Consider the following 57,671-nt stretch of genomic DNA (forward strand, 5'->3'; position numbering starts at 1 on the left):
CAAAATAGCGGGGCTTTTTAATGGAGAAATATCATGGCAACGCAGGGTTTTGATAAGCCAGATCAATTCCGGGAAGAACTGGATAAAAGCATTCCGAAAGAATAAAAAAAGCCCACACAGCGTTGGGCTAAGCTCATTTGTTGAACTAATGAATATCACATTAAATGTAGCTAACGCATTCAAAATATGCAAGCGAATAATGAGCCTCTGAGAAATCAGGGGCTTTCTGCTATGACAGTATAGGCATGGTGGGAATCGCCATTTAGTCCACAACGACACGTAAAGGCGGTCAATTTGACCGTTAGTAATAAAAACAATGCGTTACCATCTATTTCCATTGGTCACTGATTCGATGACCAATGCCGATATTCTGCTTTTGTGACAGAGTCAAATATCATCAAACACTTATAATCCATGGAGACAATCATGTCAGATAGAAAGACGATTCACCTAAAAGTATCGGTAGACACAACCGACTTAGATAAGCTGGAAGCACAACTAAAGCGCATTAAAGAGTTGATGGGTAGTGCAGGATTGAAGCAGCCAGCAAGCGTTGGATTTAGTGCTGATAAGTTCTTTATTACAAACGGTCAGGTATTTATTGATGAAGCATTGATTTCAAAAGCAGCACCAATGCCCACAATTAAATATACCGTTTCAGGCTTGCACAGCGATGAATACAAAGAAGACTTAAAACAAGCAGTAAAACAAGCAATACGACCGGTCATTCGTCAACATATTAAAGTTGAGCGATCTGAGTCGACGTTGAAGTCATCCGCTACCGTCGCTCGGTTGGATGAAGCAGTATCTCATAAAGAGACAGAATTCGATCAGTATAAGCAACAAGTAGAGGCTCGATTTGATGAGCTTCAATCACAACTAACCCATGCACAATGCACATCAGCTGCTAGCGAACAATCAACAGCGCAATACCTATCTGGTCTACAGCGTCAGATTACCCAGCTAAACAAAGAGCTTGAAGAAATGCGACTGAAAGATAGCGCCAATACAGACTCTATCATCAGCTTAAGACAAGCTATGGAGCAGCAAGAAAAGTCAATGAGATCTATCAAGGAGGCTATTGCGGCAGAACTGTGTCGCAGTAGTACTTTGTCGCGTGCGCTATGAAGAAGCCAAATGTTTATGGCGGTCGATGGGCAGCGGTCAGGCGCGACTACCTTACTAGACATCCCTTATGTGTGATGTGTCAAGAGCAAGGGCGCGTTACTGCTGCAACCGTCGTCGACCATATTACTCCCCACCGTTTGAGGGACGCGCTTGATTCAGGTAACCCTGAGCAGATAGCCAAAGCTCAAAAGTTATTCTGGGATACCAACAACTACCAAAGTCTATGTGCACCACATCATAACTCCACTAAGCAACGGATGGAGAAGAGCGGTATTGTTGTCGGCTGTAGTGAGGATGGCATACCGCTAGATCCTAATTCGCATTGGAATAAGTAACATGAGTAATCAAAAGTTAGTCAAATTATCTAAGCTGTTTAAGAATGGTCGCTTTGTCGGTCATGCATTGAGTGTAGATGGACAGCTATTGAGTAACCAAACCTCGGTCATTCTACCACCTACTAATGGAACAACTGATTCGGTAGAGATTACGGTCACATTGACCTGCACGAATAACATGGTCACCGACGCTCCTGATATTCACTTGAAATAGTTTCATTATGAAATCATAACGGTAGGGGAGGGTAAAAAGTTCAAAAATTTTGCCTTTAATTACCGACCGCTAACCTTCGAAATAACGCTAACCCGATTTTTTTCCTTTTTTTACGAGGCACTAATGGCAGGAAAACGAAAGCGCTCCGACAGTGTGAGCGCTGAAATTCAAGCCATGCAAAATGCTGCCGCTGATACCATCGAACCGCCACGCCATGCAGGTTTGGAGAAAAAAGCGGAGCTATTTTGGCATGACAATATCCGCTCGAAAGCCCTAGACAGTTGGACACCCTCTGACCTGTTGGCGGCGGTAGAATTAGCCAATAATCAGCTCTATATCACCGTTTTACGGCGTGATTTACGCAAAGAAGAGCGAATGCGAGGTGAGGAGCGCAACGAAGCGCTGATCAAAGATTTGCGCAAGCAGATCGTGGAGTTACAGCGTACGGTGCTTGCACAACGCCGTGATTTACAAATCCATTCTCACGCCACCAATGGTGAAAGTCGTGACCAACGCAATCGAAACAAAAACGATGCCAATGCCAGAAACACCCTGAATAATATGCAGGATGATGATCTACTGGCGGCTCCCATGCATTAAGGAGGAACCATGACACGAGGTGAACGTGTTATCGCGTTTATTGAGCGTTACTGTATTGTTCCCGAAGGGGAGCTATTAGGCCAACCTATGCGGTTGGATGATTTCCAAAAGCGGTTTATTTTGGCGATCTACGATAATCCACATCGCACGGATAAAGCCTATTTAAGTATTGCCCGTAAGAACGGGAAAACAGGGTTGATTGCCGGTATTTTACTGGCGCATTTGATTGGCCCTGAAGCGGTGCAAAACTCACAAATTGTCAGTGGTGCCATGAGCCGAGAGCAAGCCGCAATCGTGTTCAATTTGGCAGTGAAGATGATTAATCTGAATCCGACGCTACAAGAGATTGTCCATATCATTCCCAGCGGTAAGCGATTAGTGGGTAAACCGTGCAATGTGGAGTATCGCGCCTTGTCCGCCGAAGGGAAAACCGCGCACGGCTTATCGCCTGTTTTGGCTATTCTTGATGAAGTCGGACAGATAGTGGGGCCGCGCAGTGAGTTTGTGGATGCCATTGTCACTTCGCAAGGGGCACATAAAAACCCCTTACTGATTGCGATCAGTACGCAAGCCGCGAGCGATGCTGACTTATTCAGTATTTGGCTCGACGATGCAAAAAACTCTAAAGATCCACACATTGTATCTCATGTGTATGAGGCTGATAAAGATGCGGATGTGTTAGATCCCGAAGCATGGAAAGCCGCGAACCCTGCACTGGGTAATTTCCGCTCCTTGGATGATATGAAACGATTAGCGGAGATGGCTTCACGCATGCCGTCGAGTGAAAACACCTTTCGTAACCTGAATTTAAATCAGCGTGTTTCCACGGTATCGCCGTTTATTTCCCGTTCGGTGTGGGAGTCTTGTCAATCACCGGTTCAACCGATTGTCGGCAAATGTTATGCCGGCCTTGATTTGTCAGAATCGAAAGACTTAACCGCCTTAGTGGTGATTGGTCAGTCTGCCGATGGCAAATGGAACCTGTATCCGTTCTTTTGGACTCCGAAACAGACACTATTAGACCGTGCAAAAACGGACCGTGTGCCGTATGACGTGTGGGCGAAACAAGGCCTACTTCGTACGACCCCCGGCTCTATGGTTGATTACGATTATGTCGTGAAAGATATCGCGGAAATTCTGGCTGATTTTGATATTGAAGTCATTGCGTTTGACCGCTGGCGCATCCAAATGTTTAAGAAGGCGGCTGAAAATATCGGTTTAAGTCTGCCTCTGGTTGAATTTGGGCAGGGGTACAAAGATATGGCCCCTGCGCTTGATAAGCTTGAGCAGATGTTACTCAATAAGCAGATCCGGCATGGCAATCACCCTGTGATGAATATGTGTGCGGCAAATGCCATTACCATTAAAGATGCTTCTTCAAACCGTAAACTGACCAAAGAGAAATCAACGGGGCGGATGGACGGCATGGTTGCTTTTGCGATGGCCGTTGGCGCTTCAAACGGCGTTGAGATTGAGCACGGGGATATCGACGGCTTTTTTGATGATCCAATCATGGTAGGGTTCTAATGGCCAGACGAAAATCACAACGCAAGACTCGGCAGCTACAGGCTAGCCAGCAAAAAACGCCGGTAGGGATTGATACTCAAGATTTATTAAAAGCGCTAGGCGGACTAAGCAGTAGTGGGAAGACCGTATCAACAGATAAGGCGCTACAGCTTTCTGCTGTCTGGTCTTGCGTTCGGCTCCTGAGTGAGTCGATTTCAACACTGCCCTTGAAAATTTACCAGTATCAAGCTGACGGCTCTCGGGTGATAGCGAAAGACCATCCTGCTTATCGTGTACTGTGCCGGCGACCTAACGCGGAAATGACTCCATCACGCTTTATGTTGATGGTTGTTGCTAGCCTTTGTTTACAAGGTAATGCGTATATTGAAAAACGCTATATCGGTGGAAAGCTGGTTTCCTTGCAGCCATTATTGCCACAATTAGTGACGGTAAAGCGACTTGATAATGGCCTGTTGGATTATCAATGCGTGGAGCAAGGGGGGAAGAATCGGCCTATCCCCGTTAAAAACATGATGCATATTCGTGGGTTTGGGTTAGACGGGGTTGTTGGTCTCACGCCGATCCAGGTGGGGCGCAATATCTTAGGTTCGGCGATAGCTACCGATGAAACGGCCGCTAAGATTTTTCGCAATGGGTTGCTCGCATCAGGCTTCTTATCCTCAAAAACGGCACTGACTAAAGAGCAGCGTGAAAAGTTGCGGGGTTACTTGAACGCATTTATCAGCTCTGAAAATGCAGGGAAGTTGATGATCTTGGAAAATGACCTGACTTATAACGGCATTTCCATGAACCCCGAAGATGCGCAGTTGTTACAGAGCCGATCATGGAGCATTGAGGAAATTTGTCGCTGGTTCCGGGTGCCGCCTTTCATGGTGGGGCATGCCGATAAACAGAGCAGTTGGGCATCCAGTGTGGAAGGGATGAACATGCAGTTTCTGACCAACACCTTACGGCCGTTACTGGTCAATATTGAGCAAGAAATCAACCGTTGCCTGCTTGATAGTGATGATGACTATTACGCTGAGTTTTCAGTTGAGGGATTGCTCCGTGCGGACAGTGCGGGTCGCGCTGCATACTACACGACGGCATTGCAAAACGGGTGGATGAGCCGAAATGACGTAAGAAGGCTCGAAAACTTACCCCCCATTGAAGGGGGAGACATCTATACTGTTCAGCTCAACCTGACGCCCATTGAACAATTGGGAAAAGACACATTGCGTCATGATCCTGAACAGCTCAAGGCGCAAATCACAAATTGGTTGTTCCCTGAGGGTACTCCCACGGTTCAACACAACTCACCTCATATCGAGGAGTAATTTAAATGAAAAAAAGTCATCTGCCAGTTGCACTGGAGGATCGCCCCTGCACATCGATTAGCTATGAGCTTAAACCCAAGGCGCTGGATAAATGGAATAGCGGTATTCGCGCCGCCAGTTCGGATAACACTATTTCGGTGTTGGATGTGATTGGTGAGGATTTTTGGGGTGAAGGCGTTACCGCTAAGCGGATTTCTGCCGCCCTCCGCGCTATCGGAAACCAAGATGTTGTTGTCAACATCAATAGCCCGGGTGGGGATATGTTTGAAGGATTGGCCATCTATAACTTGCTTCGTGCACACAATGGTAAAGTCACCGTTAACATTCTCGGTATTGCAGCATCAGCCGCTTCCGTTATTGCCATGGCGGGCGATGAAATCAGAATGGGGCGTGGTGCTTTTTTGATGATCCATAACTGCTGGGCTGTGGGGGTCGGCAATCGCCATGACTTTGCGAAGTTGGCGAATGATCTGGCTCCTTTCGATAAATCCATGTCGGATATCTACGTTGCGCGTAGCGGTCTACCAGAAGAGACCATCAGCCAGATGATGGACAACGAAACCTATATTGGTGCGAATGATGCGATTGAGAAAGGCTTTGCCGATAGCCTGCTCGCTGCCGATGCTATGGATGATGGCGATGAAAGCCCGCAAGCGGCTATCCGTAAATTAGATGCCTTACTGGCTAAAGCTAAAACACCACGCTCTGAACGACGAAGGCTCATCAGTGCGTTAACACGAAGTATGCCGAGCGCTACTTCAGATCCTCACGGTATGCCAAGCGCTACCACTGACATTCATCCCGAAACGCTTTCTGAATTGGAAAAGGCAGTCAATGCTTTTGCCACTGTTAACTAATTGGAGACACTATGTCTGATACAAATGAATTACTGAAAAATCTGTCGGCTAAAATTGAAGAAGCCAACGGTAAATTTAATGCTAAAGCCGAAGAAGCGCTAAAAGAAGCACAAAAAGTAGGCAGCCTTAGCGCGGAAACCAAGGCCGCGGTCGACAAGATGGCGACAGAGCTCAATGCGCTGCGTGAGTCTGAAAAAACACTGAAAGCTTCCTTAGGCGAGTTGGAGCAACATGTCGCTCAAATGCCGCTAGGTAACGCGGTTCAGGCTGCAAAAAGTATCGGTCAGCAAGTCATTTCAGCCGACGTGTTGAAAGATATTAATTCCAGCATTCAGGGCAACAAGCGAATTTCGGTTCCCGTTCAGGCTGCATTGACCTCGGTTGATGTTGCAGAAGGCGTGGTTGAGCCACAACGCTTACCGGGAATTGATGTTGCGCCGAAACAACGCTTATTCATTCGCGATTTAATTGCTTCTGGGAAGACAACCTCGCCGGCCATTTTCTGGGTGCAACAAACGGGATTTACTAACGCGGCTACCGTGGTGCCGGAAAATACCACCAAGCCGTACAGCGACATTCAGTTTGCAACCAAAATTACGCCGGTCACGACGATTGCACATATGTTCAAGGCATCTAAACAGATCTTGGATGACTTTGCACAGTTGCAGTCATTGGTGGATGCTGAAATGCGTTACGGCTTGAAGTTTGTCGAAGAGCAAGAAATTTTGTTCGGTGACGGCTCTGGCGCGCATTTGCACGGCATCATCCCGCAGGCGTCTAAGTTCAAGGCGGAGTTTGAAGTCGATAAACAAAACGGCATTGATGATTTGCGTTTGGCTATGCTGCAAGCACAGTTAGCGCGTTTCCCAGCAACGGGGCACGTTCTGCACTTCATCGACTGGGCGAAGATTGAACTGCTGAAAGATTCACTGGGCCGTTACATTCTGGCGAATCCGTCTGCATTAACAGGGCCAACGTTATGGGGCTTGCCCGTCGTGGTCACGGAAACTGCCGCATTTAAAGGTAAGTTCTTAACCGGTGCCTTCAACGCGGGCGCTCAGCTTTTTGACCGCGAAGAAACCAACGTGGTGATTTCAACTGAAAACGCGGATGACTTTGAGAAAAACATGATCTCTATCCGTTGTGAAGAGCGTTTGGCATTAGCCGTGAAGCGTCCAGAGGCGTTTGTTTACGGCGATTTTACAGCGCCTGCGTCGGGTGAGTAATCCACTTAGGCGGCCTTTGCGGTCGCCTTTCTTTTGGGAGCATCGAAATGAAACTAAAGCTATTGCGCCCCATTTGCTTTGGCGGTGGCGTGGCCGTTGAAGGTGATGAAATTGAGACGACTGAGCAGCATGGGCGTGAATTGATCCAAAAAGGCTATGCCTCTGACAGTGTTGCCAATCACACCACTGGACAGTCGAGCACAAAGCAAACGAAGGCGAAAAAGGAGAAATAATGCTTTCTCTTGAACTCGTTAAAGCGCATTGCAATATCGAGGCTGATTTTACTGATGATGATAAGTTACTGGCTGTTTATACAGCGGCTGCCGTGAAGTATGTCGAAAACTACACGCGGCGGAAATTGTATGAAAGCGAATCATCTACCGGTTATCAGGACGATCCCGAACCATTACTGCTAAGTGATGATGTCAAAAACGCCATGCTATTACTGATTGGTCAATGGTATGCCAATCGGGAAAATGCGGTGATTGGGTCGTCTTTTTCATCCCAGCCTCTCGCGGTTAGCGCGCTACTTCAACCTTACCGTATTTATGGTTTATAAGGAGGCGGGATGCAAGCAGGGCGATTACGACACAAAGTCACCTTTCAGAAAAACAATCCTGTTGAATTACCGTCAGGCACTTATGATGATCATTGGGTCGATATTGCGACTGTTCGAGCCGAAGTTAAACCGATTAGTGGTCGTGAACTACTCGCGGCGGATGCGGAAATGTCCGAAGTCACGGTGCGTGTTTGGTTGCGTTATCGCTCTGATATCACGCCTGTTTGCCGCATGGTTTACCGCGGCTTAAATTACGACATCCAATCGGTGATCCCTGATGTTAAATTCACACGTCTTGAGTTGTTGTGCAAGCAAGGAGTTTCCGATGGTTGATGTGCGTATTGATTTTGGCGGACTCCATGACGTTTCTAGGGAGTTGGAATTACTTAGTCAGGCAGAAAGTAACAGAGTATTGCGACAGGCGGCTTATGCGGCAGCGAGTGTGCTACGTGATGAAGCCAGAGCGAAAGCCCCAAAGCGTACAGGGAAACTGGCCAAAAACATTGTTGCAGGTAATCAACGCGGCCGTCAGCGTGGTGAGGTCTCGGCAGGGGTTTATGTTCGAGGCACCAATAAAGCAGGAACAAACAGTGATAGTAAGATGAAGGCGGATGATCCGCATAACGCTTACTATTGGCGCTTTCTTGAGGGGGGAACGTCAAAAATGCCCCCGCACCCCTTCATTCGCCCTGCATTTGACAGTAAAGCGGATGAAGCAGCAGAGTTTGCGATCAGCAAGTTAAATCAAGCCATTGATGAGGTGCTGCGACGATGACCGAAGGCGATATCATCCCTCTGTTAAAACCGGTTTTGCCGAACAAGGTCTTTTCTTATGTTGTACCACAAAACAAACCCGTCACAGCGCCTTGGTGCGTTTTGTCTATTTACGACATCCCGAGTGATGTCTTTAGTGGGCAGGCGGAAACCATGACCAATATTCAAATTGATGTCTATGCAAATACAGTTGACGAAGCGCGGATCATTCGTGATGGGATGCGGCAAGCGATTGACGTATTGAACCCTACATCAATAACGGAGCGGCAATCTTATGAGTCGGACACAAAGCTTTTTCGCGCCACCCTAGAATGTCAAGTTTGGCAATAACTTCAAATTACCCTCACAAGCTGCTTCGGCAGCTTTTTTTATGTCTATAGGAAATTAAAGAATGGCTAAATATGAAAAAACACAAGGCACCAAAATCAGTGTATCTAGACTGGCGGCAACGGATATTACTGCAGTCGAAACAGATTCGGTGTCGATTGATTGCTCAACGAAAGAAATTAGCTACACAGGCGGTCAAAAGGCCGACATTGATGTTACAACACTATGCTCTACCGAGCAGGAGACCACAAACGGGCTGCCAGCTTCGGCGGAAGTGACTATCAGTGGTAACTGGACACCTGACGAGGGGCAAGAGGTGTTACGTCAGGCGTATGACGACGACACGGTTCATGCCTTTAAAGTGGTTTTTCCCTCGGGTAATGGTTACGTCTTTTTAGCGGAGGTGCGTCAAAATAGCTGGTCAGTTTCCACTGGTGGCGTTGTTAGCGCTTCATTTACGCTGCGCTTGAAAGGTAAGCCAACGCCCGTCGTAAAAGGCAAGTCAGCACCAGCAACTCAGTCTCAGCCGACCGGAGGCACTAAGTAATGGCAAAGAAAACCTTAAACTTGCGTGATGTCGCCCTGAATGCTGCAAATTCATTTCGCACTAAAAAAGTACACGTCCCTGAGTGGGGTTCTGATGTTGTATTGCGCGAGCCGTCGGTCTCTATCTGGCTGAAATGGCTAAAAGAGCACCGCGATTTGGGGGAAACGACCGAAATGAGTACGGAAGAGGTGGTGAAGCGTAACCTTGAAACGGATGTTGAGTTCCTGATCAACGTCCTGCTTGACGAAGACTTAACCCCGGTTTTTACCCCCGAAGATAAGGGCGAGGTACTGAAAATTTACGGCCCCGTTCATGCACGGTTGGTTAATCAGGCTTTTCAACTCATTACCAGCACGAATGAGGCAGAAAAAAAGTCCGTGAGCCTGCACTAAAGTTCTTGCTCACCTTGGCCTTACGGCTAGGGAAAACCCTCTCTGAAATCAGTCAGATGCCTGCCAGTGAATTACAGCTCTGGTGGGCATTTGATTCGATAAACCCCATTGGTGATGCGCGTCAAGATGTGCATGCAGCCCAAATTACAGCCGCTATTTTTAATGCTCAAGGGGTCAAGACAACCTTGAACGATACGCTGCTCCGGTGGGATGTCGAGAGTGTGCAGGCGGAGGAGCAAGCAGGGTCGGGATTAGAAGATTTTTTTGCATCATTATCAGGGTAACGATTTTGCTGAGGGGTTTTTATGTCAAAACTTCGTGAACTTATTATTAAAATTTCGGCTAACTCAACCAGTTATCAGGCTGAAATCGCACGCGCCAGCCGAATGGGAACGGATTATTATCGTTCGATGGGGGCAAACAGTCGTCGCCTTGAGCGTGAATTACGTGCTCAGCGTCAGGCATTAAGCGACATCAATAGGCAACTAGCCACTGTCACTAACACCGCTAAGATGATGTCAGGGGCGTTAGCGGGCTTCTTTTCGGTATCAACGCTGATCACCGTTGTTGATGACTGGGGGCAGATGTCCGCACGGATAAAAATGGCATTAAATTCAGTTGAAGGCGATATCAGTCGTTATGAGGAGCTTCAGCAGCGCTTTTTAACGGTGAGCAACCGCAACGGGAAGGCGATTGAAACGACCCAAGAACTGTATGTCGGTTCAGCCTCAGCCATGAAAGAGCTGGGATATTCCACGGCAAACACGTTGGATTATATTGAATCGTTGTCGTCGGTTTTTACGGCCAATGCGACCAGTGCACAACAAACTGAATCCGCCTATAACGCATTAAACCGCGCGATGGTCACCGGCGTTTTAAAGGGTAATGACTGGCATTCTGTGTTAAATGCCATGCCTTCTGTCGTGGGGGATATAGCCAAAGAACTCTCACGCATGCGCGGTGGCGTTAAAGTCACTGAAAATGATGTAAAGCAAATGGCAGCTAAAAGCGGCATTGCAATGACATTATTTGCCAACGCGTTGATTAATGCCAAAGAGGCGAATAATGCCCTTGCGGACAGCATGGATAACACGGTTTCGGATAGTTTCACCAAGGCGACCAATGCAGCCAAATCTTATTTTGGTGAAATTAACGCCAGTTTGGGGATCACTCGTTCCATGGCGGCAGGGTTAGCTACAATCAGTGAAAACTTTAGCAGCTTTGCGACAGCGGCGATTGCGATAGGGGGAATTGGTTTATCGCGCTATATGGGCAATTTGTCGCTGAGTGCGTATGAAGCTGGTAAAAACATGCTTGTTACAGCGAAAAACAATTATGTTTTGAATGCGGCACAGGCGAAAGGGTTAGAGACCACGCTTGAGAAAATTCGAGCTGACAAGGCATTTGCTATTACCACTCAAGAGTCATTAGCAGCACAGCTACGTGCGGCTCAGACTGAAACTCAGCGTAATGCAATACGTCAACAAATGGCGAAAAACTCAGCCACAATCATTTCTCTTAATCGTGCTGAAAGAGCAACTGTTGACGAGCTTACGGCCGCACAAAATCGCTTGAATTTTGCAGCTAGAGCAGCCAGAGGAACCTTAGCGTTATTAGGCGGACCAGTCGGTGCGGCGATGTTAGCGGGCGGGGCTTTATTTTACTTCTCTCAAAAATCAGATGAAGCCAAGGAAAAACTTGATAGCATGCGCGGCTCTGTTGTGGAAACAATCGAGCAACTACAGCAGTTATCAAAAATCAAACTTGAAATAAAGCTTGATGAGCTAAACGACGATATTCAGATTCTAGAGAAAGAACGCAAGCGTCTTTATGGTGAAGCTCAAAAATATTCTGAAACTAGAGCTGCTGAAATGCAGGCAATAAAAGATGGGGGCGGCGTAGGTAAGTTTCTGGCCGATACATTTGGTACTAGTCCTGATGAGTTTTTGAAAGAAAGGAAAAAGGTTTTAGGGGCATTAGAAGATATAAATCAAGATCTTGATGCCAAAATAAAGAGCCGTGAGAACACTCAAAATATTTTAGCTAGTGGTAAATTTGATATAAAACCTGAAAATAGTAGTGAGTTGCCCGTGCCATCACTCACCAGCAACACAGACAAAGGTAAAAATAAAGCACTTAACGATTATCGGCAGTTGCGGAAATCGATTGAGTCTGAACATTTTTCAAGTCTGCAAAAGATACTTGCTGATGAAAAGGAGAACAACGACAAATTAATTGAGTTGAATAAAAAAGGCTACGTCAGTCAGTCTGAGATGAAGCGTCTAGCGCTACTGAATGAAGAAAATCATCAGCGCAAGCGCTTAGAGCTCGCAGAAAAATACAGTCCTTATGAAGCCATTGTTCGCAAAGAAAAAGAAGCCGCCAAGGAGTTGAACGAACTTCGTCAAGCCAATCTGTTAAGTGAGCAGCAGTATTATACCGCCAGCTTGCAACTGCGTAATGATTACATCAAGCAAAAGTTAACCGAAGAAGCCAACCAAAAGGCCTTACCAAGTTATGAGCTTTCGGGGGAAATTGACCCTGTTGTTAAACTGCAAAACCAGCTTAATGAACAACGAGCATTATATGAGGCCTACCGCAACAATGACTTGATTAGTCAGGAGCGGTACCAGGAACTCATGATTGCAGCAACTAATCGCTCGAAAGAGGCTCAATTAGAAGCTGCAAAAGAGCTTTATGGTGCACAGGGCAAATGGCAGAAAATGCAGATGAACTTGTTGGAAACTGTTGAGCAACGCACTAGCAATGCGCTGACGGGAATATTGACAGGCTCTAAGTCATTTTCAGAAGCGTTGCAAGAGCTATCAGCATCACTGGCTCAAGCTATTATTCAAGACCTTGTTCGTATTGCTATGCAAGCCATGATAACGAACTCACTGACGGGGTTGTTTGGCGGCTTTGCAAGTGGCGCATCTGCAGGCGCTAGCGCAGGAGCCTCTAGTGCAAATACAGGTGCCATGGGGATGTCTACGAGTTGGCAAAGCTATGTGCCGAACGCTAAGGGCGGCATGTACAACACACCGGGGCTTAGTGCTTATAGTGGTCAAGTTATTGACGCTCCGACATTCTTCCCGTTTGCAAAAGGGGGCGTTCCATCGCTAGGTTTAATGGGCGAGGCTGGTCCCGAAGCCATTATGCCACTGACTCGCGCTAAAGATGGCTCGCTGGGTGTTCGTGCTCAACTCCCTAAAATTGACATGCCTGTTAATGAAAAACCGGCTGGCGGCACAATTATTCAGCAGGAAATTCATGTTCATGGTAATGGTGATGCTGCGCTTGAAGCGGCATTAAGAGAGGCGGCGCGCCAAGGGGCGGAAGAGGGCGCGGCAAAGGCTAAAGCGGATATCATGCGAGATTTTCAAACAAATGGTAAGTTACGAAAAACACTAGGAAAATAATCCATGGATATTTTAACATGGCCTAAAGAGCTAGAACCCTCGGCGCTAGATTGGCAATTGCTGAGTAACTCCAAAACCTTCATTTCAACGTTTACTGGGAGCGCACAAACAGTGCGTTTCCCTGGTAGCCGCTGGCGCTGTGATTTAGCACTCAATAACTTAACGGATGATAAATCGCGGATACTGGAAGTTATTTTGGCTCAATTAGATGGGGAGTCGGGGCGTATCAGGTTATTTGATTGGGCGAGGAGTAGTGTTGGCAATGTGGGTGCGCCTGTTGTTAATCAACCCAATCAAACAGGGCGCTCTTTGTTAACTAAGGGTTGGATACCCAACTCGTTGGTGCTAAGAGCTGCCGATAACATCACAATCAATCATGAGCTTAAAAAAGTAACCTCTGACGTGATAAGCGATGCGGAGGGAAATGCAACTATTATGTTTTCCCCGATGCTTCGCAACTCCCCTTCAGTAGGTGAAAAAATTGAAGTGCAAAATCCTTATGGCATCTTCAAGCTAACCGACAATAATCAAGGTCGGCTGCGTCGGGTGCCGGGTATTTTTACATCAACGACACTTTCTTTTGAGGAGGCGCTTTATTGATGAATTATCATCCTTTTTCGAATGAAATGGTTAAAGCGATTAATGAAGGGTGCTATATCGTCGTCGCCGCAAAACTTGACCTAAAGTCCGGAGTAACACGGGTGCATACATCGACGGGCAATTTAATCATTGCAGGTGAAGTCTATCAAGGTGTGGGGCAGTTTGGTGCTATTGAGACGGTATCAGAAGAAAATACAACTAGCCCTCAGCAACTTATTTTATCGCTGAGTGGCTTTGACGCTTCACTCTTAGGCGATGTAATGAACGAGCGAAGTCGAGGGCGCGAAGTTAGGATAATGATGGTTGCGCTTAATGAGGACGGGCAGCCCGTTCTTGCTGAGGTGTTATTTGCGGGGCAGATTAGCAATATTGGTGTGAGTGCGGGGGATAAATGTGAGGTGGCTGTTACTGTCTCAAATCGATTTGAGCGCTGGTCGCAAGGGTTACCGGATAGGTTTACTGACGAATCGTGGTCAAAGCGACACAATGGTGATCGTATATTCCGTTATGTTGCTCAGATGGCTGAAAGGGCAATTTACTGGGGAAGCAAAAAAGATGCTCCAGCTTTCATCTATAAATAAATGCTGGCATTATAAATAATTAATTTATATTTCTGGTGGTGATTAATGAAAAAAATAGCCATTCTATGCATTATGGTAGCCGCATTACATTTAACTGCATGCGATAAGCGCGATGGTGATGCCAACAAAGTTTCCAGTAGCTCAACTAAAAACGTTATTGATGACCGGCATATTGGGCCGTTTGGTTTACAATGGGGGTCTTCGCTTGAGGGGGTAATGGTAGAAATTGGCAATAACACCGAGGTATTAAGTAGTCAGAATGAGTGCCCATTCGTTAAAGTTAAAACGCAAAAATTACCTTACGGGCTAAATAATAAAGGTGAAACCTACAAGCTAATGTTTCTTCCTGAGAATGGTGAGATAAATTTTAGCGGGCTTATGGCAGTAGAATACGACTATACAACTACAGATAAAGAAATCTATAAAATAGACTTTAATGACATATTAAAAAATCTTGAGCTTAAATATGGCAACCCAATAGAGAAAAAGGCAGATAGCGAGAAAAGCAGTCTATACGTTTTTGAAAATGGCAATAGAAGTGTGATGCTATCAGGATCTGGCTCTGATGGGGTTTATTTCATTTGGATGATACATGCATTTGTGCCAAAGGAAGATAAAAAAGAAATGAGCCAAATAATGGATAAAATAAAATTAGAGTGCCAGAAACAAAGAAACCCACTTTAAGCAATATAACAAACATACCCGCTTCGGCGGGTTTTTTTATGCCTGGAGATAATTAAATGCGCCACATCAACTGGACTACTCGACTCCCTCAAACCTTACAAAAAGCAATGAGTCGCCCTTTTTCATGGGGTGAACATGATTGCTGCTTATTTGCGGCGGATTGCGTGATGGCGATTTGTGACTTTGATCCATGTGCAAATGTGCGAGGTCGATACAAAACAAAAACAGGCGCAGCGCGTGTCCTGAAGTCTGAGTTTGGCGATATTGAGTCAGCACTATCACGCTTCTTTATTGAAATCCCCGTAAATATAGCAAGTCGCGGTGACATTGTTTTGTTTGAGGGTGGCGACGGTAAAACGCTTGGCGTGTTGTGGGCGAATAAAATTTGGGCGGTCACTGAGAGTGGTGCAATGCCTGTCAATTATCAACCAGTGAAGGCATGGAGAGTGGAGTAAATGGGTAAAGTTGTATCAAGTGTTGTTTCGACGGGTCTGATGATTGCTGGCGTTATTGTTACTGGTGGACTAGGAACAGCTTTAATTGCAGCGGGCATTGCTGTTCAGGCTGCTAGCTCAATGCTCTTCAAGGATAAATTGCCTTCCGGCTATCGCGACCAATCAGAACGCAAACAAATATTACGCTCTGCTGTAGCACCAGAAACCATTATCGTCGGTAAAACAGTGTGTTCAGGGCTGCTCTTTTTTGCCGAAGAAGAAAAGGGTGACCAAACAGAAAACGAACGCTTATTTATGGCACTAGCCATTGCAGCACATAAAGTAGACCGCATTGGCAAGATTTGGCTGAACGACGATTTGATTAGTGAATTCGGCGATAAAGCGGATTATGAGTTTCACAATAGCCGCACGGATTGTGACCCCTACATGTTAAAAAATGCCCCGTCATGGAAGGAAGACATGATAGGGGATGGCTTAGCGTGGTTACGTTTAACACTTAAATACGATGCTGAGAAATTTCCATACGGCGTGCCAAACGTCAAAGTCGAAGTGTGGGGGAAGCAAATCTATGACCCGCGCACTGGTAAAACCGTGTGGAGTAATAACGGCGCATTAGTCATTCTTGATTATTATCGTAGTTATTTAAACGTTCCTGATTCCGACATTGATTTTGATGCGTTCAAAGTCGCTGCTGATTTATGTGATGAACCTGTAATGACCCCTGAGGGTAATACGGAGCCTCGCTATACAATTAATGGCGCTTATGAGCTTTCCGAATCGCCAGCGTCAGTGCTTGATCATATGCACAAGTGCATTGCTGCCGAGCCGACTTACGTGGCAGGGAAACATGGCATTCTGATGCAAGCGTACAATGGGCCTGCTGTATTGCGTATCGAGCCAAATCAAATCATTGATACAGTCAATATCACACCAGAACTAGGGTTACGTGATGCAACCAATGCGATTTACGGTACGTTTGTCGATGCAGAGCAACAATATATTCAAACAGACTTTGAGCCTGTTATTGTTGAAGAGTGGGTTGAAGAAGACGGATTAGAGATAAAAGAGAACATTGACTATCGTTTTATTGTTAGCCCGTATCAAGCCGCAAGAGTCACAAACTTGTATCTACGTAAAAAACGTGCCGGTCGTCGTATTCAGTTAAAGATGAATATGGATGGTTATGCATATAGACCGGGGGATGTTTGCTTACTTAACTTGCCCCATATCGGTATACAGAACTTTGAGTGCCGCGTGGCTGAGTGGAAGTTTCATCCGCAAGAAGGGGTCGAGTTACTGCTCGAAGAGGATGGACCACATATCTATGAAGACATCATTGGTAAGCCTTTTGTGCGCCCGCCATTTACGGTTTTACCGACTGGCGGTGTCGCTCCACCACTAAACCTAACTTTTGTGCCAACAAATATTGGTGAAGTCGTTCAAGGCTATCTGAGCTGGCAATCAGCCGCTGCGGATGTTCGCTATAACACCGTGAATATTCTTGAAGCTGGCAAGGTCATCCAGTCGATTCAAGTGCCGCAAGATAGAGTTGATTTATCTGGGCTTGTGCGCGGCTCTTATCGTGCCGAAGTTCGCTCTATCAATGCGGCGGGCGCAATGTCTGCCCCTGCTATTGTTGACTTTGATATTCAAGCCCCGCCTAAACCCGTGAGTGTTGAAATGGTTGGCGGCATGTTCTCATTGACCTGTATTCCGCATGGCGGAGAAACTGCCCAACATGGGTATACGTTTGAATTCTGGTTCAGCGACAAAAAACTGGCCAGCACGAATGACACCGAAGTTACCACTAAAGCCAACCGACAAGGTCAGGGGCAATTCTGGACTAAGGATAACTTAAAGGCGGGTACTGACTATTGGTTTTATGTTCGAACAGTCAATAGTTATGGAAAATCGCAATTTGTCGAAGCTGTAGGTCAAGCCAGTGGAACGCCAAAGGATATGGTTGACGAGCTGGGCGACACCTTCCTCACCACCGAAGCTGGAAAGCAGATGCAAGAGCAGATTGACTTTAATCAATCCAATGTTCAGCTGCAACTTGAGCAAGCGGCAGAAGCGACACTTAACAACACTGTGATGTTGAATCAAGTCTCATTTCGCTTACTAGAAGAGGAAGGTACTCGCAGGTCTGAAATATTCCGTCTTGAGCAAGTGCGAATTTCAGACCAGGAGGCGCTAGCACGCTGGCAGCAGCAAGTTAAAACCGACTACGAGCAAACCTCATCGGCTGTTCTAAAAGTGCAAGAATCAGTGTCAACACTTGAAAAGTCAACGGCAAAAGACATATCGCAAGTCAAAGCTGAGATTAAGCAAGTTGATGACAAGTTAGGGCCGATGGATGCTCGTATTACAGACCAATCAGAGGCGATAGCTAAAGTTGATGAAACTCAAACGAAACATATTGAGACCGCCGAATCTCGATTTACTGATAATGAAGCGTTAATTAATCAGTTATCACACTCACTTGCTAATACTGAAAGTTCACTAGCAGAAATGGGGATGCAGCTGACAGCGGAGGTTGGAAATCAAGCAATTGAGCAACTGAGAATTAAAGCGTCAATTACTCGTTTAGATACAGTAACAGCCGATAAGTTTCAGGCATTCGCACAGTCATTTGAGAAAATTGAAGCGCAATTCAATGATGTAAACTCAAGCATTACGACTCTCAAGAAAACTGTATCAGATAATGAGAGGTCACAAGCTGAAATTAACGAGCTTATCAAGTCTGAAATTGGAGAGAATAAAGCAGCGATTGAAAAACGTGCGGAGACATCTGTAGATCAGCAGGGGAACTCTCGCGCTTACTTCAGCATTAAAGCGGGTGTATTGCATAACGGGCAATACTACGATGTTAAAATGATGATGAGTGCGCAGGTTAAAAACGGACAAGTTGTTACACAAATCGCTTTTGCCGCTGATGAGTTTATTATTTTTAATAATGCCAATGGTCAATTTGTTACTCCATTTGCCGTGGTTAACGGACAAGTATTCATCGGCTCGGGTTTTATTCAAGATGGTTCGATTACTAATACTAAAATTGGAAATGTTATTCAATCAGATAACTATAAAGCAGGTGAGGTCGGATGGCACATTAATAAAAATGGACTTGCAGAGTTTCAAAGTATCAAGGCGCGAGGGGAGATTAATGCGACAAGCGGAACGTTTAACAACGTTATTATCGATGAAAACTGTGATGTGCGCGGGACTATTTATGCTGAAAAAATGATAGGAAATATTGTATCAGTTACAAAAGATATCTATATAAATAGAAGTTGGTTCGGCTCACACGTTGTCGAACTTTTTAAAGTTAAAAAGCGATCTCAAAAATGTCATGTATGGGTACAGGGAGCATTAACACCGATTGATGTGGTGCCTGGTCATACTGGCTTTAAAACACCAAACCGAGCAGCAATGACGTACAGAGCTCCATCACTCGGGCAGAATATGGGGTTGTGTGATATTTATGTAGATGGCATCAAGCAGAATAGGCCAAACGTGTATTTACTTGAGAGTGATTTCTATGCACTGAATGAGTTTGTTGTCGACGTGCCCTCCGGCGATGGCGAATCATCAATCGGAATAAGCATCCCTCAATTCAGAAATGAGACGACTCGATTCATTATGCGCGCTAGAGTTATTGTCTTCCCATCAACAGATGAAGTTATTTATTAAATAAAAAATCCCCACAAAAACAAAAGCCGCCTAGTGCGGTTTTTTTGTATCTAAATTTCGGAGAATATTATGTACAACGTAGGAACAGTCACAACGACAGCAAACAGCACAAAGTTAGTGGGAGTAGGTACTAAGTGGAAAGATAACAACTCGCGAGTATCCGCAGAGCAGGTTATTTTAATTCAAAATGGCGCAACGATTTACATTAACAGCATTGCGTCTATTCAGAGCAACACAGAGATAACACTGAGTTTCCCTGTGCCTGCATCGGTGAGCAATGCACCGTATCAAATACTGACAACGATGGTGAATTCCGTTTCAGATGCAGCAAACAAAGTTGTTGCCATGAACGTTGCGAATGTGCAGTTCAGCGATATCTTAAATCGATGGGCGACAGAAAGCGGTACAATTACAGTGACGTTACCCGATGGCACAACACAGCAGCTGAGAACGGCGAAAGAGATGGATAAGCAGCTTGATGGGAAAGCATCACTGGACTCTTCTGGAATTCAGTCATTTAAAAAAGAAATCAGAAATGAAGAAGCTATTGGCGTATGGTCTGCTGATGACAAGCAAGCCATGATGCTCTCACTAGCGAGAGAAACGCCTGATATTTATTATCGAACCAATGGTGTCACTTATTATATTAAACTGCCGTCAGGTAATGGCACGCTAATGAAGGCGGGTGATTTTGGCTTCGGCGGTTCGGGTGATTCAATCTCGCTAGATGCGCAAGGAATGATTGATTACTATAAAAACAAGGGCAGAGTTTCACATGTTTTTAGAAATGCAGCGCAGGATTCACCTTATCACTTCACGTATGGGGCAACCGCTTTTTTCAAGGCAGGTGATACCTATACAACAATTAGCGCGGATTATACTGGAAAAGGCGTTAGGGCCATTGGTGGGAATAATAATAAATTTTTCGATTACAACATCTGGACAGATAGAAACACCACCAAAGACTCCAATGGCAACTTAAAAGCCGCATCACCGATTGTGAAAGTCTTTGCTGACCACATCGAGCTTAATGAAGAATCCGAGGGCGTTGAAATGGAGCACCTTGGTATAGGCCATTACCTCATTAAAGGCGTTGTCGGCTTTAACTCGGATGGAGCATGGGGTATCAATAACGGCTTTGTTATTCCTCAAGACCATAACGGTAAAAACATGGTGCTTATTGATTATGAGGTGAGACCTGATGGTGATATTGAAGTTTTTGTTTTCCACCAACAGAACGCAGACATGCCAGAACGCTTCCAGAACAAGCGCATTAAGTACATAGATAAAGACGGCAACCCTGTTTACTACAAAAACTATGAGCCGTGTGACGTTCCTGAATCGCGCTGGATAGATATGCGTGTCGAAATGCCACCTAACTCTATCTACAATCTCAAGCAAGCAGAAGCAGAGCGATTAGCAAAAGAGGAGGCGGATAGGCAAGCGGAGGAGGAGGCTGTAGAGCGCTAAATAAGCAAAAGCCCCTATGGTATTTAGGGGCTTATTCTCAGTGCTGACTTAGTTTGCTATCGCTACCTGTCGCGCTGGCTACTTGTCAAAATATTCTATATCTTCCGTTTGTTTTCCTTCGGGGAGCCAGCTATCATCTTCCCAAATCTCTTGCAGCACTTCTTCGATGTAGTCTTTTTTTTCATTCTTTTTTAGCCCATCAACATTTAGGCTAGTATGGGCTCCCCAGCCAATATCCACATTTAATTCAGGGTATTTGTTTTTTAATCTCTTCTCAACTTGAGCTTGAAGTGCTTGAAAGGTGCCGATAGGGAGCTTCCCTTTCATGTTGAGATCAAGTCTTATTTTGATATTAACCATAAATGCTCCTTCATAAATTAAATGGCTGGGTTTATATACAGTAAAATATAACTGTTATTATATACAGCGGATTGCAATCAAAGGTCAATGGATATCTCAAAGTTTATTTGTTGCTTTAATTGTAAATAAGGGCTGACAAGAAATTTTTGTGTTAGGTAACTGTTGTATGTAGAATGCAATTCATTGTGAATAAATCCCTGTTTTATAGGGTTTGGTCTTGTGTCCATGAGTGTGTCCAAGGCTGATTTTGTAGGCAATTTAAAAGAAGATATTACCTTGAAAATCAATAACATAAGAAACTTTTCTATCATTGCTCACATCGACCATGGTAAATCCACGTTGTCTGACCGTATTATTCAGATTTGTGGTGGTTTAACGGACAGAGAAATGGCGGCTCAGGTTCTAGACTCTATGGATTTAGAACGTGAACGCGGAATTACAATCAAAGCGCAAAGTGTGACGCTGGATTATAAGGCCTCCGATGGTGAGACCTATCAATTGAACTTTATCGATACCCCAGGCCACGTTGACTTCTCTTATGAAGTATCACGCTCATTAGCTGCCTGTGAAGGTGCGCTGCTCGTTGTTGATGCTGGGCAAGGGGTTGAAGCTCAAACGCTAGCTAACTGCTATACAGCGATTGAAATGGATCTTGAAGTTGTTCCTGTGTTGAACAAAATCGACTTACCAGCGGCTGATCCTGAACGCGTTGCAGAAGAAATTGAAGATATTGTGGGCATTGATGCGCATGATGCGGTACGTTGCTCGGCAAAAACGGGGATTGGCGTTCAAGATGTTATTGAGCGTTTAGTGCAATCTATCCCTGCGCCAGAAGGTGACGCAGAGGCACCTTTACAGGCGCTTATTATCGACTCATGGTTTGATAATTATTTAGGTGTTGTATCACTTATCCGTATTAAAAACGGTACGTTACGCAAAGGCGATAAAATTAAGGTGATGAGCACGGGCCAAGTGTACAACGCGGATCGTCTTGGTATTTTCACACCAAAACAAATTGATCGCGACTCTCTCAGTTGCGGTGAAGTTGGTTGGTTAGTGTGTGCGATTAAAGATATCACAGGGGCACCTGTCGGGGATACTTTAACGGGCGCTCGTAATCCTGCTGATAAAGCATTACCTGGGTTTAAAAAAGTTAAACCTCAAGTTTATGCAGGTTTATTCCCAGTCAGTTCAGACGATTATGAAGCATTCCGTGATGCACTAGGCAAGTTGAGCTTGAATGATGCGTCACTCTTTTATGAGCCTGAAACCTCTAGTGCTCTTGGCTTCGGATTCCGTTGCGGGTTCCTTGGCCTGCTGCATATGGAGATCATTCAAGAGCGCTTAGAGCGTGAATACAATTTAGATCTGATCACCACGGCTCCGACCGTTGTGTATGAAGTTGTGCAAACGAACGGTGAAATCGTTTATGTCGATAGCCCCGCTAAGTTGCCACCATTGAATAATATCGAAGAGTTGCGTGAGCCAATTGCTGAATGTCACATGCTGATGCCTAAAGAGTATCTTGGCAACGTTATTACACTTTGTGTGGAAAAACGCGGCGTTCAGACAAATATGGTCTATCATGGTAATCAAGTTTCATTAACGTATGATATTCCAATGTCAGAAGTGGTATTGGATTTCTTCGATCGCTTGAAATCAACATCTCGTGGTTATGCTTCTTTGGATTATGCATTTAAGCGTTTCCAAACGTCAGACATGGTTCGTGTTGATGTTATGATCAACGGCGAGCGTGTGGATGCCTTGGCATTGATCACTCACCGAGCTAACTCACAGTATCGTGGTCGTGAATTGGTTGAAAAAATGAAGGATTTAATCCCTCGTCAACAGTTTGATATCGCGATCCAAGCTGCAATTGGTAACCATATTATTGCTCGCTCTACCGTTAAACAATTGCGTAAAAACGTACTGGCTAAATGTTATGGTGGTGATGTTAGCCGTAAGAAGAAACTGTTGCAGAAGCAGAAGGAAGGTAAGAAGCGCATGAAGCAAGTGGGTAATGTTGAATTACCTCAAGAAGCTTTCCTCGCTATTTTGCATGTTGGTAAAGACAACTAAAATTACAAGGAGTCTCAATGGCTAACACCTTTGCCTTGATCCTAACACTGGCGACAGTGATTACGGGGATTATTTGGTGTTTAGATCGCTTTAAATTTTCGCCTGAGCGGAAGAAAAAGCTCAAACATATACAGGAAGTGAGTCAAGGCTCATTAACTCAAGATGAGATGGATAAAGCTGTACGCCGTCCATCGTGGGTTGAAACAGGCTCCTCGATTTTCCCAGTATTAGCGATTGTATTGGTGGTTCGTTCATTTATTTATGAACCCTTTCAAATTCCATCTGGGTCAATGATGCCAACGTTGTTGGTTGGGGATTTTATGCTGGTTGAGAAGTTTGCTTATGGTCTAAAAGATCCCATTACGCAAACGACGTTAATTAAAACGGGAAAACCTGCGCGTGGTGATATTGCCGTATTTAAATATCCAGAAAATCCAACAATTGACTATGTAAAACGGGTTATTGGCTTACCGGGTGATAAAATTGTTTATGATCCAAACGCTAAAGAGCTGACAATTTATCCGAATTGCGCAGATAATAACTGTACGAAACAACTTCCAATAAAATATGGTCCGTTAGCGCCGAGTGAGTGGACCATGTTTTTCAATGTGGAGTCTTTGGTCGATAGCCAAAAAGGTAACTATGAAATTCCTCTTGACGAACCATTGCCAAGAAATGCATTACGTCAATATCAAAGAAGTGAAACTCTCGATACCGTCGAGCACCAGATTTTGATTATTCGTCAGGCCATTACGGAATCTCGTTACATACAGCCTAATATGCCGCCAAATGAGTGGATTGTACCTGAGAAACACTACTTCATGATGGGGGATAACCGAGATAATAGCTCAGACAGCCGTATGTGGGGCTTTGTTCCAGAACAAAATTTGGTTGGTCGCGCTGTATTTATCTGGCTAAGTCTTGAGAAACAAGAAGGTGAATGGCCGACAGGTATTCGCTTTAGCCGAATTGGGCCACTAGGTTCATAAGGTAGATTTATACGGGTTTTCGTGTGAAAACCCGTATAAACCGAAGCATTATTGTTTATCTCGGTGTACAATATAATTTAAATTAATATTTATTGGCTTCTTAATTAACTCTTATCATTTTATTCATTAATAGTGTTATGCTGAATTTTAAGCTTAGTTCTATTATATAAATGAAAGATAAAAGCGTTAAGAGTCAGTGCAAACGCAACAGTTTTGTTTTTTACAGGTCTGTTGCGTGTGCTTTTTTGTCAATCAGAGAAATGGCTGAACGCGCATGAACCCCTCTTTACTTGAGCAATTGCAACGAAAACTTGGTTATAAGTTTAATCAACACGATCTTTTAATTCAGGCGCTTACGCATCGCAGTGCAAACAGTAAGCATAACGAGCGCCTAGAGTTCCTTGGCGATTCTATTTTAAGTTTTGTGATCGCAAATGATTTATATCATCGCTTCCCGAAAGTGGATGAAGGAGATATGAGTCGCATGAGAGCAACGCTAGTGCGCGGAAATACACTGGCGGAAATTGCTCGTGAATTTGAGCTTGGCGAGTGTTTACGTTTAGGGCCAGGCGAACTAAAAAGTGGCGGTTTCCGCCGTGAATCTATCCTCGCTGATACAGTGGAAGCATTGATCGGGGGGATCTTTCTCGATAGTGATATCCAAACAATAGAAAAAATTATTTTAGATTGGTATCAAACTAGGTTGAATGAAATCAGCCCGGGTGACAAGCAAAAGGACCCGAAAACGAGACTACAAGAATATCTACAGGGGCGTCATTTGCCTTTGCCTAACTATATCGTTGTCCAAGTTAAAGGTGAGGCTCATGATCAGGAATTTACTATCCACTGCCAAGTCAGTGGTATTGAACAACCTATTAACGGGGTTGGTTCAAGTCGACGTAAAGCTGAGCAGGCCGCTGCGGAGCAAGCATTGAAAATTTTGGAGATTGAATGAGTGAAAAATTACCCCACTGTGGCTTTGTAGCTATTGTTGGGCGACCAAATGTCGGTAAGTCAACGCTATTAAACCAGCTATTGGGGCAAAAAGTTTCAATTACGTCGAGAAAGCCTCAAACGACGCGCCACCGTATTATGGGGATCCATACTGAAGATGAATATCAAATCATCTATGTGGATACGCCAGGCCTGCATATTGAAGAAAAACGAGCAATCAATCGTTTGATGAACCGTGCAGCTTCAAGTTCAATAGGGGATGTTGAGCTAGTTATTTTTGTCGTAGAAGGCACGAATTGGACTGACGACGATGAAATGGTACTCAACAAATTAAAAGGTCTTCGCTGCCCTGTGATTTTAGCAATTAACAAAATTGATAATGTCACGGATAAAACAGTGCTGTTACCGCATATTGGCTTTGTCAGCCAAAAAATGAACTTTTTGGACGTTGTGCCAATTAGTGCTGAAAAAGGTAAAGGCGTTGATACGATTGCAAAAATTGTTAAGCAGCACATTCCTGAAGCTGAGCATCATTTCCCTGAAGATTATATTACCGACCGCTCTCAGCGATTTATGGCATCAGAAATCATTCGTGAAAAATTGATGCGTTTCTTAGGTGATGAACTTCCTTATTCTGTGACTGTTGAAATTGAGCAGTTCAAAATGATGGAAAGGGGGGGATACCATATCAATGGCTTGATCCTTGTTGAACGTGAAGGCCAAAAGAAAATGGTGATTGGTAATAAAGGTAGTAAGCTTAAAACAATCGGTACGGAAGCCCGCATCGATATGGAAAAGCTGTTTGATACCAAAGTACACCTTGAACTGTGGGTTAAAGTGAAAGCTGGCTGGGCGGATGATGAACGCGCATTACGCAGCTTAGGCTATGTTGATGACCTAAAATAAATTTATTGGTGAAATTGTGAGTGGCTGGCAACGTGCGTTTGTACTCCATTCTAGACCCTTTAGTGAAACGAGCTTATTAGTCGATTTCTTCACTGAAGGGGAAGGCAAAATCCGCTTATTAGCAAAAGGGGCTCGCCGAAACCGTTCACCTTTTAGGGGCTGCTTGCAGCCCTTTACACCTTTGTTAATCCGCTGGGGTGGCAAAGGTGAGATTAAAACATTAACCCATGCAGACCCTATTTCACTCTCATTACCACTAACGGGAACCGTACTTTATAGTGGGTTATATCTCAATGAATTAGTGACGAGAGTCATTGAATTTGGTACTCCGTATTCAGCATTATTCTTTGATTACCTTTCTTGCTTACAATTACTTGCTGCTAGTGAACACACACCTGAAGCTGCGTTACGCCAATTTGAGCTAGCCTTGTTATCCTACCTTGGTTACGGTGTTGATTTTCTTCATTGCGCAGGTAGTGGCGAGCCTGTTTCAGACACAATGACTTACCGTTATCGAGAAGAAAAAGGTTTTATTGGTAGTTTAGTCATCGACCAACTTAGTTTTACTGGTAAACACCTTAAAGCCTTGGCAGCACGCGAATTCCCCGACAGTGACACACTGAGAGCGGCTAAACGCTTTACTCGTATAGCCTTGAAACCCTATTTAGGTGGAAAACCGCTAAAGAGCCGCGAACTATTCCGACAATTTACTAAGCCCCCTGTTGGTAATACACCAAAATCATGAGCTAAGTGTGACCGACAATGGTCAGTATGCCAAATCAAAATCTGCACCACGCCGATATTTTACGAGCCGCTTCCCAAAATCTAATAAGTTTGCTGAAAAAGTCGTCAAAATATGGAAAGGCGCTCGAAGCGATAGAGATTTATTCCCACTCAATATTAAATTGCAGTAGGATAGGGGCATTGAGCGTACTTGACTGTATTTATGATAGGGAGTGAAAAATGGCTGAGCTTTTGTTAGGTGTAAACATAGATCATATCGCAACAGTGAGAAATGCACGGGGAACACAGTATCCTGACCCTGTACAAGCCGCATTTGTTGCAGAACAAGCAGGAGCTGATGGTATTACTGTGCATTTGCGAGAAGATCGCCGCCATATTACTGATAGGGATATTGAGCTGCTAAAAGAGACTATTCAAACCAGAATGAACCTTGAAATGGCAGTGACAGAGGAAATGATTAACATTGCATGTCGAGTGAAGCCAGCATTTTGCTGCCTAGTACCTGAAAAGCGTGAAGAGGTCACGACGGAAGGGGGGCTTGATGTGGCGGGGCAATTACCCAAAATTACTGATGCTGTTAAACGCTTGACTGAAGCCGGTATTCAAGTATCCCTGTTTATTGATGCTGATCACACTCAAATTGATGCGGCGCAAGCGGCAGGTGCACCATTTATTGAGATACATACAGGTGCATATGCAGATGCGAAAACGGAGCAAGAACAAGAAATCGAATATCGTCGAATTCGTGATGGCGTAGCTTATGCGGCAGGGAAAGGCCTAAAAGTGAATGCGGGCCATGGTTTAACTTATCATAATGTTCAGCGGATCGCGCTATTACCTGAAATTTATGAATTGAATATCGGGCATGCCATTATTGGGCGAGCGTTATTTAGCGGCCTAGCGAATGCGGTGGCAGATATGAAAAAACTACTCAGAGAAGCGCGTTACTAATGGCAATCGTAGGTCTTGGTACGGATATTGTTGAAATAGCCCGAATAGAAGCGGTGATTAAACGTTCAGCTGACAGCTTAGCGAAACGGATATTGACTGAAAATGAATTTGCGCAGTTTCAACAACAAGCTCAGCCAGCTCGTTTCTTAGCAAAACGTTTTGCGGTTAAAGAGGCGGCAGCTAAGGCGCTCGGTACCGGAATTCGTAATGGATTGGCCTTTAACCAATTTGAAGTCAGTAATGATTCTTTGGGGAAACCGCTACTAACATTGGTGGGGGAGGCTGAAAAACTAGCGCAGCGTATGAACGTAACGCATATTCACGTATCTATTACGGATGAGCGCCATTATGCCGCTGCAACGGTGATTATTGAAAGTGTGTAATTGGCACACAATAGGCTCAATAACTCTTCTTATCCAGAGGGCATATTTGATAAGAAGAGGATGATACCTCGCCGTTATGCGGCGGGGGGAATCAACACTCAGCGATAGCGCTGGGTCGTGAGTAAGTGTCAGGGAACAGGTAGAAAGTGCTAATAGGCTAAATTTTATCAGCATGATGGATCATGACAAACTTATCCCATAATTGTTCTTGTGTTTCAATATGTTGTGGGTCTGTGATAATCGTATTGTTGATAGGGCAAACCGATTGACAGGTCGGTTTATCATAGTGGCCGACACATTCAGTGCAGAGGTCTGCATCGATTTCATAAATTTCGTCACCCATATAGATAGCATTATTAGGGCATTCGGGTTCGCACATATCGCAATTGATACATTTTTTAGTAATTAATAGTGCCATTTCAATCAGTTAAATCTGTTACCATAAATAATTCTAATGAGGTGACTAATTCTACACGGAAATAGGGAAATTAAATACTAATTCTATCAATTTCACCTAACATCTTCTTTTTATGTTAAAAAATTGTATTATTTATTATGCATAACTGGAAAAGGGATAAGCGTGGCTATAATTTCCATAGCAAAGATAATAAACATTGTTCAATATGATAACATTTATTATTATGTCCTAAATAGAATGTGTATTAGTAATATTATCTTAGAGAGTATGAGCTATCTCTATTTAATAGGGAAAAATAGAATAAACACATCGAAGTCGATTGTATTAAGTTAGCCTGTTTTTTAGATATACAATTTTTTGTATTATTTAGTGTTCTTTGTTATGTGTCATTAGTTTATTATGGATTAAAGGTTTGGCATTACAGTGACTATAAATTTTAGACGGTGGGGTTTTGTTATTTATCGGGTTAATTAATATTGAAAACGCTGACTGTAAGGCTTATCTAAAATTATCTTATTTAGTGTGGTTGCTTTAATCTTATATAAGAGATAACTATTAAAATAAAGGATTGGGGTTACCAATCCTTAAAAGGAACTCTTTAGCTATCAAACACTATTATTTTACAATTACGACAGAGAATGATTCCCAATTTTTTGATTTTTCATACTGGTAGTAATAGTATAAAATGCCGTTGATAACGAAGAACGACGCTGTTCTAATTTGCATGCCGTTAGCGTTAAAAGTAAAGTCGTAAACATTTTCAAGATTGCCATTATCTAAAACAACAAAGAATTGAATGGTCTTTTCTTCTAAATTATAACCATAAATATACTGTTTATTCAGCGTTAAATCTTGTACATATTGTAGATTGCTAAGGTAGCTGTTTAATTTCCCTTTATGGATAGGAGCACTTGTATCAATAATCCCTTTATCACTAACATTATAAATAAAGTAGGCCTTATCTTGAGGAGTATGGCCTAAGAAGAATATTTTTTTTGCAGCAGTGTAGACAAGCGTGGTTGGGTAAAACTGTTCAAATATACCCGCTTGAATACCTGATTGGATCAGAGACATATCAGCTCCTTTATTTATTAGTAAGTTAAATTGTTTATAAGCACTTTGATATTATGAAAATAAGGCATATTTAAAAATAATCATTATTATTAGCTTATTTCATATTTTTAAATGTTATTGTAATAATTGAATTTATAAATATTCACAACTGATTAAGATTGTGATAGTAATAAGAAAAAAATGGTTAAGGTTTTCATTATGTTTGAAAGTTTTGGTGTTTTGAATTTCTGGACTTATATGGCAGGGTTGATTTTTATCATCATAGTGCCGGGGCCAAATTCATTATATGTTTTAAAATCAAGTACATCTCATGGTACTCAAGCAGGGTATCGGGCTGCATTAGGCGTATTTACCGGTGATGCAATACTCATTTTTCTCTCATTTATTGGGGTTGCGTCAGTGATAAAAGCGTCGCCTACACTTTTTATGGTCGTAAGGTATTTAGGCGCGGCGTACCTGTTGTACTTAGGTTGCAAAATTCTTTATGCGACTTTTAAGCAAAAAAAATTAGCAAGTTCAGATGCTGAGCCGATGGTGGTTAAATCAGAGAAAATTTTTACGCGTGCGTTGATCCTAAGCTTAACTAATCCAAAAGCGATTCTATTTTATATCTCCTTTTTTATTCAATTTATTGACTTTAATTACTCGCACGCTTGGGTTCCATATTTGGTGCTCGCGTCTATTTTGGAGCTTGTCAGCTTTATTTATCTTAGTCTGCTGATTTTTAGTGGTTATCTTATCGCGCGTTTTTTACGTGAAAAACAAATATTGGCTAAATTGGGTAACTGTGCGGTAGGAAGCTTTTTTATGGGGTTTGCTGCAAAATTAGCGATTTTTAGTAATTAAGGCGAGATTTTGCCTTGTTCACACTGTTGTCTATTTATCAGTTATCGTGGCACATCAAAACCACGGTAACTTCCTCTCTATGCAGTGATTGATAAATTTCCTCATTACCGCCCTACAGCAACTCAAATAATTTACGGTATAATCTATTTAAATAGATAGATTAGAGGTTGCTGTGACACAAGCCGAAGTTGATGAGTTTTGGATGAAGCGCGCTTTAGAATTGGCGAAAAATGCTCAAGATGCAGGAGAAATACCTGTTGGTGCTCTATTAGTGAAAGATAATCAATTAATTGCATCGGGTTGGAATCGTTCAATCGAAAGTCATGATCCTACAGCTCACGCAGAAATAATGGTGTTACAGCAAGGTGGTCGTGCGCTTAGTAATTACCGATTATTAGACACAACACTTTATGTAACGTTGGAGCCGTGCATTATGTGTGCTGGCGCATTAGTACATAGTCGAATAGGGCGTTTAGTCTATGGGGCGAGAGACTTTAAAACCGGTGCTTGCGGTTCATTTATTAATATCTTAGAGCGCCCCGGATTAAATCATTATGTGGATGTGAAGGGCGGGGTTTTAGAAGAAACCTGCTCAGCGATGTTAAGTAATTTTTTTAAAATGCGTAGAGCGCAAAAGAAAGCGCAGAAACAGATGTTGGCGCAAACAGAAGGTGAGTGCGGAGGATGTCAGCAGCAAAAATCACCTTAATCCCTCTTTCATAATAATTAGCTATGATTAAGTTTCTAATTATTTGTTGTTACTGGCTCTGTAGGCTCCTTGGCATGGGAGCCTTCCTGTGTATGGGGCGAAAGAAAATATTGCCCCAAAGTGAGCGTATCCTTCGGGGGAATAGCGGGTAACTTCTGCTGTACTGGGGTAGATTGAACGTGTTTTAGGCTAACCTTTTCTTGGTGGGGATTTTGTGTTGAAGATGCTTGTGGTGCGTTTGAGGTCACATCATCCTGTTTTACGGTGTCTGCATTTTCAACAGCCGGCTTCTGCTCGTTAGGCGTTGTAAGAGGCGGAAATAAAATGAGCGATTTTTCCGCAATCGCTAGTGCACGCTGTTTTTTATCTTGGTTTTGTAAATACCCAACCAAACTTTGATGGTAGCGGCGAATATTTTCAACATAGCGGTAGGCTTCGTGACCCCGTGCGTAACCATAGTTAAGTTGAGAATAATATTTTTTTTGTGTTAGAAGAGGTAACCTTGATTTCACATCTAGCCAGCGGTCAGGATCACCTCCTTGCATTTCAGTTAGCTTTCTAACATCTTGCATGTGGCCATAGCCCATATTATAGGCGGCTAAAGCAAACCAAATTCTATCGTCATCAGCAATGGATACTGGCAGGCGCTGCATCAGATATTCGAGATAGGCAGCTCCTCCTTTAATACTCTCCTCAGCGTCTAACCTATCAGCGACACCCATGGTTTCCGCCGTTGGTTTTGTAAGCATCATTAGTCCACGTACACCTGTTGGTGAGGTAGCCAAAGGATCCCAATGGGATTCTTGCCATGCAATAGCGGCTAAGAGTTTCCAATCAAGGGTCGTGGCATATTTTTCAAATAGTGGCTGATAATTGGGCAGTTTTTTGTTGATAGCGTTAATAAATGAAATGGTATCAAAATAATCGAATGAACTAACGTGACTGAAATATTTTTCATCAAGTCTTGCGAGTAAGTCTATTTCATTACTGACATTGAAAAAGTCGAGAAGGGCAGCGTTTAGGCTATCGTCATTAAGACGTTTCATATACCAAGTAATGGCGTGATCATCGACTAAATCGAATCCAACAGCAATTTCTGGATGAATGCGTTGTTGGAGGGCAACGGAAATTGAATCTTCGAGTGTATAGTCAATCAGCCCTTCGGCAACCATTTCTAACAATTGATTGGTTGTGTATTCGGTAGTTTCTTGCCAAGTCAGCTCTGGGTATTTATCGGCTAATGATTTGAGGGTGCTGGCGTGTGCAGAGCCTGCCATAACCACCAATTTTCCTTTAATATCATTAAAGCTCTTAGGGCGAGTAGAACCTTTTCGGTAGACCAATTGCTGTGTCACATTTAGGTAGCTTGGCCCAGTTTTCATTTTTTGTAATCTATCTTTATTATAGAGCAGACCAGCAACCCCGATATCTGCATTCCCCTCTTCAATATCATCAAAAATAAGTTCGACGGTGGGTCTCATGGTGATGATTAGTTTTACGCCGAGGTAATCGGCAAAGCTTTGTACAAGCTCATAATCAAAACCATGCAGATTCGCTTCATCGTCAAGATAAATCAGGGGGGAGCTAATCGCGCTGACTCGCAATTCACCTCGAGAGAGGATTTGATTGAGTTGATTATTTTGTGTATTGGGCCAGCGGAGATTCAGTCCGATAATCATGGCCGCAACAAGCGCAATAATCCCAATAATGAAATAATTAACCTTGATGTTATTCAAAAAAAATATCTCGTATGTATACCCTTTATACTTCAAGTCCAGATTGCTTTGCACTGTTTAGCAATCGAAGCTGCTATCCAAGCGAGTCAATAGATGAATGTTGCTATCTCTCAATCGCCCAGAAAATTGTGGGTGTTTGTATGCCGGTGTTGTAATAAAAATTGTTATAAGTAATGGTTATATTTCCAGTGTTTGGACATTTTGCTCAACAATTATGATCCGTGCAACCAATATTGTGCTATTTCGTTCCTAATAATTTTTAACGGTTTGCTTTATTTTTAGTCACGCAAACGGTTTCGTATTGATTCGCATTGCTCTATAATGTGTTCCGGTTCCCCTGCTTTTATGATCAGGGCTGGCGTTTAAATGAGAGAATTTAAGACTATGGAAATTTTGCGTGGTTCACCTGCTCTATCAGCATTTCGTATTGCTCGCCTGTTGGCGTTGTTTGCTGAAAAACAGCTTCCTGTTACGGATATTTATGCTGAATATATGCACTTTGCTGAACTATCAGCGCCTTTAAGTGAAAGCGAGCAAGGCAAACTGCGTAGTTTGCTGAAATACGGTCCTTCTCTCGCGGAGCACGAGCCTTTTGGTAAACTCATATTAGTGACACCACGCCCAGGAACAATTTCTCCTTGGTCATCTAAAGCGACAGATATTGCTCACAATTGTGGTTTATCTCAGGTCGAAAGAATTGAACGTGGTATTGCTTACTATGTGCAAGCCGATTCACTATCACAAGCACAGTGGCTAGACGTTGCAGCGCTACTACATGACCGCATGATGGAGAGTGTTTTTGGCTCTTTTGAGCAAGCTGAGGCACTGTTTGTTCATCATCAACCCGCACCAATGAAAGTTATTGATATCAGTCGTCATGGCCGAACTGCCCTCGAAAAAGCTAACGTAGAAATGGGGTTAGCACTTGCTGATGATGAAATTGATTACCTTCTAAATGCATTCACTGAGTTAAAACGCAACCCAACGGATGTTGAACTGTATATGTTTGCACAGGCAAACTCAGAACACTGCCGCCATAAAATTTTTAATGCAGATTGGATCATTGATGGTGAAAAACAGCCTAAATCGCTGTTTAAAATGATTAAAAACACCTTTGAAACGACGCCAGACTATGTGTTATCTGCTTATAAAGATAATGCGGCAGTGATGGAAGGATCTTCCGTGGGGCGTTTCTTCCCAGAATCAGATAGCCGTACTTATCGTTATCATCAAGAAGATGCTCATATTTTGATGAAAGTCGAAACACATAACCATCCTACAGCGATCTCTCCATGGCCGGGGGCAGCAACGGGCTCGGGCGGTGAAATTCGTGATGAAGGGGCGACAGGGCGCGGTGCCAAACCGAAAGCGGGTTTAGTTGGCTTCTCAGTATCGAATTTACGTATCCCTGGGTTCGAGCAGCCATGGGAAGAAGATTTCGGCAAACCGGAACGTATCGTTACCGCTCTCGATATTATGCTAGAAGGGCCATTAGGTGGCGCGGCGTTTAATAACGAATTTGGTCGCCCAGCACTATTAGGTTACTTCCGTACCTATGAAGAAAAGGTTAACAGCCATAACGGTGAAGAGCTACGCGGCTATCATAAACCTATTATGTTAGCTGGAGGGATTGGCAATATCAGGGCGGATCACGTGCAAAAAGGTGAGATCCCTGTTGGAGCAAAACTCATCGTCCTTGGTGGGCCATCAATGAATATCGGTCTTGGTGGTGGTGCCGCATCTTCTATGGCTTCTGGTCAATCAGATGCTGATCTGGATTTTGCATCAGTGCAGCGTGATAACCCAGAAATGGAGCGACGTTGCCAAGAGGTTATTGATAATTGTTGGCAGTTGGGTGAGAACAACCCCATTTTATTTATCCATGATGTGGGAGCGGGTGGCTTATCGAATGCCATGCCTGAATTAGTGAGTGATGGGGGCCGTGGTGGTTGCTTTGAACTGCGCAAAATTCTGAATGATGAGCCTGGAATGAGCCCATTAGAAGTATGGTGTAATGAGTCTCAAGAGCGTTACGTCTTAGCCGTTGCTCCAGAACAAATGGCTCTATTTACGGCAATTTGTGAGCGTGAACGTGCTCCTTTTGCAGTAATTGGTGAAGCAACCGAACAGCGTGAATTAGTTTTAAAAGATGCGCATTTTAATAATCAACCTATTGATATGCCTCTTGATGTGCTGTTAGGTAAAACCCCTAAAATGTTGCGTGATGTGAATACATTAAAGGCACAACCAGGGGCGTTAGATAGAACGTCTATCCATTTAAATGAAGCAGTAAAACGCGTGTTGCATCTTCCAGCCGTCGCGGAAAAAACATTTTTAATTACTATTGGTGACCGTACAGTGACTGGTATGGTTGCGCGTGATCAGATGGTTGGGCCTTGGCAGATCCCTGTCGCGGACTGCGCGGTCACAACAGCGAGTCTTGATAGCTACTATGGCGAGGCTATGTCAATTGGTGAAAGAACCCCTGTTGCATTGTTAGACTTCGCCGCTTCTGCCCGTATGGCGGTAGGGGAAGCATTAACTAATATTGCTAGCGCATATGTGCAAGATCTAAAACGAGTAAAACTTTCAGCTAACTGGATGGCGGCGGCGGGGCATCCCGGGGAAGATGCAGGTCTGTATGAAGCTGTGAAAGCGGTAGGCGAAGAACTGTGTCCTGCTTTAGGGTTGACTATCCCTGTTGGTAAAGATTCGATGTCAATGAAAACACGTTGGCAAGATAATGGTGAAGAGCGTGAAATGACATCACCACTATCACTGATTATTAGCGCATTCGGTCGTATTGAAGATGTGCGTTTGACGGTGACACCTGAATTAAAAACGGACGTTGACTCTGCCTTAATGTTAATCGATCTTGGTCAAGGGCATAATGCTTTAGGCGGCTCGGCTCTTGCGCAAGTTTACCGTCAGTTAGGTAATAAAGCACCGGATGTGCGCGACCCTAAATTACTATCTGGTTTCTTTGCCGCTATCCAACGCTTATTGTCAGAGCAAAAACTGCTAGCATACCATGACCGCTCTGATGGTGGTCTGTTCGTGACATTAGCTGAGATGGCATTTGCAGGCCATTGCGGTATTAATGTTGATATTAGCGAATTTGATGAAGATATTCTCGCCGCGCTGTTTAATGAAGAGTTGGGCGCCGTTATCCAAATTAAACAGCAAGATAAGCAATATGTTGAAAATTGCTTTGCTGAAGCGGGTTTAGGTGAATGTTTACATTATCTAGGTACGGTCACCCAAGAAGATGCATTAGTGATTAATAGTCGTGATACTGTTGTTTATCAGGAATCTCGCAGTACATTACGTGAGTGGTGGGCTGAGACAACATGGCAGATGCAACGCTTACGTGATAATGAGGCGTGTGCAGATGAAGAGCATAAAGCGAAGTTGGATAGCCAAGACCCTGGTCTAAATACTCAGCTTACTTTCGATATTGCAGAGGATATCGCAGCACCTTATATCCTGTCTGGTGTACGCCCTAAAGTTGCGGTGTTGCGCGAACAAGGTGTTAACTCTCATGTGGAAATGGCAGCTGCTTTTGACCGTGCTGGTTTTGATGCGGTTGATGTCCATATGAGTGATCTGCTCGCGGGGCATCTATCATTGGCAGGCTTCCAAACCTTAGTTGCATGTGGTGGCTTCTCATACGGTGACGTATTAGGTGCTGGGGAAGGTTGGGCAAAATCAATCCTGTTTAATAACCAAGTACGTGATGAATTTGCTGCTTTCTTTGCTCGTCAAGATACATTATCCCTTGGCGTGTGTAATGGTTGTCAAATGATGTCCAATTTATATGAGTTGATCCCAGGAGCAGAACTGTGGCCTCGTTTTGTACGCAATCGCTCAGAACGATTTGAAGCGCGCTTTAGTTTGGTCGAGGTAGCTAAGAGCCCTTCCTTATTGCTTCAAGATATGGTCGGTTCACGCATGCCGATTGCGGTATCTCATGGTGAAGGTTTGGTTGAGGCGCGTAATCCTGCCCATATTCAGCAATTGGAAAATCATTCATTAGTAGCACTGCGCTTTGTGAATAACTATGGGCAGGTCACAGAGCAATACCCTGCTAACCCTAATGGCTCAGTGAATGGTATTACTTCGGTGACATCAATGGATGGCCGCGCAACAATTATGATGCCGCATCCTGAGCGTGTATTCCGTACTGTAAGTCACTCTTGGCACCCAGAAAATTGGGGGGAAGATGGCCCATGGATGCGTATTTTCCGTAATGCGCGTAAGCAATTAGGCTAAGTAGCCTGAATCTGATAGCCCCGTAATACGGGGCTATTTTTTCGTCGTTGCCGATTAGACAGGAACGGTTTCAATGATAGCAATATGGCTTTCTGTTGGAATAATTCGGTTGATTTTTAGACCTGCTTGCGAGAACAATGCGTTAAATTCAGCTTCTGTATGCTCGTTACTATCGTGAATAACACTAAAGCATATAAGCTCTAATTCCTTTCCAAAATGGGGGCGATTATCTTCGGGGATAATCGCGTCCATGACCAGTAATTTTGAGGTTGGTTTCATGGCGCGACGGATGGTTTTAAATATCTCAATAAGCTTATCATCACTCCAATCATGAGTTATGTATTTCAATAGGTAGATATCAGCTTCTGGACACTGCTCAAAAAAAGAGCCGGGTTGTAATGTCCAACGGGTATCATCTTTGAGCCGATGTAGAATATTTTTTTCTAGCACATGTTTCCTATCAAATAGGATACCCTTTAATGACGGATTACGTGCCAATACTTCAAGTAGCAGGTTGCCTAAGCCGCCAGCAATATCGGCAACAATGATATTTTCTGGGAAAGTATAATTTTTTAGGATAAATTCGTTTTCAATTTTTGATAAAGAAGCTTGCCCTTCATCAAAGCCATCTGGTTGATCAGCATTCTTTTCCCAGTAATCAAAGAATGTACTTCCGAATAAATCTTCAAATACGCGCTTACCATAAGCGGATTGTGTGAACTCTGCGCTCGTTAGCCAAAAGGTTTTATCAGTCAACCAGAGAATAGCAGGGCGCAATGAGTAGGGGTGATCAGTGCATAAAAAGGTCGCTTCTGGCGTTAATGCGTAATGAGTGCCATCTAAACAAGTAAAAATTTTACGGGTTGCGAGTACTCGAAGAATTTTTTTCACGACTCTCGCATCTGCCTTTATTTCAGCAGCCAGTTGCTCAACGGTCTTTGCTTCCTGCATTAAATGATCCGCAATATTTAACTGCACCGCGGCGCGTAGTGCTGCTTGAAATACAAAACCAATAGTTTGCTCAAGCACATACAACGCGGCTTGCATATCGTTCTGCTCTATTGTGTTACTTGATTGCATATTCATAAATTTCCTCATCGAATCTTTATTATCAAATCAATAAGTAAAAGTTAAGTATTGTCGTGAAGTATAGATTAGTAAAATTATTTCTTGGAAAGTACTCTTAATTTTTATCAATAAAAATTAGGGGTGCCATAGTGTTTATTATTTTCGCTTTAATTTGAATTTCTGTTGGTCTCGCAATAAATATCAATTTTATTAATTATTCTGAGGTTTTTTTATTCAGGTGATGAGGTTTTTTTTCGAGGTGTATAAAATTGGCGACAAACCCCTTATTTGGGTGTCTCCAAATGGAGACATTTAATTTGTTGAAAAATAAAAATAATTTTCTATGCTGTGGTGGGTGTCTTTAAAAGGAGACAGTATAGAGGAAAGAAAGAAAAATTTTAGAGGTGAAAAAGAAGAAATAAGAAACCGAAAAAATAAAAGTGCTTATCTTTCAATTAATTAATAAATATATTGAAAAGTTGGCACGATGTGTGCATAATAATATTCAGTTGCTCATTCAACATTATTATGTCGGTCCACATTAGGGTGGGAACATACCACATAAAGCAAGAATGATGCCAAAGTAAGGTGCCTACCGTCCAACAGCACAGATATTCGCTTTCGAGCCTTATCAAACACAGGGCGACACGTGGAGTGAGGCACCACCTATATGATTATAAAGAGATAATCATATATCACATCAGTAAATCGCTGGCGGAATAAAGTTGAACTCTTTATTCCGCCTTCCTGTATTTATCCCCCCATAATTTTTCTTGTTTATTCTCAATGAGATTGGCACATTGCTTGCTGTAACTAGCGTGACTCTTATGAAATAAGAGGGAAAATCGAACTGTGGTGATCATCAAGTTCACGTAATTCATTCAGTTCTGTTACCATGGAACCTCGTTTAACAGGTGTGAGATGAATGCATTGAGTAAATGGCGTCTATTTCCGCGCTCCTTGCGCCAATTGGTTGTCATGGCATTTTGGTTAGTGCTATTGCCACTATTGGTTCTGGCTTATCAGGCTTACCAAAGCTTGGAGCAATTAAGTAATCAAGCTGCTCAAATCAATAAAACAACACTTTTAGATACCCGGCGAAGTGAAGCGATGGGTGGACTAGCTTTAGAAATGGAAAGAAGCTATCGCCAATACTGTGTTTTGAAAGATGCTTCATTACATACCCTCTACCTCAAGCAGTTTTCTGATTATCAGCAGATGTTTGAGCGGCAAAAAACGATACTGCCTAAAAATGCAGATACATCGGCACTGACTCGCGCGTTAGAAGAATTAAAAACGGTAGTTTGTGAGAATAGTGAACCGCCTAAAGAAGTCACCGCAGCATTAAGCCAATTCTCAGAGCAGAATAATGCATTAATACAAGAGACCCGCGACGTAATATTTAGTCGAGGGGAGCAATTACAAAAAGCAATTGCCAATAAAGGACAGCTTTTTGGTTGGCAGAGCCTTATCCTCTTTTTATTGAGTGTGCTCTTAGTTGCTTTGTTTACTCGAATGATTATCGGGCCAGTGAAAGGCATCGAACGTATGATCAACCGATTAGGCACAGGCAGAACGCTGACAAATAATTTAAAATTATTTAAAGGGCCTCGAGAGCTACGCTCGTTAGCGCAGCGGATTATCTGGTTAAGTGAACGCTTAGCTTGGTTAGAATCGCAGCGCCATGAGTTTTTGCGGCATATTTCCCATGAGCTGAAAACACCATTAGCAAGTATGCGTGAAGGCACTGAATTACTGGCCGATGAAGTGGCGGGGCCGCTTACCGAGTCACAAAAAGAGGTTGTAGAAATTCTTGATAACAGCAGTAAGCATCTTCAGCAACTTATTGAGCAGCTTCTTGATTATAATCGTAAATTAGCAGATAGCCCGCCAGAAGCACAACATGTTGATTTGCAAAAATTGATTGAAGACATTGTTATGGCTCATAATTTACCTGCGAGAGCGAAAAATATTCAAACGGATATTCGTCTACGTATTGACCATTGCCTTGCTGAACCAACGCTACTAGGACGGGTTATTGATAATATCTACTCCAATGCGGTGCACTATGGCAGTGAATCAGGTAATATTTGGATCACAAGCCGCAGAATAGATAATAAGCTTGTTATTGAAGTTGCTAATACTGGCACACCAATTCCTGAGTCAGAACAAAGTATGATTTTTGAACCTTTTTACCAAGGGTCGCTTGTGAGAAAAGGAGCTGTCAAAGGCAGCGGATTGGGGCTAAGTATTGCACATGATTGCATTAAGCAAATGGGGGGTGAACTTTCACTAGTACCCAATAAATTAGCAGATGTCTGCTTTAGAATTGAACTGCCTTTAACTGCAGAGAATGAATAATAATGGCAAATAGGTCTACAGATGTTTTGGTTGCATTACGCTTTGCGGTGTTACCAAAGCGATATATCGGGTTAACGAAAAAAAACTCTACATTCATCCAAAAGCAAAAAGCGGTGCATATAGGCGCGTTATTGTTGTCACTCATTTTAACGGGTTGTACGACTCAAAATGGGCAATCTTCTTTAGATACGTTAGCTCAAGTTGTTGTCCCTGAAGTTAAAGTGACCGATTACCGCTATGCGGCATGTGAGGGCGTTTGGGAAAATTATCAGCCTAATGCGCGAGAAAATGCACTTTTTTGGTTGAGGATGATGGACTGTGCCGATCGTCTCGACCCTGCTACAGCACGCAAGCAGGCATCACAGATACAGATTGAAAATTGGTCGGACGCATTTCAGCACAGTATCTTAATGGGCGCGGCTGAACCCACAATTGCTGAACGACGCAAAATGGTCGACAGTATGAACACTTTTAGCCTTAATTTCCCCACGGCAATTCGCCCGTTATTACAACTTTGGCGTGAACAACAGGTACAAACAATTAATCTTGCTGAAGCCAATTCTCGTTTTAAGCGGCTACAGCAAGATACAGACAATAAACTTGACCGTATGAAAGAAGAAAATGCCAGACTGGTATTTGAACTGAATACAACCTCACGTAAATTAGAAAATTTAACTGACATTGAGAGGCAACTCTCCTCTCGCAAACAAATTACCAATGAAACGGAAAAAGAGGTTGAAGCGGTAGATAAAAAGCAACCAAAAGAAGCGGCTAAAACGGAAAAACCAGTCGCTGAAGATGGTAACTCTTCAACTAATAACCCATCGGAGAATGAGCGCAATGACCAACCGTAAATCAGCAAATCTTCTGCTGGTGGATGATGACCCTAGTCTGCTGAAATTACTGGGTATGCGCTTAAGCAGTGAAGGTTTTAAAGTCACCACCGCGGAAAGTGGGCCAGAAGCGCTAAAATTGCTTCAAAAAGAAAAAATAGAGTTGGTGATTAGTGACTTGCGAATGGATGAAATGGATGGAATGGCTCTGTTCGATGAGATCCAGAAGCAACACCCTAATTTACCCGTGATAATCCTCACCGCCCATGGCTCAATTCCCGACGCCGTTGCAGCAACACAGCGCGGCGTATTTAGTTTCCTAACCAAACCTGTTGATAAAGATGCGCTCTACAAGGCCATTGATGAAGCATTGGCATTATCTTCAACACCAATCAGTGATGAAGAGTGGAGCGAAGGCATTGTTACTCGCAGCCCATTGATGATCCGACTGTTAGAACAAGCCCATATGGTCGCGCAATCGGATGTGAGCGTATTAATTAATGGGCAGAGTGGTACAGGTAAAGAGGTCTTAGCACAGGCAATCCATAAGGCAAGCCCACGGGCACGCAAGCCATTCATCGCGATTAACTGCGGCGCATTACCAGAACAATTACTTGAATCTGAGCTATTTGGCCATGCAAAAGGGGCCTTTACAGGGGCTGTGAGTAGCCGAGAAGGGCTATTCTTTGCCGCAAATGGGGGAACGCTATTTCTTGATGAAATCGGCGATATGCCAATGCCGCTGCAAGTTAAATTATTACGCGTATTACAAGAGCGCAAAGTACGTCCTCTTGGCAGTAATCGTGATTTAGATATTGATGTGCGTATTATCTCTGCAACACACCGTAATTTACCGAAGGCGATGGAAAAAAATGAGTTTCGTGAAGACCTCTATTATCGTCTGAATGTGGTGAATTTGCGCATCCCAGCCCTGAATGAGAGGGCGGAGGATATACCTATTTTAGCTAACCATTTACTACGTGAATCGGCATCAAGGCATAAGCCGTTTGTTCGTAGCTTTTCGACAGAAGCTATGAAGTGTTTGATGTCAGCCAGTTGGCCGGGCAACGTACGTCAATTGGTTAACGTCATTGAGCAATGCGTCGCATTGACTACAACACCTGTGATCAGTGAAGCGCTGGTTAGCCAAGCGTTACAAGGTGAAAATACGGCACTTCCAACGTTTGTTGAGGCACGTAACCAATTTGAGCTTAACTATCTACGTAAACTATTACAGATGACAAAAGGGAATGTGACACAAGCCGCTCGCATGGCAGGCAGAAATCGTACTGAATTTTATAAATTATTGGCACGTCATGATTTAGAGGCTAATGATTTTAAAGAATAATTGGCCTTATCATCTAAATTTATCGTGTTTAAGTCACTCAATTTATCGCTGCCGTGGTAATGGCTAGTGAAGAGTGAATTAAGGTATCAATATCAATGCTCGGGAGAAGAAATACCTTATGAGCCGTAAGCTTAATATTTCACTAGCTCAATTAAATTGGTTAGTTGGCGATATTGAAGGCAACTGTGAACGCATGTTGCAAGTTTTTGAAGAACAAAAGAATATCGCTGACATTGTTGTGTTCTCTGAGCTGTCACTCACGGGGTATCCACCGGAAGATCTTTTATTCCGTGCGGATTTTACCCAACGTTGTTTAGTGCAATTAGAACGCTTACAAAATGCGAGCACGGAAACAGCGATTGTTGTTGGTCACCCGTGGACAGAAGCGGGGAAAATGTATAACGCCCTCTCTTTTTTCTACCAAGGAAAACTCCTCACCCGCTATTTCAAACAAGAGCTGCCAAACTATGGTGTTTTTGATGAGCTTCGCTATTTCTCTGCGGGTGATAAAACTGGTGTGGTTGACTTTAAAGGTTACCGTATAGGCTTATTAATTTGTGAAGATATTTGGTTCGATGGGCCAGTGGATGCCGTTAAGCAAGCCGGTGCCGAACTATTGTTGACGATTAATGCCTCCCCATATGATCGTAACAAGGATCATAGTCGGAGTGATTTATTGGTAAGGCATTGCCAGCGTACACAATTACCTATCATCTATTTGAACCAAGTGGGCGGTCAGGATGAGTTAATTTTTGATGGTGGCTCTAAAGTGCTGGCGAGTGACGGTAAAATCACACATCAGCTGGTTGATTTTGATGAGCAAATCGTTAATTGCCAGTTTAATGAGTTATCCGCGGTACCGATGGAAAAGCTAGCACCAGCACTGTCACCAGTTGCACAGGTTTATCAAGGCTTGGTGATGGCAACTCGCGATTATATCAATAAAAATGGTTTTAATGGCGCTATACTCGGTTTATCCGGTGGGATTGATTCGGGATTAACAGTGGCAATAGCGGTGGATGCGATTGGCAAAGAACGCGTTCAGGCCGTGATGATGCCATTCCGCTATACCTCAGAAATGAGTATCCATGATGCCAAAGAGCAGGCTGAATTGCTTGGCGTTGAGTTTGATATTGTCTCAATCGAACCTATGTTTGATGCTTTTATGTCACAACTTCAACCAATGTTTGAAGGTACTGCTGTTGATACTACCGAAGAGAATTTACAGGCGCGTTGCCGTGCTGTTATTTTAATGGCGATGTCCAATAAGCGCCGTCGTTTAGTTTTAACGACCAGTAATAAAAGTGAATCTGCCGTTGGCTATTCAACCTTATATGGTGATATGGCGGGCGGTTTTGATGTTTTAAAAGATGTACCAAAGACATTGGTTTTTGAGTTAGCGAAATATCGTAATACGATCTCTCCTGCGATACCGCAACGTGTGATCGATAGGCCACCATCGGCGGAGCTGGCACCAGGGCAGCTCGATCAAGATAGCTTGCCGCCATACGATATTTTAGATGCGTTACTTGAAGCTTATGTGGAAAAAGATTATTCCGTGGCACAATTGATTGAGCAAGGCTTCGATGAAGCAACGGTTCATCGCGTTGTGCGTCTTGTCGATATTAACGAATATAAACGCCGTCAAGCGCCAGTTGGACCACGTATTACGGTGCGTAATTTCGGAAAAGATCGTCGTTATCCAATCACGTCAGGTTTTGGCCGTAAAAACTGGTCATAACAGGAATTATTTATGAAAAAAATTGATGCAATTATTAAGCCTTTTAAGCTGGATGATGTCCGAGAAGCGTTAGCGGAAGTGGGGATCACTGGGATGACGGTAACAGAAGTCAAAGGTTTTGGTCGTCAAAAAGGTCATACCGAGCTTTATCGTGGCGCCGAATATATGGTGGACTTCCTGCCTAAAGTCAAAATTGAAATTGTTGTGCCCGATGATATTGTCGAAAGCTGCGTAGAAACTATTATGCAGACGGCACAAACTGGCAAAATTGGTGATGGCAAAATTTTTGTCTACGATGTTGCTCGCGTGATCCGTATTCGTACTGGTGAGCAGGACGAAGAGGCGATTTAATTTCCATGCTTTTTTCGCGGCTCTAGTCACATTTCAAGGGAGCCGCGCCATCGACCCCTACTTACTACGCATTATTTAGGGAATGGTCGTGGGGCAAACATCATGGAATAGCTTAGTCATTATTTAATAAAAAGCGGTAACGGCATAAACACAGGAATGGGATTAAAAGAGTGTTTAGTATGCAAAACCGTTACCGCGAAATTTAAATAGGTTATTTAAAATTAATTTAAAGGTAGAACTTTATGAGGGCCAAAGCACTCATAATGAATATTCTCTGCTGAAACGCCCATCTCAATCAGTTGTTTAGCGATGTATTGCATAAAGCCAACTGGACCACAGAAATAGAACTGCATATTTGGAACGCCTAACCACGCTTTAACCTGCGAAAGATCCATTAAGCCACTAAATTGATAATCAAATCCTTGTTTATCTTCTGCACGTGGCTGATTAAACCAAACAGCGGATTGGCTATGTGGATGGTGAGCAAGGTGTTTATTTACCTCATGATGGAACGCATGAACGGCACCATTTTCGGCGGCATGTAGCCAGTTAACTTGTGCTTCATGGCCTTCCTGAGTTAATGAATTGAGCATGCTCAGCATCGGTGTTAAACCGACACCCGCTGAAATGAGAGTGACAGGGGTTTTATTATCGATATCAATAAAGAAATCACCGCATGGTGGCGCTAAATGAACAATATCACCTTCATTTAAGTTTTGGTGAATATAATTGGAGACAACACCATTATCTTCACGTTTAACGGCAATACGATAACTACGACCATTTGGTGCTGTGGTCAGTGAATATTGGCGAATTTCTTGGTTAGTTAGGCTGTCATCATTGATATAAATAGTGATGTATTGGCCTGGACGATAATCTGCGACAGGCTGACCATCGACAGGGACAAACTCAAAGCTTGTGATCACATCACTTTGCGCCTGTTTAGCCGCAACACGGAATTCACGTAAACCTTCCCAGCCCCCTGTTTTATCTGCATTTTGGCGGTAAATTTCTGCTTCACGGTTGATAAAAATATCAGCAAGGACACCATAAGCTTTACCCCAAGCATCTAACACTTCTTGCCCTGGGTTGAGTAACTCATCGATAGCAGCCAATAAATTTTCCCCGACAATAGGGTAGTGTTCAGGTTTGATATTCAAGCTTGCATGTTTTTGTGCGATTTTTTCTACAGCAGAAATCAATGCTTCGGGCGTCTCAATATGTGTTGCATACGCGCAAACCGCATTAAATAAGGCTTCACGTTGTGAGCCGTTACTTTGATGCGTCATGTTAAAAATATCTTTCAGCTCAGGATGTTGTTTGAACATTCTGTCGTAGAAGTGAGCAGTTAGTTTGGGACCCGTTGCAGCAATGGCTGGGATAGTGGATTTAACAATAGCGATAGTTTGGCTGTCTAGCATACAGGCTCTCCTGAAATAATTTCATTCGATGATGAATTTTATAACATGTATTTTAAATGCAATTTATAACTTTTAACACACAAAGTAAATAGGTCTATTATAAAAAGAGTTTAAAAATAGAAACTTTATAAAAGAGTCACCCAATAAATAGGATTTAATCTTTTAGCAATGCGAATATGGCTGATTTTATCTTGGTATGCTTGATAGTCTTTTATGACTGAGAAAATTTATGCAAACGTTTGCGTATATTTTTTCTTTAGGGCTATCACCCTGAAGAAAAAGAGTTTACACTGTGTGCTATTGCGATAGTTTTGTTATCAACTTATTGAATGGCTGAGGCAGGAGAAGCGAATGTTAAAGCGTGAAATGAATATTGCAGATTATGATCCACAACTGTGGGAAGCAATGGAACAAGAAGTCGTCCGTCAAGAAGAACACATTGAGTTAATTGCTTCAGAAAACTATACCAGTCCACGAGTGATGCAAGCTCAGGGATCTCAGCTAACGAATAAATATGCAGAAGGCTACCCAGGCAAACGCTATTACGGTGGTTGTGAGTATGTTGACGTTGTCGAGCAATTAGCTATCGATCGTGCAAAAGCGCTGTTTGGTGCAGATTATGCTAACGTACAACCTCATTCAGGTTCACAGGCTAATGCGGCTGTTTATATGGCGTTGCTGCAACCGGGTGATACCGTATTGGGTATGAACCTTGCTCATGGTGGTCACTTGACCCATGGTTCACCTGTCAACTTCTCTGGCAAACTTTATAACATCGTTCCTTACGGTATCGATGAAAGCGGAAAAATCGACTACGAAGATATCAAAGCACAAGCATTGAAACATAAGCCAAAAATGATCATCGGTGGTTTCTCTGCATATTCTGGTATTGTTGATTGGGCTAAAATGCGTGAAATCGCAGATAGCATCAATGCTTATCTATTCGTTGATATGGCTCACGTTGCGGGTCTAATCGCAGCAGGCGTCTATCCTAACCCAGTTCCACACGCACATATTGTTACTACAACAACCCATAAAACATTAGCTGGCCCTCGTGGTGGTCTGATTTTGGCGAAAGGTGGTGACGAAGAACTGTACAAAAAACTGAACTCAGCCGTCTTCCCTGGCTCTCAAGGTGGCCCGTTAATGCATGTTATTGCAGGTAAAGCGGTCGCATTGAAAGAAGCGATGGAACCTGAATTTAAAGTTTATCAACAACAAGTTGCGAAAAATGCGAAAGCAATGGTAGAAATTTTCCAACAACGCGGTTATAAAGTAGTGTCCGGTGGCACAGAGAACCATCTGTTCTTAGTGGATCTGGTTGATAAAGGTATTACAGGTAAAGATGCTGACGCTGCATTGGGTCGTGCAAACATTACGGTGAATAAAAACAGCGTTCCTAACGACCCGAAAAGTCCATTTGTTACCTCTGGTATCCGCATTGGTACGCCAGCGATCACACGTCGTGGCTTTAATGAAGGCGATGCACGTGAACTGGCTGGTTGGATGTGCGATGTTCTGGATAACCTCAATGATGAAGCGACCATTGAACGTATCAAACAAAACGTATTGAATATTTGCGCAAAATACCCAGTTTACGCATAAAATAAAATTAATTTAGTTTCAAAACCCGCTTCTACACTTTGGTAAAAGCGGGTTTTTTGCATTGAAAAACAAGGAGGAGTGATGGTAATTCCATCAACTCGCTGGCTAGCGATTGATTATTTTACCTATTTTTTCGCTTACAGTATTTTTCTACCATTCTGGCCAATTTGGCTACAAGGTGAAGGTATTGATGCTGAAATGAGCGGGGTGTTATTAGGGATTGGGTTAGCTGCGCGTTTCCTTGGTGCAATGTTTATTACACCGATGGTTAAAGATCAATCCAAACTCATTAACGCATTAAGAATATTGGCAGGATTGTCTCTACTCTTTGCTGTTGCCTTTTCCTTTGGTTCCCATTGGGCATGGCTATTTTTTGTCATGACTGGGTTTAACTTATTTTTTGCGCCATTAGTGCCACTCGGTGACTCGCTGGCAGGAACATGGCAAAAGCAGTTTCCCTTTGATTATGGCAAAATTAGGCTTTGGGGGTCCGTCGCTTTTATTATTGGCTCCATAGCGATGGGATATTTCGCCGATATATTAGGTCATCAATCCATTATGGTGGCTTTAATTATTAGCTGCTTAGCTTTATTACTCACGGCAATGTTAACGCCTGCAATTATGCCTAAAGGCATACCTAAAGTTGCAGGAGAAGATAAACTCTCATTTAGACAACTCATTGCAGATAAAAACGTAGTGACGTTCTTAATTTGTGTCACCTTGTTGCAAGGCGCACATGCTGCATATTATGGCTATGCCTCTTTATTTTGGAAGGAAGCAGGCTATTCTGACATCGTTATAGGTCGCCTCTGGGCACTTGGCGTTGTCGCTGAAGTTGTGGTTTTTATGTTGAGTAACAAACTATTTCGTCGTTGGAGTTCACGAAATCTACTTTTGTTATCTGCTATCAGCGGCATCATTCGTTGGGGGCTAATGGGGGCATTTACCTCACTACCAGTCCTAATTGTTGTTCAGATATTGCACAGTGGAACCTTTACCGTATGCCACCTCGCTGCAATGCGTTTTATCAGTGCTCGAAAAGAAAATGAAATTATTCCATTACAAGGTGTTTATTCAGCATTAGCAACAGGGGGCGGTTTAGCTATCATCACTGTTGTGGTGGGGGCTATCTATGAGCGTGTGCCAGACAATCACGGTTTAGTCTTTTATTTAATGGCACTATTGGCGATCCCTGCTTTGTTTATTAGACCGAAAGTTGTAGCACAATCATAAGGTTAACTTGGGTTTGTTCCTAAATATCAGGGTTAGATATATATCTGAAGTGAATGAACAATCCAAAATCACTAACAAGAAGGCATTTTGGTGGTGTAATCGATAGTAAAAAACGTGACACTAAAATGCTTTCTATCAAATTGAGTTATCTTATGGTGGGTTATATGAGAGGGGAGAATTAAAGGCATTGGGGGAAGCCCCAACACCTTTATTAAATCATTAACGTTTCAGTGACTCGGATAATTCTTCACGCATCACAGATAAAATCTCTTTAACAATGCGTGGGCTACCCGCAACAATATTACCTGAAGCTAAGTAATTATGGTTGCCAACAAAATCCGTCATAATACCGCCAGCTTCACGCATGATCAGTTCACCACCTAAGAAATCCCATGGTTTTAAACCAATTTCATAGTAAGCATCGACACGACCCGCAGCGACGTAACACAAGTCAAGAGCCGCTGAGCCTGTACGGCGGAAGTCTGCACAGCTCTCAAACATTTTGCTCATGATGTTCATGAACACAACGGCGTGCTGTTTTTGCTTAAAGGGGAAACCGGTTGCCACGATCGCGCCATCGAGTTCGCGAGCATCGGCACCACGTAGGCGATAACCATTTAATTGTGCGCCTTGACCACGAACAGCGGTAAATAACTCGTTACGCATAGGATCGTAAACAGCGGCGACTTCTGTACGGCCTTTAATACGAACCGCGATAGAAACAGCAAAGTGAGGGAAACGTTTTGTGAAGTTAGTGGTGCCATCCAGTGGATCGATTACCCATTGAATATCATCTTCTTTACCAAGTAACTCACCACTTTCTTCAGTAATGATAGTGTGGTCAGGATAAGATTTACGGATGACCTCGATAATTAAATGTTCTGCTTCACGGTCAACGTTGGTGACGAAATCGTTAGAGCCTTTTTGAGTGATTTGAACATTGTCAGGCGTTTCATAGCTTTTTGCTATGTGGTTGCCAGCCTTACGCGCAGCACGTATGGCGATATTTAGCATCGGATGCATGGGCTTTTTCCACTGGAATGTTAAAGAACGAAAAACTTTGAGTGGGCGGATTATATAGATGTTCGTCACAATAAGCAATTTTGTGTTAGACTCTTGCGATTATTTTTTAGAAAAACGACTAAACCATGTTAGACAATATCCGCATTATCCTTGTTGAGACCTCACACACTGGCAATATGGGCTCTACTGCTAGAGCCATGAAAACCATGGGTTTATCCAACCTTTATCTCGTTAATCCACAAGTACAGCCTGACTCGCATGCGATTGCGCTTTCTGCAGGAGCCAGCGATGTTATTGGCAATGCCACGATAGTCAATTCATTGGATGAAGCTCTAGAAGGGTGTAAATTAGTCATTGGCACGAGCGCGCGCTCTCGGACACTTTCTTGGCCGATGGTTGCACCGCGTGAATGTGGCGAAAAATCAGTGATGCAAGCGAAAACGGCGCCTGTTGCCATAATTTTTGGCCGTGAGCGTATTGGGCTGACCAATGAAGAGCTGCAAAAATGCCAGTACCATCTTTATATACCTACCAATCCTGAATATGGTTCATTAAACCTTGCGATGGCGGTTCAGTTGGTCAGTTACGAAATTCGCATGGCCTATTTAGCCCTAGAGGAAAAAAACGCAGTGAACTCGGAGGAGGATGAGGTAGAATATCCGCCGGTAGAAGATATTGAGCGTTTTTATGTGCATCTTGAAAGTGTGTTGAATGAATCAGGGTTTATTCGTAAGGCGCATCCGGGTCTAATTATGAATAAATTGAGACGTTTATACACCCGTGCACACATTGAAACTCAGGAGCTACATATTTTACGTGGTATCCTGACTTCAATGGAAAAATGGGCAAAAAAATGAGTTATCACTCCGTGAAAAATACTTGAGTAAATTAGTCAGGTAAATAGTTGACTAAATTAGTCGGGAATGTCACAATTGGGCAATATTTTACCACGGAGTATATGTTATGAGACTCACTTCCAAAGGGCGTTATGCAGTAACGGCGATGTTAGATGTCGCATTACACTCTCAGACAGGGCCTGTACCTTTAGCTGATATTTCTGAGCGTCAGGGAATTTCCCTCTCTTATCTTGAGCAACTTTTCGCTCGTCTACGCAAAAACGAGCTTGTTTCGAGTGTTCGTGGCCCAGGTGGTGGTTATTTGCTAGGCCGCGATGCTGATCAAATTTTTGTTGCTCAAGTAATTGCCGCGGTTGATGAATCTGTTGATGCGACACGTTGTCAAGGCAACAAAGAAGGTTGTCAAAATGGTGACCGTTGTCTAACGCATGCGCTGTGGCGTGATTTGAGCGATAGGATCACAAGCTTCCTAAGCAGCATTAGCCTTGATGAATTAGTGAAAAATCAAGAAGTCATAGATGTCGCCGATAGACAAGATAACGAAAAACGTCGGGCAACATTAGGTGGTCTTTCACCTGAAACGATTATTAATGTCCGTGCTTAATTATATAATATTTTAATAAATTGCAGTTGATACACAAAGTGATGGGGTTCGAATGAATGATCATCATAGGTATCGTTAGAAAATGAAGACAATTTTGTCTTTTGGAGTAAGTGAGCAATGAAATTACCGATTTATCTTGATTATTCAGCAACAACACCCGTTGACCCACGTGTTGCTGAAAAAATGATGCAATGTCTAACAATGGACGGCATTTTTGGTAACCCCGCTTCGCGCTCTCACCGTTTTGGGTGGCAAGCAGAAGAGGCCGTTGATATTGCACGTAATCAAATCGCAGAATTGGTGAATGCCGATCCACGCGAAATTGTCTTTACTTCAGGTGCAACAGAATCTGATAACTTAGCTATCAAAGGTGCCGCTAATTTCTATCAAAAGAAAGGAAAGCACATTGTCACTTGTAAAACAGAGCACAAAGCAGTTTTAGACACCTGCCGCCAGCTTGAGCGTGAAGGGTTTGAAGTGACTTACCTTGCACCACAAAGCAATGGTTTGATTGACCTGAAAGATTTAGAAGCTGCTTTACGCGACGATACTATCCTTGTTTCTATTATGCATGTGAATAATGAAATTGGTGTCGTTCAAGATATCGCAGCCATCGGTGAAATGTGCCGTAGCCGCAACATTATTTTCCATGTCGACGCCACTCAAAGTGTTGGTAAACTCCCTATCGACCTGTCCACTCTGAAAGTGGATTTGATGTCATTCTCTGCACATAAACTGTATGGCCCTATGGGTATCGGTGCTTTGTATGTGCGTCGAAAACCACGTGTTCGCCTTGAAGCTCAACAACACGGTGGTGGTCATGAGCGTGGTATGCGTTCTGGTACATTACCTGTCCATCAAATCGTTGGGATGGGTGAGGCTTACCGTATCGCAAAAGAAGAAATGGCTGAGGAGTCAGCACGCTTACGTAAACTGCGCATGCGTCTTTGGAATGGCATTAAAGATATTGAAGAAGTTTACCTCAATGGTGATTTAGAGAACGGTGCTCCACACATTCTGAATGTCAGCTTCAACTATGTTGAAGGTGAATCGCTGATGATGTCTCTTAAAGATTTAGCGGTATCATCTGGCTCTGCATGTACTTCTGCAAGCCTAGAACCTTCTTATGTTCTACGTGCCCTTGGAATGAATGATGAACTTGCTCACAGTTCTATTCGTTTTTCTTTAGGTCGCTTTACAACAGAAGAAGAAATTGACTATGCAATCAAACAGATTCATGGCGCAATTGGCCACTTACGTGAACTGTCTCCTTTATGGGAAATGTTCAAAGACGGCGTAGATCTTAACAGCATCGAATGGTCTCACCATTAATCAGACAGTTTCAGGAGTTTAAAAATGGCATATAGTGAAAAAGTCATCGATCATTATGAAAATCCACGTAATGTGGGTTCATTCGACAATAACGACCCAAGCGTAGGTAGCGGGATGGTTGGCGCGCCAGCTTGTGGTGATGTGATGAAACTGCAAATCAAAGTAAATGATAATGGAATCATCGAAGATGCGCGTTTCAAGACTTACGGCTGTGGCTCAGCAATTGCTTCAAGTTCACTTGTCACTGAGTGGATGAAAGGTAAAAGCTTAGATGAAGCCGAAGCGATTAAAAATACAGCTATCGCTGAAGAGCTAGAATTACCACCAGTGAAAATTCACTGTTCGATTCTTGCTGAAGATGCAATTAAAGCAGCCATTGCGGATTATAAAAGCAAACGCCAAGGCAAATAAGGCTTTAATTCCGGCTAATGGGCACATGGACATAAATAACTAAAATCCGTGTGATGAAAACATCGGTCGGTATAATTGATTAATTTTTAAGGCGGATGCTACCAATTAGTGAGTATCTGCCTTGTTTGTTTCTATAGTGAGGTTCGCAATGTCTATTTCTCTAACAGAAAGTGCTGCGCAACGTATTCAAGCTTTCCTCGCAAGCCGTGGTAAAGGTGAAGGTTTACGCCTTGGTGTCAGAACATCAGGTTGCTCAGGCATGGCCTATATTCTCGAATTTGCAGATATTATCAATGAAGAAGATACCGTTTTTGAAGATAAAGGTGTCAAAGTGATCGTTGATGGTAAAAGCATTGTCTACTTAGACGGTACTGAGCTAGATTTTGTCAAAGAAGGCTTAAATGAAGGTTTTAAATTCAATAACCCCAATGTCAGCAGTGAGTGCGGTTGTGGTGAAAGCTTTCACGTATAATGTCTTTTTATAGGCAATATTTTTAACTAATGCATTTCGTGGCTCCTGACACCTATCGAAAGTGAATATTCGCGCTGATTATTTAACATTGTGAGTGAGTTTTGATAGCTAACTAGACGAAGTGCATGAGTGCGTCAGTTCGAGAAACTAAGTACTTATGGATTATTTTACTCTTTTTGGGTTAACGCCCAACTATGCGATCGATAATGAACAATTAACGCAACGTTTTCAATCGCTACAGCGCCAATACCATCCAGATCGCTTTGCTGCCTGTACGGAACAGGAAAAAATGCAAGCGCTTCAACAAGCGGCAACGATCAATGCGGCTTACCAAGCTCTTCGTCATCCACTAAAACGTGCCGAATATATGTTATTACTACAAGGGATTGATATTAATAACGAACAACATACTATGCACGACACTGCATTCTTAATGGAGCAATTAGAGCTACGAGAAGAGCTCGATAATATTGAGCACCATAATAATGCGACTGATTTGCTTACAGCGTTCATGACGAAAGTAAAACAAATGCAAAAAACACGTTCCGCATTGATGGTTGAGCAACTCGATAGTGCACAGTGGGAATTGGCGGCAGATACGGTACGTAAATTGCGTTTTCTCGATAAATTACAGCAACAAGCTGAACAACTCGAAGAACGTTTACTGGATGATTTTTAAGAGAAACGATTATGGCTTTACTTCAAATCAGCGAACCAGGCATGACAGCCGCACCACATCAACGTAAATTGGCGGCGGGGATTGATCTTGGTACGACTCACTCTTTGGTCGCCACGGTACGTAGCGGTGAAGCAACGGCTTTACCTGATCATGATGGGCGTTATTTACTACCATCGGTCGTCAATTATCAATCCGATAATAAACAAGTGGGCTGGGCGGCAAAACAGCTAGCAGAGCGTGACCCTGTTAATACCATTATTTCGGTAAAAAGAATGATGGGGCGTTCATTGGCTGACATCCAACAACGTTATCCCGACCTACCTTATCGTTTCACTGCTAGTGAAAATGGGCTTCCTTTTATTCAAACGGCAGCAGGGCAAGTTGATCCGATCCAAGTTTCTTCAGATATTTTAAAAACGCTAGCAAAGAGAGCGGAAGAAACATTAGGCGGAGAAATGGATGGTGTCGTGATCACCGTACCCGCTTATTTCGATGACGCACAACGCCAAGGAACAAAAGATGCAGCCCGCCTTGCCGGTTTACATGTTCTCCGTTTATTAAATGAACCGACAGCGGCGGCTATTGCCTATGGTCTTGATTCAGGCCAAGAAGGGGTCATCGCTGTTTATGATTTAGGAGGCGGAACATTTGATGTTTCTATTTTGCGCCTAAGTCGTGGCGTGTTTGAAGTCCTTGCTACAGGGGGCGATACCGCACTGGGCGGCGATGATTTTGACCAAGCATTAGCCAAATGGATTGCCGAGCAAGCAGGTATTCAGACACAAGGTGACCACCATTTAAATCGTCAATTACTGAATGCTGCAACCGAAGCGAAAATCGCACTTAGTGAGGCTGAAACCGCACAAATTTCATTACCACAATGGCAAGGAGAAATTCAGCGTGAGGTGTTTGAACAGTTAATACAAAACCATGTGAAACGCACATTAATGGCCTGCCGTCGTGCATTGAAAGATGCACAAGTAGATGCTGATGACGTGTTAAATGTGGTGATGGTTGGTGGCTCTACCCGCGTACCTTTAGTCAGAAATAAGGTTGGTGAATTTTTTGGTAAACAACCATTAACTTCGATTGATCCTGACAAAGTAGTAGCCATTGGTGCAGCCATCCAAGCTGATATTTTAGTGGGCAATAAGCCTGATAGTGACATGTTGCTGTTAGATGTTATCCCATTGTCGTTAGGTCTTGAAACGATGGGGGGATTAGTCGAAAAAATTATCCCTCGTAATACCACGATACCTGTAGCACGTGCCCAAGAGTTTACGACGTTTAAAGACGGGCAAACAGCGATGTCTGTGCATGTGGTACAAGGTGAGCGTGAAATGGTTTCAGATTGCCGTTCATTAGCACGTTTTTCATTACGCGATATTCCGCCAATGGCTGCTGGTGGTGCTCATATTCGTGTCACTTTCCAAGTGGATGCGGATGGCTTGTTAAGCGTCAGTGCAATGGAAAAATCGACGGGAGTAGCCGCTTCTATTCAGGTGAAGCCCTCATATGGGTTAACTGATACTGAAATTTCAAGCATGATTAAAGATTCAATGGCTAATGCGCAAGATGATTTAAATGCGCGCCGTTTAGCGGAACAAAAAGTTGAAGCAGCAAGAGTGCTTGAGAGTTTGACTAGTGCATTAGAGCAAGATGCTAATCTATTGACTCCCGACGAAGAGTCAGCGATTGATAATGCCGTCAATATATTAATTGAAGCAGTAGAAGGCACAGACCCTACTGCTATTGAAAATGCCATTAAACAACTGGATAAGCAATCACAGGGGTTTGCGGCGCGTCGAATGGATGCTTCTATTCGCCAAGCGCTATCAGGCCAATCTGTGGATGAGATATAATTATGCCTAAAATAGTTTTTCTACCTCATACAGAATTATGTCCGGAAGGTGCAGTTGTTGATGCACAACAGGGCGAGTCAATTTTAAATGCAGCATTGCGAGTTGGCATTGAACTTGAACATGCATGTGAAAAATCATGTGCTTGTACAACTTGTCACTGTATTGTTCGCGAAGGCTTTGATTCTCTCGAAGAGAGCAGCGAATTAGAAGATGACATGCTGGATAAGGCATGGGGATTAGAACCAGAAAGTCGCTTAAGCTGCCAAGCTTTGGTCGCTGACGAAGATTTGGTTGTTGAGATCCCAAAATATACAATTAATCACGCTCGTGAGCATTAATACTGATATAATCCGCTGTGTGGGGAAGCAAATATGAGCCTTAAATGGTCGAATAGCCGAGAAATCGGTGAAGCACTGTACGATGCGTATCCTGATTTGGATCCAAAAACTGTGCGCTTTACGGATATGCACCAATGGATTTGTGAATTAGAAGAGTTCGACGATGATCCACAAAAATCCAACGAGAAAATCTTAGAAGCCATTTTATTGGTTTGGTTGGATGAGTTCGAATAATTTTCAAATTTGATAGATAAACCGGGCAACTCGTCCGGTTTTTATTTATGAGCACTATCTTGATACCTATTTGGCCGTTAATCGGTTAAGTTACTTCTATCAGCGACTGATTTAGACAAGAGCTGCCTGTAAAAAACAGATACAGATAAAGTGGGAGAAACGATGACAAAACAAATTATGCCAGTAATGATTTCATTTGAAGCCGCGGCACCTTGTTGGGGTGAAGGGGCGTTAGTGAGTTCTGGCGATAAAGGAATAACTATTCATTTAAAGCATCCGGGTAAGTTGTGCGCGGTACAAAGTGCAGGGCGTAAATTGGATAGCCAAGGTATTCGTAATGTTTCTTTAACGGGTGAAGGTTGGGATCTAGAAAAAAGTTGGGCATTTTGGCAAGGTTTCCGTGCACCAAAAGGGGCAAGAACAATAGAGTGGCCAGTTTTGCCAGAAGCGGATCGCCAAGAATTAGAAAACCGTATCCGTACAATTGATTGGGTACGCGATGTGATCAATGCGCCAGCGGATGAGTTAGGGCCAGAGCAACTGGCGCAACGGGCGATTGATTTGTTGTGTCATATTAATGCTGAAGATATCAGTTACCGTATCATTAAAGGTGATGATCTACTTGAGCAAGGGTATGCAGGTATTCATACGGTAGGTCGTGGTTCAAGCCGTGCGCCTGCTTTATTAGCGTTAGATTACAACCCTACAGGCAACCCCCACGCGGCTGTTTTTGCCTGCTTAGTTGGGAAAGGGATCACATTTGATTCAGGTGGCTA

General features: G+C 43.2%; 58 protein-coding genes (1 of these 58 running past the window's edge). 51 read left to right on the plus strand and 7 right to left on the minus strand.

Annotated elements, in window-relative coordinates; genetic code table 11:
• The 24 genes from PSF11_RS10840 to PSF11_RS10955 all read left to right on the plus strand — a co-directional run.
• Positions 1-211, plus strand: a 211-nt coding sequence (locus PSF11_RS10840; protein ID WP_272682810.1) for a hypothetical protein, incomplete at its 5' end; no start/stop codon positions are given.
• A 215-nt stretch (positions 212-426) separates the two neighbouring features.
• Positions 427-1,128 (plus strand): hypothetical protein, encoded by a 702-nt coding sequence (locus PSF11_RS10845; protein WP_272682811.1) that lies wholly within the window; start codon positions 427-429, stop codon positions 1,126-1,128.
• Complete coding sequence (locus PSF11_RS10850) at positions 1,125-1,463, plus strand: HNH endonuclease signature motif containing protein (protein WP_272682812.1); 339 nt, start codon at positions 1,125-1,127, stop codon at positions 1,461-1,463. Before PSF11_RS10845 ends, PSF11_RS10850 begins: the two co-directional genes overlap by 4 nt.
• 1 nt (position 1,464) lies before the next feature.
• Positions 1,465-1,677 carry a hypothetical protein gene (locus PSF11_RS10855; protein ID WP_014656494.1) on the plus strand — a complete coding sequence of 71 codons (213 nt, stop codon included), beginning with the start codon at positions 1,465-1,467 and terminating at the stop codon, positions 1,675-1,677.
• A gap of 123 nt (positions 1,678-1,800) precedes the next feature.
• Entirely contained in the window at positions 1,801-2,277 is a 477-nt protein-coding gene (locus tag PSF11_RS10860; RefSeq protein ID WP_272682813.1) for a terminase, read from the plus strand.
• A 9-nt stretch (positions 2,278-2,286) separates the two neighbouring features.
• Positions 2,287-3,804, plus strand: a complete 1,518-nt coding sequence (locus tag PSF11_RS10865; protein ID WP_014656492.1) for a terminase large subunit — start codon at positions 2,287-2,289, stop codon at positions 3,802-3,804.
• Positions 3,804-5,120 (plus strand): phage portal protein, encoded by a 1,317-nt coding sequence (locus PSF11_RS10870; protein ID WP_272682814.1) that lies wholly within the window; start codon positions 3,804-3,806, stop codon positions 5,118-5,120. Before PSF11_RS10865 ends, PSF11_RS10870 begins: the two co-directional genes overlap by 1 nt.
• A 5-nt stretch (positions 5,121-5,125) precedes the next feature.
• Positions 5,126-5,977: a head maturation protease, ClpP-related gene (locus tag PSF11_RS10875; protein WP_272682815.1), complete on the plus strand. Its 852-nt coding sequence runs from the start codon at positions 5,126-5,128 to the stop codon at positions 5,975-5,977.
• 11 nt (positions 5,978-5,988) lie between these two features.
• The gene (locus tag PSF11_RS10880) at positions 5,989-7,203 is read left to right on the plus strand and encodes a phage major capsid protein (protein ID WP_014656489.1); all 1,215 of its coding nucleotides are present in this window, start codon (positions 5,989-5,991) and stop codon (positions 7,201-7,203) included.
• Between the two features lie 47 nt (positions 7,204-7,250).
• Positions 7,251-7,436: a DUF7210 family protein gene (locus tag PSF11_RS10885; protein ID WP_014656488.1), complete on the plus strand. Its 186-nt coding sequence runs from the start codon at positions 7,251-7,253 to the stop codon at positions 7,434-7,436.
• Positions 7,436-7,762, plus strand: coding sequence for a head-tail connector protein (locus PSF11_RS10890; protein ID WP_036940621.1), 327 nt, complete (start codon positions 7,436-7,438; stop codon positions 7,760-7,762). Before PSF11_RS10885 ends, PSF11_RS10890 begins: the two co-directional genes overlap by 1 nt.
• A gap of 9 nt (positions 7,763-7,771) precedes the next feature.
• Complete coding sequence (locus PSF11_RS10895) at positions 7,772-8,095, plus strand: phage head closure protein (RefSeq protein WP_196993201.1); 324 nt, start codon at positions 7,772-7,774, stop codon at positions 8,093-8,095.
• A complete protein-coding gene (locus PSF11_RS10900; RefSeq protein WP_272682816.1) occupies positions 8,088-8,537 on the plus strand; it encodes an HK97-gp10 family putative phage morphogenesis protein in 450 nt (149 codons plus the stop codon). The genes PSF11_RS10895 and PSF11_RS10900 overlap by 8 nt, the downstream gene beginning before the upstream one ends.
• Positions 8,534-8,866 carry a hypothetical protein gene (locus tag PSF11_RS10905; RefSeq protein WP_272682817.1) on the plus strand — a complete coding sequence of 111 codons (333 nt, stop codon included), beginning with the start codon at positions 8,534-8,536 and terminating at the stop codon, positions 8,864-8,866. The genes PSF11_RS10900 and PSF11_RS10905 overlap by 4 nt, the downstream gene beginning before the upstream one ends.
• Before the next feature lie 61 nt (positions 8,867-8,927).
• The gene (locus PSF11_RS10910) at positions 8,928-9,410 is read left to right on the plus strand and encodes a phage tail tube protein (protein ID WP_272682209.1); all 483 of its coding nucleotides are present in this window, start codon (positions 8,928-8,930) and stop codon (positions 9,408-9,410) included.
• Positions 9,410-9,802: a phage tail assembly chaperone gene (locus tag PSF11_RS10915; protein ID WP_196712868.1), complete on the plus strand. Its 393-nt coding sequence runs from the start codon at positions 9,410-9,412 to the stop codon at positions 9,800-9,802. Before PSF11_RS10910 ends, PSF11_RS10915 begins: the two co-directional genes overlap by 1 nt.
• A 14-nt stretch (positions 9,803-9,816) precedes the next feature.
• Positions 9,817-10,086, plus strand: coding sequence for a phage tail assembly protein T (locus tag PSF11_RS10920; RefSeq protein ID WP_306464634.1), 270 nt, complete (start codon positions 9,817-9,819; stop codon positions 10,084-10,086).
• Between the two features lie 21 nt (positions 10,087-10,107).
• Positions 10,108-13,221: a tape measure protein gene (locus PSF11_RS10925; RefSeq protein ID WP_272682818.1), complete on the plus strand. Its 3,114-nt coding sequence runs from the start codon at positions 10,108-10,110 to the stop codon at positions 13,219-13,221.
• Positions 13,222-13,224: 3 nt separating this feature from the next.
• Positions 13,225-13,821 (plus strand): hypothetical protein, encoded by a 597-nt coding sequence (locus tag PSF11_RS10930; RefSeq protein ID WP_272682819.1) that lies wholly within the window; start codon positions 13,225-13,227, stop codon positions 13,819-13,821.
• Positions 13,821-14,402 carry a hypothetical protein gene (locus PSF11_RS10935; RefSeq protein WP_272682206.1) on the plus strand — a complete coding sequence of 194 codons (582 nt, stop codon included), beginning with the start codon at positions 13,821-13,823 and terminating at the stop codon, positions 14,400-14,402. Before PSF11_RS10930 ends, PSF11_RS10935 begins: the two co-directional genes overlap by 1 nt.
• Positions 14,403-14,447: 45 nt before the next feature.
• Entirely contained in the window at positions 14,448-15,086 is a 639-nt protein-coding gene (locus PSF11_RS10940) for a hypothetical protein (RefSeq protein WP_141173809.1), read from the plus strand.
• Positions 15,087-15,142: 56 nt separating this feature from the next.
• Complete coding sequence (locus PSF11_RS10945) at positions 15,143-15,541, plus strand: DUF6950 family protein (protein ID WP_060561557.1); 399 nt, start codon at positions 15,143-15,145, stop codon at positions 15,539-15,541.
• Complete coding sequence (locus PSF11_RS10950; RefSeq protein ID WP_272682820.1) at positions 15,542-19,231, plus strand: phage tail tip fiber protein; 3,690 nt, start codon at positions 15,542-15,544, stop codon at positions 19,229-19,231.
• A 69-nt stretch (positions 19,232-19,300) separates the two neighbouring features.
• Positions 19,301-20,701 (plus strand): phage tail fiber protein, encoded by a 1,401-nt coding sequence (locus PSF11_RS10955; RefSeq protein WP_272682821.1) that lies wholly within the window; start codon positions 19,301-19,303, stop codon positions 20,699-20,701.
• Positions 20,702-20,779: 78 nt separating this feature from the next.
• On the opposite strand, the gene PSF11_RS10960 is transcribed toward PSF11_RS10955, so the two are convergent.
• A complete protein-coding gene (locus tag PSF11_RS10960; RefSeq protein WP_272682822.1) occupies positions 20,780-21,061 on the minus strand; it encodes a DinI-like family protein in 282 nt (93 codons plus the stop codon).
• Positions 21,062-21,343: 282 nt separating this feature from the next.
• Between PSF11_RS10960 and lepA the strand changes: the two genes are divergently transcribed.
• The 7 genes from lepA (at position 21,344) to acpS (ending at position 28,067) form a co-directional block, all read left to right on the plus strand.
• Positions 21,344-23,140: a translation elongation factor 4 gene (gene lepA, locus PSF11_RS10965; RefSeq protein WP_036943946.1), complete on the plus strand. Its 1,797-nt coding sequence runs from the start codon at positions 21,344-21,346 to the stop codon at positions 23,138-23,140.
• Between the two features lie 17 nt (positions 23,141-23,157).
• The gene (lepB, locus tag PSF11_RS10970; RefSeq protein ID WP_004921482.1) at positions 23,158-24,129 is read left to right on the plus strand and encodes a signal peptidase I; all 972 of its coding nucleotides are present in this window, start codon (positions 23,158-23,160) and stop codon (positions 24,127-24,129) included.
• 274 nt (positions 24,130-24,403) lie between these two features.
• On the plus strand, positions 24,404-25,084 hold the full coding sequence (rnc, locus tag PSF11_RS10975) for a ribonuclease III (protein WP_004921478.1): 681 nt from the start codon (positions 24,404-24,406) through the stop codon (positions 25,082-25,084).
• Complete coding sequence (gene era, locus PSF11_RS10980; protein ID WP_004921475.1) at positions 25,081-25,989, plus strand: GTPase Era; 909 nt, start codon at positions 25,081-25,083, stop codon at positions 25,987-25,989. The genes rnc and era overlap by 4 nt, the downstream gene beginning before the upstream one ends.
• 16 nt (positions 25,990-26,005) lie before the next feature.
• Positions 26,006-26,734: a DNA repair protein RecO gene (recO, locus tag PSF11_RS10985; RefSeq protein ID WP_004921473.1), complete on the plus strand. Its 729-nt coding sequence runs from the start codon at positions 26,006-26,008 to the stop codon at positions 26,732-26,734.
• 218 nt (positions 26,735-26,952) lie between these two features.
• Positions 26,953-27,684: a pyridoxine 5'-phosphate synthase gene (gene pdxJ / locus PSF11_RS10990; protein WP_004921469.1), complete on the plus strand. Its 732-nt coding sequence runs from the start codon at positions 26,953-26,955 to the stop codon at positions 27,682-27,684.
• A complete protein-coding gene (gene acpS, locus PSF11_RS10995; RefSeq protein ID WP_004921465.1) occupies positions 27,684-28,067 on the plus strand; it encodes a holo-ACP synthase in 384 nt (127 codons plus the stop codon). The genes pdxJ and acpS overlap by 1 nt, the downstream gene beginning before the upstream one ends.
• 157 nt (positions 28,068-28,224) lie before the next feature.
• Here the strand turns inward: acpS and PSF11_RS11000 are convergent, their stop codons facing one another.
• Entirely contained in the window at positions 28,225-28,485 is a 261-nt protein-coding gene (locus tag PSF11_RS11000; RefSeq protein ID WP_004921463.1) for a YfhL family 4Fe-4S dicluster ferredoxin, read from the minus strand.
• A 615-nt stretch (positions 28,486-29,100) separates the two neighbouring features.
• Positions 29,101-29,559 (minus strand): hypothetical protein, encoded by a 459-nt coding sequence (locus PSF11_RS11005; RefSeq protein ID WP_004921460.1) that lies wholly within the window; start codon positions 29,557-29,559, stop codon positions 29,101-29,103.
• A gap of 198 nt (positions 29,560-29,757) precedes the next feature.
• Here PSF11_RS11005 and leuE point away from each other — a divergent pair, with 198 nt between their 5' ends.
• Both leuE and tadA read left to right on the plus strand, forming a co-directional pair.
• Positions 29,758-30,405 carry a leucine efflux protein LeuE gene (gene leuE / locus PSF11_RS11010; RefSeq protein ID WP_072502418.1) on the plus strand — a complete coding sequence of 216 codons (648 nt, stop codon included), beginning with the start codon at positions 29,758-29,760 and terminating at the stop codon, positions 30,403-30,405.
• Positions 30,406-30,577: 172 nt separating this feature from the next.
• The gene (gene tadA, locus PSF11_RS11015; RefSeq protein WP_004921454.1) at positions 30,578-31,114 is read left to right on the plus strand and encodes a tRNA adenosine(34) deaminase TadA; all 537 of its coding nucleotides are present in this window, start codon (positions 30,578-30,580) and stop codon (positions 31,112-31,114) included.
• 35 nt (positions 31,115-31,149) lie between these two features.
• On the opposite strand, the gene mltF is transcribed toward tadA, so the two are convergent.
• Entirely contained in the window at positions 31,150-32,793 is a 1,644-nt protein-coding gene (gene mltF / locus PSF11_RS11020) for a membrane-bound lytic murein transglycosylase MltF (protein ID WP_231130386.1), read from the minus strand.
• 441 nt (positions 32,794-33,234) lie between these two features.
• Between mltF and purL the strand changes: the two genes are divergently transcribed.
• On the plus strand, positions 33,235-37,122 hold the full coding sequence (purL, locus tag PSF11_RS11025) for a phosphoribosylformylglycinamidine synthase (protein WP_115113474.1): 3,888 nt from the start codon (positions 33,235-33,237) through the stop codon (positions 37,120-37,122).
• Between the two features lie 54 nt (positions 37,123-37,176).
• Here the strand turns inward: purL and PSF11_RS11030 are convergent, their stop codons facing one another.
• Positions 37,177-38,208 carry a methyltransferase gene (locus tag PSF11_RS11030; protein WP_061063856.1) on the minus strand — a complete coding sequence of 344 codons (1,032 nt, stop codon included), beginning with the start codon at positions 38,206-38,208 and terminating at the stop codon, positions 37,177-37,179.
• 903 nt (positions 38,209-39,111) lie between these two features.
• Here PSF11_RS11030 and PSF11_RS11035 point away from each other — a divergent pair.
• The 5 genes from PSF11_RS11035 (at position 39,112) to glnB (ending at position 44,824) form a co-directional block, all read left to right on the plus strand.
• Positions 39,112-40,551: a sensor histidine kinase gene (locus PSF11_RS11035; RefSeq protein WP_014656328.1), complete on the plus strand. Its 1,440-nt coding sequence runs from the start codon at positions 39,112-39,114 to the stop codon at positions 40,549-40,551.
• A gap of 2 nt (positions 40,552-40,553) precedes the next feature.
• Positions 40,554-41,405, plus strand: a complete 852-nt coding sequence (gene qseG / locus PSF11_RS11040) for a two-component system QseEF-associated lipoprotein QseG (RefSeq protein WP_004921434.1) — start codon at positions 40,554-40,556, stop codon at positions 41,403-41,405.
• Complete coding sequence (glrR, locus tag PSF11_RS11045) at positions 41,392-42,732, plus strand: two-component system response regulator GlrR (RefSeq protein WP_004921431.1); 1,341 nt, start codon at positions 41,392-41,394, stop codon at positions 42,730-42,732. The genes qseG and glrR overlap by 14 nt, the downstream gene beginning before the upstream one ends.
• Positions 42,733-42,850: 118 nt before the next feature.
• Positions 42,851-44,473 (plus strand): NAD+ synthase, encoded by a 1,623-nt coding sequence (locus PSF11_RS11050; protein ID WP_014656326.1) that lies wholly within the window; start codon positions 42,851-42,853, stop codon positions 44,471-44,473.
• A 12-nt stretch (positions 44,474-44,485) separates the two neighbouring features.
• Positions 44,486-44,824 carry a nitrogen regulatory protein P-II gene (gene glnB / locus PSF11_RS11055; RefSeq protein WP_004921424.1) on the plus strand — a complete coding sequence of 113 codons (339 nt, stop codon included), beginning with the start codon at positions 44,486-44,488 and terminating at the stop codon, positions 44,822-44,824.
• Positions 44,825-45,045: 221 nt separating this feature from the next.
• Here glnB and hmpA read toward each other — a convergent pair whose 3' ends face one another.
• A complete protein-coding gene (gene hmpA / locus PSF11_RS11060; protein ID WP_072502416.1) occupies positions 45,046-46,245 on the minus strand; it encodes an NO-inducible flavohemoprotein in 1,200 nt (399 codons plus the stop codon).
• Between the two features lie 351 nt (positions 46,246-46,596).
• Here hmpA and glyA point away from each other — a divergent pair, with 351 nt between their 5' ends.
• Both glyA and PSF11_RS11070 read left to right on the plus strand, forming a co-directional pair.
• The gene (gene glyA / locus PSF11_RS11065; protein WP_004921412.1) at positions 46,597-47,850 is read left to right on the plus strand and encodes a serine hydroxymethyltransferase; all 1,254 of its coding nucleotides are present in this window, start codon (positions 46,597-46,599) and stop codon (positions 47,848-47,850) included.
• Between the two features lie 81 nt (positions 47,851-47,931).
• On the plus strand, positions 47,932-49,083 hold the full coding sequence (locus PSF11_RS11070; protein WP_004921405.1) for a 3-phenylpropionate MFS transporter: 1,152 nt from the start codon (positions 47,932-47,934) through the stop codon (positions 49,081-49,083).
• 219 nt (positions 49,084-49,302) lie between these two features.
• On the opposite strand, the gene suhB is transcribed toward PSF11_RS11070, so the two are convergent.
• Entirely contained in the window at positions 49,303-50,106 is an 804-nt protein-coding gene (suhB, locus tag PSF11_RS11075; protein ID WP_004921404.1) for an inositol-1-monophosphatase, read from the minus strand.
• A gap of 125 nt (positions 50,107-50,231) precedes the next feature.
• Here suhB and trmJ point away from each other — a divergent pair, with 125 nt between their 5' ends.
• The 10 genes from trmJ to pepB form a co-directional block, all read left to right on the plus strand.
• Complete coding sequence (gene trmJ / locus PSF11_RS11080) at positions 50,232-50,963, plus strand: tRNA (cytosine(32)/uridine(32)-2'-O)-methyltransferase TrmJ (RefSeq protein WP_004921401.1); 732 nt, start codon at positions 50,232-50,234, stop codon at positions 50,961-50,963.
• Between the two features lie 106 nt (positions 50,964-51,069).
• Complete coding sequence (gene iscR, locus PSF11_RS11085) at positions 51,070-51,567, plus strand: Fe-S cluster assembly transcriptional regulator IscR (protein WP_004921396.1); 498 nt, start codon at positions 51,070-51,072, stop codon at positions 51,565-51,567.
• 117 nt (positions 51,568-51,684) lie between these two features.
• Positions 51,685-52,899 (plus strand): IscS subfamily cysteine desulfurase, encoded by a 1,215-nt coding sequence (locus PSF11_RS11090; RefSeq protein WP_014656323.1) that lies wholly within the window; start codon positions 51,685-51,687, stop codon positions 52,897-52,899.
• Between the two features lie 24 nt (positions 52,900-52,923).
• A complete protein-coding gene (gene iscU / locus PSF11_RS11095) occupies positions 52,924-53,310 on the plus strand; it encodes a Fe-S cluster assembly scaffold IscU (RefSeq protein WP_004921389.1) in 387 nt (128 codons plus the stop codon).
• Positions 53,311-53,458: 148 nt separating this feature from the next.
• Positions 53,459-53,782, plus strand: a complete 324-nt coding sequence (gene iscA / locus PSF11_RS11100) for an iron-sulfur cluster assembly protein IscA (RefSeq protein ID WP_004921385.1) — start codon at positions 53,459-53,461, stop codon at positions 53,780-53,782.
• A 157-nt stretch (positions 53,783-53,939) separates the two neighbouring features.
• Complete coding sequence (gene hscB, locus PSF11_RS11105; RefSeq protein WP_004921381.1) at positions 53,940-54,461, plus strand: co-chaperone HscB; 522 nt, start codon at positions 53,940-53,942, stop codon at positions 54,459-54,461.
• Between the two features lie 11 nt (positions 54,462-54,472).
• Positions 54,473-56,323 (plus strand): Fe-S protein assembly chaperone HscA, encoded by a 1,851-nt coding sequence (hscA, locus tag PSF11_RS11110; RefSeq protein ID WP_004921379.1) that lies wholly within the window; start codon positions 54,473-54,475, stop codon positions 56,321-56,323.
• Between the two features lie 2 nt (positions 56,324-56,325).
• A complete protein-coding gene (fdx, locus tag PSF11_RS11115; protein WP_004921377.1) occupies positions 56,326-56,661 on the plus strand; it encodes an ISC system 2Fe-2S type ferredoxin in 336 nt (111 codons plus the stop codon).
• Between the two features lie 33 nt (positions 56,662-56,694).
• On the plus strand, positions 56,695-56,895 hold the full coding sequence (gene iscX / locus PSF11_RS11120) for a Fe-S cluster assembly protein IscX (protein WP_004921376.1): 201 nt from the start codon (positions 56,695-56,697) through the stop codon (positions 56,893-56,895).
• 162 nt (positions 56,896-57,057) lie between these two features.
• Positions 57,058-57,671, plus strand: the beginning of a protein-coding gene (gene pepB / locus PSF11_RS11125) for an aminopeptidase PepB (protein WP_004921373.1). It continues 682 nt past the right edge of the window; only the first 614 of its 1,296 coding nucleotides appear in the window; its start codon is at positions 57,058-57,060; the stop codon falls past the right edge of the window.

This window comes from Providencia sp. PROV119 (assembly GCF_028482435.1).
In the GTDB taxonomy this organism is placed as follows: Bacteria; Pseudomonadota; Gammaproteobacteria; order Enterobacterales; family Enterobacteriaceae; genus Providencia; species Providencia stuartii.

Coding starts and splice junctions, on each gene's coding strand:
- hmpA (WP_072502416.1), bottom strand. CDS start 46,245: ATGCTAGACAGCCAAACTATCGCTATTGTTAAATCCACTATCCCAGCC.
- PSF11_RS10880 (WP_014656489.1), top strand. CDS start 5,989: ATGTCTGATACAAATGAATTACTGAAAAATCTGTCGGCTAAAATTGAA.
- PSF11_RS11090 (WP_014656323.1), top strand. CDS start 51,685: ATGAAATTACCGATTTATCTTGATTATTCAGCAACAACACCCGTTGAC.
- lepB (WP_004921482.1), top strand. CDS start 23,158: ATGGCTAACACCTTTGCCTTGATCCTAACACTGGCGACAGTGATTACG.
- era (WP_004921475.1), top strand. CDS start 25,081: ATGAGTGAAAAATTACCCCACTGTGGCTTTGTAGCTATTGTTGGGCGA.
- fdx (WP_004921377.1), top strand. CDS start 56,326: ATGCCTAAAATAGTTTTTCTACCTCATACAGAATTATGTCCGGAAGGT.
- PSF11_RS10865 (WP_014656492.1), top strand. CDS start 2,287: ATGACACGAGGTGAACGTGTTATCGCGTTTATTGAGCGTTACTGTATT.
- PSF11_RS10910 (WP_272682209.1), top strand. CDS start 8,928: ATGGCTAAATATGAAAAAACACAAGGCACCAAAATCAGTGTATCTAGA.
- rnc (WP_004921478.1), top strand. CDS start 24,404: ATGAACCCCTCTTTACTTGAGCAATTGCAACGAAAACTTGGTTATAAG.
- leuE (WP_072502418.1), top strand. CDS start 29,758: ATGTTTGAAAGTTTTGGTGTTTTGAATTTCTGGACTTATATGGCAGGG.
- purL (WP_115113474.1), top strand. CDS start 33,235: ATGGAAATTTTGCGTGGTTCACCTGCTCTATCAGCATTTCGTATTGCT.
- PSF11_RS10890 (WP_036940621.1), top strand. CDS start 7,436: ATGCTTTCTCTTGAACTCGTTAAAGCGCATTGCAATATCGAGGCTGAT.
- PSF11_RS10915 (WP_196712868.1), top strand. CDS start 9,410: ATGGCAAAGAAAACCTTAAACTTGCGTGATGTCGCCCTGAATGCTGCA.
- hscB (WP_004921381.1), top strand. CDS start 53,940: ATGGATTATTTTACTCTTTTTGGGTTAACGCCCAACTATGCGATCGAT.
- iscA (WP_004921385.1), top strand. CDS start 53,459: ATGTCTATTTCTCTAACAGAAAGTGCTGCGCAACGTATTCAAGCTTTC.
- PSF11_RS10870 (WP_272682814.1), top strand. CDS start 3,804: ATGGCCAGACGAAAATCACAACGCAAGACTCGGCAGCTACAGGCTAGC.
- PSF11_RS10895 (WP_196993201.1), top strand. CDS start 7,772: ATGCAAGCAGGGCGATTACGACACAAAGTCACCTTTCAGAAAAACAAT.
- PSF11_RS10945 (WP_060561557.1), top strand. CDS start 15,143: ATGCGCCACATCAACTGGACTACTCGACTCCCTCAAACCTTACAAAAA.
- iscR (WP_004921396.1), top strand. CDS start 51,070: ATGAGACTCACTTCCAAAGGGCGTTATGCAGTAACGGCGATGTTAGAT.
- PSF11_RS10845 (WP_272682811.1), top strand. CDS start 427: ATGTCAGATAGAAAGACGATTCACCTAAAAGTATCGGTAGACACAACC.
- glrR (WP_004921431.1), top strand. CDS start 41,392: ATGACCAACCGTAAATCAGCAAATCTTCTGCTGGTGGATGATGACCCT.
- PSF11_RS10925 (WP_272682818.1), top strand. CDS start 10,108: ATGTCAAAACTTCGTGAACTTATTATTAAAATTTCGGCTAACTCAACC.
- PSF11_RS11000 (WP_004921463.1), bottom strand. CDS start 28,485: ATGGCACTATTAATTACTAAAAAATGTATCAATTGCGATATGTGCGAA.
- trmJ (WP_004921401.1), top strand. CDS start 50,232: ATGTTAGACAATATCCGCATTATCCTTGTTGAGACCTCACACACTGGC.
- PSF11_RS10885 (WP_014656488.1), top strand. CDS start 7,251: ATGAAACTAAAGCTATTGCGCCCCATTTGCTTTGGCGGTGGCGTGGCC.
- pdxJ (WP_004921469.1), top strand. CDS start 26,953: ATGGCTGAGCTTTTGTTAGGTGTAAACATAGATCATATCGCAACAGTG.
- glnB (WP_004921424.1), top strand. CDS start 44,486: ATGAAAAAAATTGATGCAATTATTAAGCCTTTTAAGCTGGATGATGTC.
- iscU (WP_004921389.1), top strand. CDS start 52,924: ATGGCATATAGTGAAAAAGTCATCGATCATTATGAAAATCCACGTAAT.
- hscA (WP_004921379.1), top strand. CDS start 54,473: ATGGCTTTACTTCAAATCAGCGAACCAGGCATGACAGCCGCACCACAT.
- PSF11_RS10955 (WP_272682821.1), top strand. CDS start 19,301: ATGTACAACGTAGGAACAGTCACAACGACAGCAAACAGCACAAAGTTA.
- acpS (WP_004921465.1), top strand. CDS start 27,684: ATGGCAATCGTAGGTCTTGGTACGGATATTGTTGAAATAGCCCGAATA.
- PSF11_RS11035 (WP_014656328.1), top strand. CDS start 39,112: ATGAATGCATTGAGTAAATGGCGTCTATTTCCGCGCTCCTTGCGCCAA.
- PSF11_RS10905 (WP_272682817.1), top strand. CDS start 8,534: ATGACCGAAGGCGATATCATCCCTCTGTTAAAACCGGTTTTGCCGAAC.
- PSF11_RS10900 (WP_272682816.1), top strand. CDS start 8,088: ATGGTTGATGTGCGTATTGATTTTGGCGGACTCCATGACGTTTCTAGG.
- PSF11_RS10950 (WP_272682820.1), top strand. CDS start 15,542: ATGGGTAAAGTTGTATCAAGTGTTGTTTCGACGGGTCTGATGATTGCT.
- PSF11_RS11005 (WP_004921460.1), bottom strand. CDS start 29,559: ATGTCTCTGATCCAATCAGGTATTCAAGCGGGTATATTTGAACAGTTT.
- PSF11_RS10935 (WP_272682206.1), top strand. CDS start 13,821: ATGAATTATCATCCTTTTTCGAATGAAATGGTTAAAGCGATTAATGAA.
- PSF11_RS10930 (WP_272682819.1), top strand. CDS start 13,225: ATGGATATTTTAACATGGCCTAAAGAGCTAGAACCCTCGGCGCTAGAT.
- PSF11_RS10875 (WP_272682815.1), top strand. CDS start 5,126: ATGAAAAAAAGTCATCTGCCAGTTGCACTGGAGGATCGCCCCTGCACA.
- PSF11_RS11070 (WP_004921405.1), top strand. CDS start 47,932: ATGGTAATTCCATCAACTCGCTGGCTAGCGATTGATTATTTTACCTAT.
- PSF11_RS10855 (WP_014656494.1), top strand. CDS start 1,465: ATGAGTAATCAAAAGTTAGTCAAATTATCTAAGCTGTTTAAGAATGGT.
- PSF11_RS10960 (WP_272682822.1), bottom strand. CDS start 21,061: ATGGTTAATATCAAAATAAGACTTGATCTCAACATGAAAGGGAAGCTC.
- PSF11_RS10850 (WP_272682812.1), top strand. CDS start 1,125: ATGAAGAAGCCAAATGTTTATGGCGGTCGATGGGCAGCGGTCAGGCGC.
- glyA (WP_004921412.1), top strand. CDS start 46,597: ATGTTAAAGCGTGAAATGAATATTGCAGATTATGATCCACAACTGTGG.
- iscX (WP_004921376.1), top strand. CDS start 56,695: ATGAGCCTTAAATGGTCGAATAGCCGAGAAATCGGTGAAGCACTGTAC.
- PSF11_RS10860 (WP_272682813.1), top strand. CDS start 1,801: ATGGCAGGAAAACGAAAGCGCTCCGACAGTGTGAGCGCTGAAATTCAA.
- PSF11_RS11030 (WP_061063856.1), bottom strand. CDS start 38,208: ATGAATATGCAATCAAGTAACACAATAGAGCAGAACGATATGCAAGCC.
- PSF11_RS11050 (WP_014656326.1), top strand. CDS start 42,851: ATGAGCCGTAAGCTTAATATTTCACTAGCTCAATTAAATTGGTTAGTT.
- qseG (WP_004921434.1), top strand. CDS start 40,554: ATGGCAAATAGGTCTACAGATGTTTTGGTTGCATTACGCTTTGCGGTG.
- suhB (WP_004921404.1), bottom strand. CDS start 50,106: ATGCATCCGATGCTAAATATCGCCATACGTGCTGCGCGTAAGGCTGGC.
- PSF11_RS10940 (WP_141173809.1), top strand. CDS start 14,448: ATGAAAAAAATAGCCATTCTATGCATTATGGTAGCCGCATTACATTTA.
- mltF (WP_231130386.1), bottom strand. CDS start 32,793: ATGATTATCGGACTGAATCTCCGCTGGCCCAATACACAAAATAATCAA.